Genomic DNA, 57,671 nt, shown 5'->3' with positions numbered 1-57,671 from the left:
AGCGCGAACTCCTCGCCGCCGTAGCGCGCGAAGCACTGCTCCTTGCGCACCATCCGCTTGATGGTCTGCGACAGCTCGCGCAGCACGTAGTCACCCGCCAGGTGCCCGTGCACGTCGTTGATCTTCTTGAAGAAGTCGATGTCGAACATCATCAGCGTCAGGGGGCGCCCGTACCGGTGGCACCTCCCCATCTCCCTCTCCAGGTACTCGAGGAAGTAACGCTTGTTGTTCACCCCGGTGAGCCCATCCACGATCGTCAGCGTGTAGATGGTCTCGTGGTACTGCAACTCCACGTTGTCACCGGTGAGGAACTTGAAGATGGAGCCTCCCACCTTGATGAGATCGCCGCTGCGCAGCACCGTCTCCTGCGTCACCTCTTGATCGTTCAGGTAGGTGCCGTTGGTGGAGCCCAGGTCCTTCACGAGCATCCGCCCCTGCTTGCGGATGATCATGGCGTGCCTGCGCGACACGTTGTCGAGGTCCACCACGATGTGGTTGCCCTCTTCCCGCCCGATGGTGAACTCGGTTTCCTGGAGCGCGTACTTCTTGCCGAGCTCCGGCCCGTGGATCTGAACGATGCAGCATTCAGCCTCGACGGGGGTCGCCAGTTCCTTGATCGAGGAGATCTTGGTTACTCGGGTTTCGTCGCCAGCCATCGATTAGAAGACATAGCACGGCTGGGCGGGTGGAAGCCACGAGGGCCATGCCTGCCCCCCGGTTTGGATACTCAACGGTGCCCCTCCGGCGGCCTTGAAGGGCCCCAAACCCCGGGTAACGTGCCCGGTCATATGGCCAAACTGCTGGCAATGATCCTCGCAGGGGGCGCCGGAACCCGGCTGGAACCCCTCACTCGTGAACGCGCCAAGCCCGCGGTGCCCTTCGGCGGGCGCTACCGCATCATCGACTTCGTGCTGTCCAACTTCGCCAACTCCGGCATCTACCGGATGAAGGTGCTCACCCAGTACAAGAGCGACTCGCTCAACAAGCACCTGTCCCGGGCCTGGAGGATGTCGGCCTTCCTCGGACACTACGTGGAAACCGTACCGGCCCAGATGCGGACCGGCATGGACTGGTACAAGGGCAGCGTCGACGCCATCTACCAGAACCTCAACATCATCACCGACGAGGAGCCGGACTACATCTTCGTCTTCGGCGCCGACCACGTCTACCGGATGGATTGCCAGCAGATGCTGGACTTCCACACCTCCCGGAAGGCCGCCTGCACGGTGGCCGCCATCCCCGTCCCCATCGAGGAGGGCAAGGAGTTCGGCATCATCGACGTGGACGCGGACGGGAGGATGAAGGACTTCGTGGAGAAGCCCAAGAACCCCCCACCCATGCCCGGCAACCCCAAGTACTGCCTGGCCTCCATGGGCAACTACCTCTTCTCCACCGAGCAGCTGGTGAAGGAGGTGGTGCGCGACGCCGCCGACGAGGGCAGCGCCCATGACTTCGGCAAGTCCATCATCAGCGAGCTGTACAAGCGCGAGCCGGTCTACGTGTACGACTTCGCCCAGAACGTCATCGCCGGCCAGGAGGAGAAGGAGCGCGGCTACTGGCGGGATGTGGGGAACATCGACACCTACTACCAGTCCAACATGGACCTGGTGGAGGTGAACCCCGTCTTCAACCTCTACAACGACCGCTGGCCCATCTACACCCAGCCCAACAACTTCCCCCCGGCCAAGTTCGTCTTCGCCGACCGGGAGAACCACCGCGTGGGTCACTCCACCGACTCGCTCGTGAGCGAGGGGTGCATCATCTCCGGCGGCCACGTGAACCGCTCGGTGCTCTCGCCCAAGGTGCGCGTCAACTCGTTCTCCGAGGTCCAGGACTCCATCCTCTTCGAGAACGTCACCATCGGCCGGCGCTGCCGCATCCGCCGCGCCATCATCGACAAGAACGTGGAAATCCCCCCGGGGATGACCATCGGCTACGACCTGGACGAGGACCGTCGCCGCTTCCACGTCACCTCCGGCGGCGTGGTGGTCATCCCCAAGGGCATGAAGGTGGCCTGAGCCTCCGCCCGGCCCCCTCTGGAAGGCCGCCTCAGCGGAAGGCGGCCTTCACCTCCTGCCGGGTCAGCACCACCAGGGACCAGATGCCCACCGGCAGGCCGATGACGCAGCAGCAGCAGGAGAAGCACGGCACCATCGCGATGATGGAGGCGGCGATCGCCACGCCGTACATCCTGAACTTCGTCATCTGCAGGCCGCCAAAGGCGATGAGCGCCCCCAGCCCCACCCCCACCAGGCTGTAGAGGATGCCGATGACGCTCGGGCCCTCGGACTGGAGGGACAGCACCTGCTCGGCGAGTTCCCGGTACTGCTGCAGGTTCGGGTCGTTGTAGAACTCAGGCGGCAGCCCCTCCTGGCCCGCCCCGGCTCCGACGACCGACGACAGCAGGTTGAACACCCAGAAGAGGACGGTCAGGGCCCCCGTCCCCATCAACAGGTAGGCCGGAAGGGTCACGGCGTCCCGCAGCGCCTTGTCGGGCCCAGGCCCCGGCATTCCCGCCGGGTTGTCCGGAAAGTGGTCCATGTGTGTGTTTCCCCTCCCCCTCTCGGGGGTCATGTTTCCGTGGGCCGGGCGGCCCACACGCCCGCCGATTCCACCCGGTGGCGGGGGGGGAGCGCCAGGGAATTGACGCTCCCCCTGCGAGAAGCCCAGGGAATTCTCAGGCCTTGAAAGTCATCAGCGGAGCCATCCGCGCCACCTCCCGGACGAGGCCCGCCTCCACCTGCGAGGCCACCACCGGGCCAATGGGCTTGTAGGCCGCCGGCGCCTCCTCGATGCGGCGCTCGGCCCGGAGGGTGATGCAGTCCACCCCCGTGAGGCCCAGCGCCTCCTCCCGCCGGTCCGCCCCGCCCCGTGCCATGGAGAAGCGCGAGCGCGCCCGCCCCGCTCCATGCGACGCCGACGCCAGCGCCTCCGCGTTGCCCTGCCCCACCATCAGGTAGGACGCCGCCCCCATGGAGCCGGGGATGATGACCGGCTGCTCCGCCTCCGCCGGGCACGCCCCCTTGCGCGCCAGCCACCCGCCCTCCCACGGCAGGGTGATGTTGTGCGGCACGTCGTAGACGAGCGGCGCCTCCACGTCCCCGAACAGCTCCCGCAGCGTCTGCCTCAGCAGCTCCGCCAGCAGCAGCCGGTTGAGGAAGGCGTAGTTGGCCGCCGTGGCCTCGGCCCGCAGGTACTCGCGCACCTGCGCCGGCTCCACCAGCGGCAGAATCCCGCTCTCCGGCAGGGGGGCCCCCACCGGCCACGCCGCCCGCGTCCGCTCCCGCCACGTGTTCCCCACGTGCCTGCCCATGTCCCGCGAGCCCGAGTGGATCATGAACGCGAGCTGTCCCTCGCGCACGCCCCACTCCCACGCCCGCGCCCGGTCCATCACCGCCTCCACCCGCTGCACCTCCACGAAGTGGTTGCCCCCACCAATGGTGGCCAGGCCCGGGTCGCGCACCACACCCTCCCGGCGCAGCCCCGTGGGCGCCCACGCCGGGTCTCCCTCCAGCGCCCCGCCCAGGTACACCCGCGCCGACTCCCGGTCGAGCTGCCCCAGGTCCGCCCGGGCCACCACGCCCAGCGGCGCCTCCATCGTCTCCAGCAGCCAGCCCGGCAGGCCATCGCGCAGCAGCGCCTCCACCGCGCGCGAGCCCAGCGCCACGTCCCGCGTGCCGAAGAAGTAGTGGCCCTTCATCCGCTCGACGAAGGTGTCCCGGCGGGCGAGGAAGGTCTCCACGGGCAGGTCCGCGACATGCAGGCGCATGCCGCAGTTGATGTCGGTGCCCACCGCGCCGGGCACCACCAGGCCCTCCGTGTGCACCACCGAGCCGATGGCCACGCCGGAGTCACCCGGGTGGAAGTCCGGCGTGGCGCGCACGCGCTTCACCCGGCCACCGCCCGGGTGCTTCAACGCCGCGAGCGCGGCCAGTTGCTGGAAGGCCTTGCCCTCCACGGGCAGTTCGGGTGGGAGGAGCACCTCGGCGGGCGGCGCGTGGGAATCGCCCTGGAGGCGCACGGAGTAGACACGACCGTCGTACGTCACATCGAGCCCCTCACGGGCGAGTGCCCGCAGGAGCCGGTTCAATTTCGGCTGCATGACCTTCTCGGAATCTGGCCCGCGCCCGGAAGGGCACGGGGGACCTGTGCGAATGGATTCGAGACCTCGGGTCAGCAGCCGCGGTCGTGCACGCCGGAGCGTCCACCGTCCCCAGCGACGCCACGGTCCGCGCACGCCTGACACGAGCCGTGGCCGCCGGGCCGGACAGGCAGGGGAGGAGCCGACTTTGTAAAGTACTCAGGGTGTTGCAGATTTGATGCGAGCGGAGGAGCCCATGGCGACGGTCGACGGGCATGGATGCGACGCGAGGCTGGAGGCATCCGTGCGCTCCTTCCCCGAGTTGCTCCTCCAGGTAGGCGAGAGCCTCCATGCCACGTTGGTGGTCGATGCCCAGGGCCAGATTGGCCGCATCGACAGCAGGCTGGCCGTTGCCGCCGGGTGGGGAGATGGCGTGCCACCCGAGGGACGGCCCCTGGAAGAGGTACTCCAGCTCTTCCCGTGGCTCGTGGACGCCCTGCATAAGGCCCTCTCCGGCACGGAGGCGGTCAGCGAGGGCGGCGAGCGGGAGCGGTGGATGCGCGCCCTGGTGCTCCCCGTCTTCGGAAACGAGGGCCAGTGCCTGGGAGCATGCGCCCGCCTGAGCGAACGAGCACCCATGAAGCCCGGGCCAGCGCACCAGGCGCTCCTGGAGCAGGAGCTCACCCGGACCCAGCGGCAGTACGAGGATCTGATCAACACCATCGACGGCATCGTCTGGGAAGCGGATGTGAACTTCCGCTTCACCTTCGTCAACAAGCAATCGGAACGGCTGCTCGGCCATCCCCCCCGCCAATGGATCCAGGACCCGGACTTCTGGAAGAAGCACGTCCATCCCGAGGACCGCGAGTGGGCCCAGGCCTACTGCATGAAGGCGAGCCGGGAGCACAGGCCCTACGAGTTCGAGTACCGCATGCTGGCCGCGGATGGACGTGTCGTGTGGCTGCGGTCCATCGTCACCGTGCTCTCCGAGGAAGAGCGGCCCCTGAAGCTGCGCGGCATCATGGTGGATGTCACCGAGCAGCGCCTGGCCCGGGAGAAGCTGGAGCAGACGGCCTCGGTGCTGCGCGCCACGTTCGATTCCATCGCCGATGGCGTCGTCGTGGTGGACAGGAACATGCGCATCACCGCCTTCAACAAGCGCTTCCAGCAGCTCTGGCAGCTCCCCGATGAGGTTCTGGAGGCTGGAACGAATACCGAAAAACCCCTCGCGGCCGCGCTCCACCTGGTCAAGGACCCGGAGCGCTTCGCCGCGCGGATCCGCGAGGTGTACGCGATCCCCGACCTGGAGGACGCCGACACCGTCGAGCTCGCCAACGGGAGAACCCTCGAGCGCACCACACGGCCCCAATGGATGGGCAACACCATCATCGGCCGCGTCTGGAGCTACCGCGACGTGACGGAGGAGCGCCGGGCCCAGGAGAAGCTGGAGCAGACGGTGTCGCTGCTGCGCGCCACGTTCGACTCCATCGCCGATGGCGTCATCGTGGTGGGCAGCGACCGGAGGATCACCACCTTCAACCAGCGCTTCCAACGGCTCTGGCGGTTCTCCGATACCGTGCGGCTGGAGAACCTGGATGCCCTGGAAGCGGTCACCGCCGCGGCCCCCCTGGTCCAGGAGCCGGAGCGGTTCATCTCGCAGCTCCGGGAGGAGTTCGTGCTCTCCGACAGGGAGTCCGTGGACACCGTCGAGCTCCGCGACGGGCGCATCCTCGAGCGCACCACGATGCCCCAACGGATGGGCGGCACCATCATCGGCCGCATCTGGAGCTACCGGGACGTCACGGAGGAGCGCCTCGCCAAAGCGGAGCAGGAGCGGCTGTTCGTGGCCGAGAGACGCGTACGCGCGCAGCTGGAGGAGTCACTCGCCGTGCTCGACACCTTCCTGAACAACGCGCCCATCGGACTGGCCTTCCTCGACCGGAACCTGCGCTTCATCCAGCTCAACGACGCCCTGGCCACGCTCCACGGCAACACCCGGGAGCAGGATCTGGGCCAGGCGCTGCGCGACCTCGCGCCCCATATCGCGGCCCATGTCGATCCCCTCATGCGCCAGGTCCTGGCCACCGGCAAGCCCCTCATCGGGCTCGGCATGACACTCGAGGTCCCGGCCACCCCGGGCCAGTTGCGTCACTGGCGCGTCAGCTACTACCCCGTCCGCACGACGAGCGGGAGGCTCGTGGGCGTGGGTGCCGTGGTCGTCGAGGTCACGGCGGAGCACCGCGCCCAGTTGGAGCGGGAGCGGCTGCTCCACGAGGCCCAGGAGGCCATTCGGACCCGGGATGACTTCCTCTGCGTCGCCTCGCACGAGCTGAAGACGCCCCTCACCCCCCTCCGGCTCCACCTGCAACGTCTCCAGAAGAAGCGCGCCTCCGGACAACCCCTCCCGCCCGACTTCGCGGACAAGGCGCTCGTCCAGGTGGAGCGGCTCTCCGGGTTGATCTCCGACATGCTGGACGCCTCGCAACTCGAGGCGGGGAGGCTGGAGCTGGAGCGCGAGCCCCTGCCGCTCCAGGAGGTCATCCACGAAGCCCTGGAGGCCTTCCGCCCCGCCAGTCTCCAGCACCCGCTGGAGTACGAGGAGCAGTGCACGGAGGCGCTCGTCATCCAGGGGGACCGGGAGCGGCTGGTGCAGGTGCTGAGCCACCTGCTGGAGAACGCGCGCAAGTACAGCCCCCTGAAGGGACCGATTCGCGTCACGCTCACCCGGAACGGAGCGGAGGCCGTCGTCTCCGTCTCGGACCACGGAATCGGCATCCCGGCGGACCAGCAGGCGCACCTCTTCGAGCGTTTCTTCCGGGCCCGCAACGCCCCCATCTCGGGCTTTGGCGGGTTGGGACTCGGGCTCTACATCTGCCGGCACCTCGTCGAGCGCCACGGCGGCCGCATCTGGGCCGAGAGCCAGAACGGCCTGGGCACCACCTTCCGCTTCACCCTGCCCGTGGAGCCAGCCCCGCCCCTCCGCGGCCACGCCTGACAGGGCGCTCAGCGAGGAAGCCCCAGGTGATTGGGGCTCCACCGGTGTTGAATGCCATGTCCAGCCGCCTCCCGCGCTACGCTTACGAAGAAGAAAAAGGAGAGCCATGGCCCCCCCCCAGAGCAGTGAGGAGCATCCGGAGCCGGCCCCTGTGGCGGATCCCTCCCCGCTGATCTGGCTGGGGGGAGGCCTCCCACCGCGATTCCGCTGGGTGAGTCCCTCCCTCGTCCAGGCCCTCGGTCACCCCCTGGAGGCGTGGAAGTCGCGGGGCTTCGTCTCCCAGCTCGTGCACCCGGAGGAGCTCGACGGACTGCTGGAGGCCTGGGGAGCGGTGGCCAGGACGGGAGAGCCCCGGACCCTCGAGCTCCGGGCACGCTCGGCCGAGGGAAGGCCCGTCCGCCTGGCCGTGGAGCTAAGCGCCGTCGAGCCCTCACCGGATGGGACCGGAGAGCTCATCGGCACCGTCCGGGTCCTCACTCCCCCGCCCCCGCCCGAGGGGGTGAAGCACACCGCCCCGAGCATCGACGAGATGCTCCAGGAGATCACCCGCACCCAGCGCATGCACGAGGAGCTCATCGACGCCATCGACGGCATCGTCTGGGAGACGGACGCGAACTTCCGCTTCACCTTCGTCAGCAAGCAGGCCGAGCGCATCCTGGGTTACCCCATCCACCAATGGCTGGAGGAGCCGGGCTTCTGGCTGAAGCACCTCCACCCCGACGACAGGGACTGGGCCTCCGCCTATTGCATGAAGTCCGCCAAGGAGTGCAGGGCCCACGAGTTCGAGTACCGGATGGTGGCGGCCAACGGCACCAGCGTGTGGCTGAGGGACATCGTCACCGTCGTCTCCGAGAACGGCGTCCCCCGCCAGCTCCGGGGCATCATGGTGGACGTCACCGCGCAGCGCCGGGCCCGGGAGGACCTGGAGCAGACCGTCTCGCTGCTGCGCGCCACCCTGGACTCGACGGCGGATGGCATCATCGTCCTCACCCAGGACTGGCGCGTCACCGCCGTCAACGGGAGGTTCCAGAAGCTGTGGAACATCCCCGACGCCATGCTGGAAGGCCGCGATGGCCAGGTGCTGAGCGAGCACATGCGCGCCCAGCTGGAGAACGCGGAGCAGGTCCACTCGCGCACCCAGCAACTGCTGGCGAGTCCCGATCAAGAGGGGGTCGACGTCCTGGTGCTCCGGGACGGACGTGTCATCGAGCGCTACTCACGCCCCCAGCGGTTGGGAGACACCGTCGTCGGCCGCGTCTGGACGTACCGGGACGTGACGGTGGAGCGCCGCGCCCAGGCGGAGAGCGAGCGGTTGCTGCGCGAGGCCCGCGAGGCCATCCGCGTGAGGGATGACTTCCTGTCCATCGCCTCCCACGAGCTGAAGACGCCACTCACCCCCCTCAAGCTGCACCTGCAGGTGCTGAAACACCGGATGGCCTCCGGACAGCCCGTCCCGGCCCAGCACGTGGACAAGGCGCTCACCCAGGTGGCGCGGCTCTCCGGACTCATCAACGATCTGCTGGACACCTCGCGCATCCAGGCCGGACGGCTGGAGCTGCGGCACGAGCCCGTGTCCCTCCGGGAGCTCACCCACGAGGTGCTGGCGGACCTGCGCGCGGTCAGCCCCCACCGCTCGCTGGAGTACGAGGAGCCCGCCGAGCCGCTCCTCATCCAGGGCGATCGCGGCCGGCTCGCGCAGGTGCTGGTGAACCTGCTGGAGAACGCCCTCAAGTACAGCCCCACGGGCGGCACCATCCGCGTGCGCGTGGAGCGGAACGGGGCCCAGGCCCTCGTCTCGGTGTCGGACTCGGGCATCGGCATCCCCCCGGATCAGAAGGATCACCTCTTCGAGCGCTTCTTCCGGGCGCGCAACGCCCCCATCTCGGGCTTCGGAGGACTGGGGCTCGGCCTCTACATCTGCCGCGACATCGTCGAGCGCCACGGCGGCCGCATCTGGGTGGAGAGCGAGGTGGGCCACGGCTCCACGTTCCACTTCACCCTCCCGGTGCTGGAGGACGAGGCGTCCGCTACACCGCCGGAGACAGCCCTCCATCCACGTTGAGGGCCGTGCCCGTCACGTACCCGGCCCTCGGCAGCCGCCCGTCACCAGCACCACCTTCCCACCGAGCTCCAGGTCCATGGCGTCCTTCCCGGCTCAGGCCGGCTGCTTCACCACCTGGGGCCGCTTCTCGAAGGCCGCCAGCGTCCGGGCGATCTCCTCGTTCACCAGGCGCAGCAGATCCTGCTTCTCGCGGAACGGCAGGAAGGCGCTCTTGAAACCGGACACGAGGATGGTGGTCAGGTCCTCCAGCGACAGCCCCAGCTCCTTGTGCGCCACCCACAGCTCCTTCGTCACCGTGGTGTCGGTGATGAGGCGGTTGTCGGTGTTGATCGTCACGCGCAGGCCGTAGTCGAAGTAGAACTTGAGCGGGTGCGCATCCAGGCTCGGCACCGCCCCCGTCTGCACGTTGGAGGTGGGGCACACCTCCAGGGGGATGCGGTGATCGTTCACGTAGTTGAGCAGATCCCCATCCTCGCGCAGCCGCGTGCCGTGGCCGATGCGGTGCGCGCCCAGGTAGTGGATGGCCTGGGAGATGGACTCGGGCCCGAAGGCCTCGCCCGCGTGCGCCGTGCAGTTGACGTTGTTCTTGAGGATGAGCTGGAAGGCGTCCTTGTGGTCCTTGGCCGGGAAGTTCGCCTCGGCGCCCGCCAGGTCGAAGCCGATGACCCCCCGGTTCTTGTAGGCCACCGACAGCTCCGCCAGCCGCATGGACGTCTGCGGGTTGATGTGGCGGATGCCGCAGATGATGACGCCGTATTTGATGCCCGTCTCGCGCTTGGCCACCCGCAGGCCCTCGAGCACCGAGTCGATGACCGTGGTCATCTTCAGGCCCTTCTGCAGGTGCAGGGCGGGCGAGTAGCGCACCTCGAGGTAGCGCACGTTCTCGGCCGCCGCGTCCACCGCCAGCTCATAGGCCGAGCGGTAGAGGGCCTCGGCCGTCTGCAGCACCGAGAGCGTCACGTCGAAGGCCACCAGGTAGTCCTCGAGGTTCTTGCACACCTCGCCCATGTGGATGGCCCTGGCCAGGCCGTCCTCGGTGTCCGCGGGCAGCTTCACCTTCTGCTGGTCGGCCAGCTCGAGGATCGTCTTGAGCCGCATGGAGCCATCGAGGTGGCAGTGCAGGTCCGTCTTGGGGAGCGCCTGGAGCAGCTCCAGGGTGACGGGAATGGCCGGGGGCGGGGCCCAGTCGGCCCGGCGGGCGGATGAGGGGATACCAGTCGAGCTGGGGAGCTCGTCGTCGCGAATCGAAGCCATGTCGGGTTCCTTCCTTGCCAACCATCCTAGGGTCCTGAAGATCCTCCCTCAACCATGCCGCCACTCCGACCTCAGCGCCTCGTCTTACTGCTCGCCATGGCGGCGCTGATGGCCGCCTGCCGGAAACCCACCGACCCGCTCTTCACCTTCTCCTCTGACGCGCCGTCCCGTGCGGGGCTGGTGGCCCTGGAGGACGGCGTCCTGGTGGGCAACGAGGCCGGACGGTTCCTGAGGCTGGACCGCCAAGGAGTGGCCCTCTGGCGCGTGGAGCTGGGCCGGGAGGTCGCCGCGCGCCCGGCGGTCTCGGGGGAGACTGTCATCGTGGGAACGGTTGGCGGGACTCTCGTCAGCCTCGCGCTCTCCGATGGCTCGGAGCGCTGGCGCCTCACCGGGCAGCCACCCGTGCTCACCCCGCTCGTCTCGGAGGCGGGCTCCGTCTACGTCGTGGCCCCGGATGGGGCGGTGAGAGCGCTCGCCGTGGGCTCGGGCGAGGTGCGCTGGCGCCGGCCCCTCCCGTCGGGTGTCCCCCGTCCGGATGGCACCCGGCCCCAGCCCGCGCCGGTGCTCGCCGGGGGGCTGCTGGTGGTGGCGCTCGGGGACGCGGGGCTGTTCGCGCTGTCGCCCCAGGACGGCACCGTGCGCTGGCGGCAGCCGCTGGCGCGGGTGCTCGGGATGGAGGCACAAGGGGAGGTGCTGTACGTCTCCACCCAGAAGGGCGAGGTGCTCGCGCTCGGGCTGGCCAACGGGCAGGTGCGCTGGCGGCGGACGCCCGCCTCCGCGCTCTCGAGCCCCCCGGCATGGGCCCAGGGAATGGTCTGGGTGGGCACGGAGGACAAGTTGCTGCTGGCCCTGTCGCCCCAGGACGGGAGGGAAGCCATCCGGTTGGCCCTGCCCGCGCCGCTCGTGACGCAGATCGTCGAGTTCCGCGAGTGGGTGCTGGTGCCCACCCGTGACAGCCAGGGCTGGTTGCTCGCGCTCAAGCCACGCGAAGGGCCTCCCGTGTTCACCCTGCGGTTGGATACGCCGCTGCTCACCCGGCCCGTGGTGCTCGGGGATCAGCTTTTCGTGCTGGGACAGGATGGACGGGTGCTCTCGTGGCGGCTCCAGCCGCCGAAGTCGTGAGCCCGGGTGCCCTGGAGCGGTTTTCTTCACGTCGGCCCGAGGTGGACCTCAGGTGTAGATATCTACACTTGAGGTGTTACTTTTACCTACACCAAGTGTAGATATCTACACCTGGGCCACGATAGAGCCCGGGTTTTGAACTGCGAGGTCCTGCGTGCACACCCGTGCTGTTGGCCTGAACGTATTGGCGCTAGCCGTGCTCATGACGCAATGCGCGTGCGTCACTCCCGCGTCCCGCGTCACACCGGGCTCCTACGGCTACAGCAACGCGCCCGTGGGCATCGACTCCCCTTCGGCCACCTGTCGCAACAGCCTCTCCGCCTGCATCGCGCTTTACGGCAAGGAGATGGCGTCCACCACGGCTGTGCTGAAGGTGGTGTTCGACAAGGCAGCAAAGCAATCCATCGAGGAGGAACTCGAGAAATGCGCTGACCTGGCTCGCACCGAAGTCCTCCTGAGGTATCCGAAGCAATTCAAAGGCCCTGTTCCTGACGCTGAGGAGTGCAAGCAGGAAACGAAGTCCCAGGGCAGGCGAGTCACCTGGGCCATGCGCCTCGGTATCGAGATGCATGAGGCCGCCCGGAAATGCGCCGAGGAGGGGTTGGGCAAGGTGCATCCAGGCGGGTTCAGCTTGGAACAGCGCTACCGCATCATCGACCTGGAGACGGGAGAGAAAGAGTTGGTCAACGCTGAAGAGGAGCGGGCACTCGAGGAGTCCGGAAATGGCGGAGAGTTGAAGGGGACCCTGAAGCCTGACGTCGTCATTCATGAGGGAGATCCGCTCGACGCGCGGGCCGCTTACGACTTCAAATTCCCCTGCGGGGAGAACGGCAATCCGCCGGACTGGGGGCGGTATCCCAAGGGGCATCCACTTGCGAAGTACACCCAGAAGACCGCTTACGAACGGTACATAGCGCCATGGGTTGCGCGCATCATTCCCTGGATCGGAGTGCTCGAATGAGTACGCACTACCCGAGAATCCGCATCCATTCCAAGAGTGGACACCTCCTGGTCAGAGAGGGGCTGAACCTGACCTTCTATATCCGCCGCTCCCACAAAGACATTTCACGAGAGATTACCTGCGCACTCGAGACCTGGCTGCGTGCGGTTGGTCCAGACGCACCAGGGCTGTACGCCGACGAAGAAGGTCACTGGCAAGTGCTCGACGAGGCCGGTTGGGCGGTCATCCGCCAGGAGTTGAACGACCCCCAGTCCGCCTATGTTGCCCTGACCAATGCAGCGAGCAACGAGCAACGCTATCGGTTCTTTTATCAGGGCAGGGAATTGGACAGACCTTTCCTCAAGAGGGAGCCGGGCGCGGTCTCCGCGCTCTCCTTCTGGCTACCTACCGAGTACCTCGAGGAACATGGCCCGGAACGGGTACGCGCTCTCGCCGTGGAGCTGGCCTCGCCTCTGCCCTTCTGCACCGGCAATGCCGGTCTTTCCTTCAACTACGACTCAAACCCGGCACATATGTCGGGCGACACGCCCAAGCTCCGCTTCCGCTACCCGGGCATGGATGTTCCCGACACGAGTTGGGTCTCGTTACACATCGGCACTCAGGTACGAGGCCCTTCATGGCTGACCTTCCTCGGGCAGCCCGTGCTGGGAGAGTTGGGCGGCGCGTCCGGGCTGCGCGCCCGGTTGCGACATCCGGAAACCACCGTCCAGGAGATGGAAGGAGAGAGGGCCGTTGTCTCCCTGGGTCCCTGGCCCGAGGCGGGCGACACCGAGCAGGGAAATGTCCTGCCCGCCTACCGCGAACTGGCGCACGTGCTGGAACCCTGGCTCTACCATGAGCCGAAGATCCACACCGTGCAGAGTATGGAAGACACGCGCCGCTGGGAGCGACGGTTCCTTGATTGAAGTGGACTTTGCAATCTCCAATGAATGAACACTTCCCGAGGATACGCATCCATGCCAGGGATGGACATTTGTTGATCAGGGATGGACTGACGCTGACATTCTTCATGCGCCATTCCCATGCGGCCATCTCGCAAGCCGTCCATCAATCGTTGGAGACATACCTGCGCGCGATTGGTCCAGATGCACTCAGCGTGCAGGCGGATGACGAGGGCCTCTGGCAGCCCCTCGATGCCGCGGGATGGGACGTCATCCATCGCACCATGCAAAGCCCGCAGATGGCCATGATCGAGCTGTCGGGTGCGTCGAACGATCAGCAGAGCTACCGCTTCAGCTACCAGGGCAGGATTCTGGAAGGAGCTCTTCTCAAGAGACATCCAGGTGCCGTCTCGGCGGTCTCCTTCTGGCTCCCCACCGAATACTTCGAGGAACATGGCCCGGGGCGGGTACACGAGCTCGCCATGGAACTGGCCACGCCCCTGCCCTTCTGCACTGGCAATGCCGGTCTCTCCTTCAACTGCGATACCAGCCTCGCGGGAGCGCGGAGTGAAATCCACAAGCTGCGCTTCCGCTACCCAGGCATGGATGTTCCCAACATCGATTGGGACACGTTTCACATCGGAACCCAGGTGCGGGGCCCCTCCTGGCTGACCTTCCTCGGACAGCCCGTGCTCGGAGAGTTGGGTGGCGTGTCCGGGCTGCGCGCTCTATTGAGACATCCAGAAACCACCGTCCAGGAGATGGCAGGAGAAAGGGCCGTTGTTTCCCTGGGCCCCTGGCCCGAAGCGGGCGACACCGAACAGGGCAACATCCTGCCCGCCTACCGGGAACTGGCGCACGTGCTGGAACCCTGGCTCTACCATGAGCCGAAGATCCACACCGTGCAGAGCATGGAGGACACGCGCCGCTGGGAGCGGCGGTTCCTCGACTAGGGAGGCTGACGCGGCAGCCGCACCGTGAAGGTGGTGCCCTCGGCCGCGCTGGACCGCACGTCGATGGTGCCGCCGTGGGCCCGGACGATGCTGTCCACGATGTAGAGACCCAGGCCGATGCTGCGGCCCGCCCGGTCCACGTCGGCGCCTCCCCGCTGCATGGGCTCGAAGAGACGCTGGCGCAGCTCCGGCGGGATGGGCGTCCCCTCGTTGTGGACTTCCAGCGTGACCCATTCGCCCTCGCCTCGCGTCACCACCGAAACCTGGGTCCCCGCGGGGCTGTACTTCGCCGCGTTGGACGTCAGGTTGGTGAGCACCTGGGCCAGGCGATCCGGGTCCCAGTCGCCTCGCGCATCCCCTTCCTGGCGCACCTGGAAGTCCCGCTCGGGATGGCTCATCCGTACCTCGTCCATCACCTGGAGCGTGAGGGCATGCAGGTCGAACGTGGAGGGCACGATGCGGATACCGCCCCCGAGCCGTGCCTGGGTGAAGTCCAGCAGATCCCTCACCATGCGGACGCCACGCTCGGCCGAGCCCTGGATGCGGGAGACCGCGACCCTCAGGCGATCCCCCAGCTCCTCCTGCCGCAGGATGAGTTGCGCGCCAAGGAGGATGGCGGAGATGGGGTTGCGCAAGTCATGGGAGACAATTCCGATGAGCTGCTGCTCGAACTCCGTCCGCCGCCGAAGCTCGGCCTCGTCGCGCTTGCGCTGCGTCACGTCCAGGAAGATGCCGACCGCCGCCACCCGCCGCCCCCGCTCATCGTTCACCGGGCTGGAGGAGACGCTGAGCGTGATGCGGCTGCCGTCCCCGCGCACGACCTCCGCCTCCTCGCCCACCACCACCTCGCCCGAGCGGAGGCTTCGGGCCAGGGGTTGCTCGTCCGGACCAGAGGGACTGCCGTCCAGATGGAAGACCTGGTAGGCCGCGCTGGCCTCGCTCATGTTTCGCGCGCTCCGGAAGGGGAAGCGCAGGATCTCCTCCACCCGCGCGTTGGCCAGCACCAGCTTCCCGGAGGGCTCCACCACGATGACGCCCGAGGGCATCTGCTGGAGCACGGCATCGAAGAGGGCCCGCTGGGCCTGGACCTCGTGCGTCAGCCGCGCGCGCTCCGCTTCGGCCATCTTCTGCTCGGTGATGTCGGTGTTGATGGCGACGGCCGCCACCACCTCGCCATCGACGCGCACGGGGGCGCACGAGGAGCGGACGATCCGGTCCTGTCCCGTGAGCAGGTGGCGCACCACCACCTCCTGCACGTCCGCCCTGCCCTGGAGGGCGTGGGTGAAGGCCTGGTCCTCGGCCGGAATGATCTCTCCGGTGTCGGCGCGCCGGGTGCGGATCTCACTCGCCAGCGTGGCGATGTTCCGGTTGAGCTCCTCCAGGCGGGAGTAACCCAACTGGGAGAGCGCCGGCTGATTGGCGCGCGTGATGCCGCCGGCGTAACCCACGTACAGGGCTTCCGCCATGCTCTGGAAGATGGCCTCCAGCTCGGCGGTGTGCCGGTTCGCCAGGTCCAACAGCCGCTCACGCTCCCGCATGAGGCCCTCGACCTCGGCCCGCGCCTGCCGCTCGCGCGCCAGAAGGGCGTCCCGCGCCCGCTCCGCTTCACGGCGGCCACGCTCGAGCGAGGCCCTCTCCATGGCGTTTTGCGCCGCCCGGTAGAGGCTCGCCGGGGTGATGTCCGACTTGACCAGGTAGTCCGCGGCGCCCGCCTTCATCGCCGCCACCGCCACCTGCTCGCTGCCGCGCCCCGTCACCATCACCACCGGAGGAGCCTCCTCACCGAGCTCCACCCGCAGCCGCCGCAACAGGCTCACGCCATCCATCTGCGGCAGCTCGTAGTCCAGCACGAGGCAGTCCACGCGGTGTGAATGACAGAGCGCCAGCCCCTCCTCCGCGTCCTCCGCCTCGAGGAAGATGTAGGTGCAGTCCTTGTCCTCGCAGAGGAACGCCGCCCAGGTACTCCTGTCCTCGGGGCTGTCGTCCACCAACAGGAGCGTACGGGTGGGCGCCGTCATCGCGGTCCGTTACCCCGGCAGCAGGAAACGGGCGATGACCCGCTTGAGGCCCACCGTCCCACCGAAGTCCACCGTCACCTTCGCGTTGGGCCCATTGCCGTCCGCCGAGATGATCTTCCCCATGCCGAACTGCTCGTGGCGCACCCGCATCCCTCGCACGTCCCCGCCCACGCCGTCCATGTCCGACGCCTGGGAATAGGTGCGGTCGATGCGCGGACCGTCGTCCTCGTCCGCCCAGTTCCGCCTGCGCGTCATCATCGGCGAGGACTTCGGCGCGGGCGTCTCCAACTCCTGCTCCGCGAAGCCGAAGAGCGACTGCGGCACCTCCCGCAGGAAGCGCGAGGGCGGGTTGTAGCGCAGCTCGCCGAACAGCGACCGGCACTGCGCCAGGCTCACGAACAGCCGCTTCCGCGCGCGCGTGAAGCCCACGTAGCAGAGCCGCCGCTCCTCGGCCATCTCCTCCCCGTCCGGGTCATCCGCCACCAGCGCTCGCGAGTGCGGAAAGACTCCGTCCTCCATCCCCGTGATGAACACCGCGTCGAACTCGAGCCCCTTCGCCGCGTGCAGCGTCATCAGCGCCACCCGGCCCTCGCCCACGTCCGCGTCCGCCTCGCCCACCAGGCTGATCTGCTCCAGGAACGCGTTCAGCGCCGGCACGTCCGCCGTCAGCGGCGAGGAGTCCAATCCCTCCTCCTCCGGTTCCGCTGGCTCCGCGTCCTCGGCCTCCACCGCCGTGGCCGCCGCCACCGCCGCCGCCGCACGGTTCAGGTCGAACTCCTGCGCCGCGCCCAGGAACTCGCGCAGGTTCTCCGCACGCGTCAGCGACTCGTCACTGCCCTCCGTGACGAGCGACTCCACCAGCCGCGTCTCCTTCAACATCTCGTCCACCGCGCTCGCCGCGTCCTTCGCCTCCTGCGCGCACGCATGCAGCGAGGACACCACCGCGTGGAACCCCGTCAGCCTCCGCACCGCCGCCGAGTTGAGCCCCGGAATCCGCTCGGGGGCCGCCGTGGCCTCGTACAGGCTCACCCCCGCCTGGTTCGCCCAGTCCACCAGCCGCTCCACCGTCGTGTCGCCAATGCCTCGCGCCGGCGTGTTGATGATGCGCAGCAGGTCCGCGTCCGAGCGCGGATTCACCATCAGCCTCAAGTAGGCCGCCGCGTCCCGCACCTCGGCCCGGTCGTAGAAGCTCCGCCCGCTCACCAGGGTGTACGGCACCCGTGCCAGCCGCAGCGCCTCCTCCACCACGCGGCTCTGCGCGTTGGTGCGGTAGAACACCGCCATCCCCGAGTACTTGATGAACCCCTCGCGCTGCAGCTCGTGGATGCGGCGCGCCACGTCCTGGGCCTCGGCGCGCTCGTCCCGGTTCATCATCAGCACCAGGTTCTCGCCCTTGGGCCGATCGCTCCACAGCTTCTTCGGCATGCGCCGCGTGTTGCGCGCGATGACCGCGTGCGCCGCGTCCAGGATGTTCTGGTCCGAGCGGTAGTTCTGCTCCAGCTTCACCACCCGCGCCCCCGCGTACGCCTCCGGGAAGCCGATGATGTTGTCCACGCTCGCCCCGCGCCAGCGGTAGATGGACTGGTCGTCATCGCCCACCACCACCAGGTTCGGACGCCGCTCCGGGGGCGCCAGCAGCCGCAGCAGCTCGGCCTGCACCGGGTTGGTGTCCTGGAACTCGTCCACCAGGATGTGCTGGAAACGCCGCCGGTACTGATCCGCCACGTCCGGGCGCTTGCGGAAGAGCGCCACCAGCAGCAGCAGCAGATCTCCGAAGTCCACCGCGTTCGCCGCGCGCAGCAGCCGCTGGTAGACGGGGTAGGTGTTCTTCACCACCCGCCCACGCAGATCCTCCATCTCCACCTCTCCCATGTCCTCCGGGAGGCGGCCCGCGTTCTTCTCCTGATCGATGCGGCTGAGGATCTCCCGCGGCTGCATGATGGGGTCCACGCGGGCCTCGCGAATGGCGCGCTTGACGAGCTGGAGCTGGTCACCGTCGTCGTAGATGACGAACGAGGGCGTGAGGCCCCCCACCACCGACTCCAGCGACTTGTCCGCCGCCACCAGGGGATCCCTCAGGACCCGGCGGAGGATCATGGACGCCGAGGAGTGGAAGGTGCTCACCACCAGGTCGTTCGCCCTGCCCCCGAGCAGGTGGACGAGCCGCTCCCGCATCTCGCGGGCGGCCTTGTTGGTGAAGGTGACGGCCAGGATGCGCCAGGGGTAGACGTCGCGCACCTCGACCAGGTGGGCCACCCGGCGGGTGATGACGCGCGTCTTGCCGCTGCCCGCGCCCGACAGGACGAGGAGCGGGCCCTCCCCATGCAGGACGGCTTCCTTCTGGGGATCGTTCAGGTCTTTGAGGAGTTCGTCGGCGTTCAAGGCAAGGTGCTTTTCTAGAGGCAAACCTTGCTTCTAACGAGTTTCCGTCCGTCTGGAAGGACGTTCCACGCAGGGGCTCGCCCGCCTGTCCTCCGAGGGAGTCTTCCGGAGGGGCCTCAGCACCCGCAGTCGCAGTTCTCCACCACGGCGCCGGACAGCTCGGAGCCGTCCTCGTGGAGCAGCCGGACCGCCCGCCTGGGCCAGGACTCCTGAACCAGCAGCTCCACCTCCCCGTCGCCCTCCAGGTCCAGCACCCCCACCACGTCCTCCCCCACCAGCGCCTTCGCCGTCAGCGTCCGCTCCGCACCGCCCGGCCCCAGCACCACCGCCCGCGTCACCTGCTGGTTGTAGTCGCCGCCGCACATCGAGTTGCCCTCCCCCGTGCGGAAGCGCGCCACCGTGAAGACGGCGTGCGTGGCCCCGGAGGCGTAGCGGAAGGCTCTCACCTCCTCGCTCAGCCGCTCCTGCACCTGCTCCGCCTGGATGGAGCCCTCGGAGCGCAGCGTGGCGAAGCGCTCGGAGCGCCGGAGCGCCCGCACCTCGGCCGCCAGCACCTCCTCGGGGGGCCCCTCACCGGAGGCGAAGAACACCGGCGCCTTCGTGCCCGCGGGCAGGGCGAACGCCACCGCGTCCGGCGCCACCGCGCAGTCCAGCTCGGCGAAGGCCCAGGGCCGTCCACAGCCCGGTGCCTCGGGAGGCGGCTCCTGCTGGAAATAGCCGAAGTGCGGCACGCCCCGGTTGATCCACGCGAAGCCCTTCACCGCGCACCCCGCCTGGAGCAGCCCGGCCACGCCGTAGAGGTCCACCGTCTCCCCCTTCACGAAGAGGCCCATGGGGTCCGCGTCGATCGGCGCCATCCACACGCTCCGGCGCACGTCCACCGGCTCGAGCGCGACGCTCGTCCTCGCCTCGCCCAGCAACATGAAGGTGCGCCCGAGGTGGGACTCCACGAAGCGAGGCACCGTCCGCCGGTTCAGCGCCTCGGCCCGGGCGGCGTGGGCCTCGGCATCGGCCCGGCAGGTGGCGTCCTTGCGCTCCCGCTCGGGCTCCAGCGGCCCGGCGTTCTTCACGTAGGCCTCCACTCCCGCCCGGGAGAGTTGCTCGCGGAAGCCCTCCGCTTCCGCCCGGGTCTCGAACACCTTCGCCACCACCACCTCCAGGCACGGGCGCAGGTCCTTGAAGGCATTGGTGGACAGCCGCACGGGCTCCACGGGCAGCCCCGTCGCCTTCAGCGCCCCCAGCACCCCACTCCCCTCCCCGGGCGTGGACGAGGAGTGCACGATGACCAGCCACTCCTTCGCGTAGCGTGCTTCCAGCGGCGGAGGAGCCACACCCGGAGTGGAGGCCTCCGGCACCCCGGCGTCCGGAGCCGCCAGGGCCTGGAGGGACTCGGGCTCGGACGTCGCACAGCCCCGCAGCTCCGTGCATCCCGAGACGGCCAGCAGGACAAGGGCGAACAGACGCGGCAGGCGAGGCATGGACGACGTTCTACCAGTAGAGTCGCGCTCATGTCCGACGCCGATGCCCGTCCAACGCAGGAGCAGCTTGAGCGCTACGCCGAACAGTTCAATCAGAGTCAGACCCTGCGCCTGCTCGGTCTGCGGCTGAGCTTTCCCCCGGGTGGGGAAAAGGTCGTCATCACCCTCCCCGAGGTCCGTGCCGAGCACCGCGGCGGCCTGGGCACGCATGCCATCAACGGCGGCATCATCTCCGCCATGTTCGACTACGCCATCGGCTGCACCCCCGCCCTGGTGGACCCCACCCGCCGCTGCGCCACCATGCAGCTCTCCGTCAGCTTCGAGCGGCCCGTCCGGGGCACCACCGTGCGCGCCGAGGCCACCATCGACAGCGCGGGGACCTCCACCCTCTTCGCCTCCGCCCGGATGTACGACGACAAGGGGCAGGTGTGTGCCCGCTGTCAGGGCGTGGTCAAGATGTCCCAGATGAAGTGGGCCTCCGGAGAGAGCCCGGCCGTCAACTGACGCCCACCCGGGCGCCCCCTCCACCCCCCTCCGATATGTCCACCGGCACCGGACGTTTCCCAGGCACCGGGCAGCAGCGAGACCCCGGCGGGCGCGTGGAAGCCCGGGAAGACGCGATGGGTGTGGCCTTGGTGCAACCAGTTCGGAGCGTGGTGCGACAGCCGGAAGAGGGCGCGCGGCCGGGGGGCAACGCGCCGGAGGACGAGGCTGGCCTCGCACGGCGCGCCCTGGGGGGGGATCGTGCCGCCTGGAACACCCTCATCTCCCGCTACCAGCACCGCGTGGTGGTCTCGCTGCTCGCCCGGGGGGTCCGGGTGGACCGGGCCCATGAGCTCGCCCAGGAGACGTGGGCGCGCCTCATCCAGCAGCAGCAGAAGGGGCAGCTCACCGAGCTGCGCCTGCCCAACCTCGCCCTCACCCAGGCGGCCTTCCTCGCCGCCGACGAGGCGCGCCGGGCCCGCCGCGAGTCCCTGGCCGGTCCCGTGGAGGAGCTGCCCGAGGCCCACCAACCGGTGGACCCGTCCGTCTCGGCCGAGCGGCGCCTGCTGTCCGAGGAACAACTGGCCCGGGCCCAGGTGGCCCTGCGCGAGTGCTCGTCGAGCGCTCAGCGCGTCTTTCAACTGGCGTGCGACGGCCAGGAGCTGCCGCACGCCGAGGTGGCCGCGCGCGCCGGTTTGTCCGTGCAGCGCGTCCGTCAAATCCTGTGCGAGGTCCGCAAGAAGCTGCGGGGCGCCCTCGAGGAGGAAGCACCATGAACCAGCCGCACATCCAACCGGCCGACGCCGAGCAGTACGTGCTGGGCGCGTTGGAGCCGGACGCCGCGGCGGCCCTCGAGGCCCACACCCTGGCGTGCCCGCCCTGCGCCCTCGTGCTGCAACGCGAGGCCCTGCTGGAGGAGCAGCTGCGCGAGGTGGCCCAGGCGTCGGTCGAGGAAGCCCGGCTCGAGGCCCGGGTCATCCGCCCGGCCCGCTGGAACCGGCCCCGGGTGGCCGCCGCCGTGGGGGTGGTGATGGCGGCCGCGGCGGCGGTGACGCTCCTCGTCCTCCGCCCCGAGCAGACCGCGCGGCCGGGCACCCAGGACGAGGATTTCCCCATGATGGCGCTGCCGCTGGAGCTGCCGGAGGTGCCCGAGCGGCTGGTCGCCTGCCCGGACCTGACGAGCCAGGAGACGTGCGCCTCGGAGGCGCTGGCGCGCGGGCTGTTGGTGCAGTACCCCCAGGGTGTGGGAGAGGTGCCCCGCTACGAGGGCCACTCGGGAATTCCAACGGACGCGCTGAGCGCCACCGGGCCCTATCCGCTGTGAAAGGCACCGCCATGATCGACCGGATGAAGCAACTCCTGACGCTCCTGTGCGTAGCGGTGCTGGCCCTCGCGGGGCCCGCCTCGGCCGCCGACGACGGCAAGAAGGCCCTGCCCCCGGGGTGGTTCGTCACCGAGAGCACACCCAGGCTCTATGAAGCGGGCCTGGACACGGAGGGCCCGTGCGAGGGCAACCGCAGCGCGTACCTGCGCTCGCTCCAGGCGGTGCCCTCGGGCTACGGCACCTTCATGCAGGCCTTCGGGGCGCAGACCTTCCGCGGCAAGCGGCTGCGTTTCTCCGCGGTGATGCGCACCGAGGACGTGCGGGGCTGGTCCGGCCTGTGGATGCGGGTGGAGGGGGACAATCCGAAGGAGCCGCTCGCCTTCGACAACATGCAGTCGCGCGCGCTGGTGGGCACCACGCCGTGCAAGCGCTACGAGGTGGTGCTGGACGTGCCCCAGGAGGCCAAGGCCATCATGGCCGGGCTGATGCTCAGTGGCACGGGCAAGGCGTGGATGGGCGCCGTGCGCTTCGAGCCGGTGGACACCTCGGTGCCGGTCACCAACCTGATCGCCGAGAGGCCCCGCCGTCTGCCCTCCGGGCGCATCGGCGACATCCTGTTCGACGCGGAGAAGGTGGACTCCGCCGTGTACCGCGCCCTGCCGCAGCCGGATGGAACCTGGAAGGACAATCAGTCCAACGTGCTCTCCCTGGTGGAGGGCAACCGGGTGAAGGGAAACCTGAGCAACCTGGCGCTGAACGTCACCCTCAAGACGGGCGGCTCCTCCACCGTCATCCAGGGCCAGTGGGGTACCGAGCAGGTGTTCATCGAGCTGGGCGCGGAGAAGCTCGTCATGAAGAAGGGCCTCCACTCGCGCGAGCTGGTGCGTGAGGACGAGCGCCGGGATGACGGGCGCTGCATCCGCTACCGGGATGCCGGAGGCCTCTACGTGGCCGACTACCTCGACGTGTGCGGACTGGCGCTCAGCAAGAATCCGCCGCCGCTGCCCCTCGTGGTCGCCTTCCTCACGAATGACTTCCGCTCGGTCTCCGCCCAGCGGGGCGCCGTCACGCCTCCGCAGCCGCCCGTGGATCGGATCTCCCAGCCACCGCGCGCCATCCAGCAATAAACCCGCGTGCCCCTGGCGCCCACGCGCGGGTTGTGCTGAGCATCGCGCGCATGGAAACGCAAACACGCACCGCGCTCGTGACCGGCGCGAGCGGGCTCGTCGGAGGCTTCCTGCTCGACGCGCTGCTCGAGGACCCGCGGTACCGGGAAGTTCACTCCCTGGGCCGCCGCCCGCTGCCCAAACAGCACCCGAAGCTCGTCCAGCACACCGTGGACTTCGCCCGGCTCGGGAGTGAGACCCTGCCTCCCGCCCAGGACGCCTTCTGCTGCCTGGGCACCACCATCAAGAAGGCCGGCAGCCAGGAGTCCTTCCGCGCCGTGGATCATGACGCCGTGCTGGCCTTCGCGAGCGCCGCGAAGAAGGCGGGCGTTCAGCGATTCCTCGTGGTGACGGCGCTCGGCGCGGATGCGCGCTCGCGCGTCTTCTACAACCGCGTGAAGGGCGAGACGGAGGAGGCCCTCAAGGGCATGGACTTCGAGTCGCTCGTCATCCTCCAGCCGTCGCTGCTGCTCGGAGAGCGCGCCGAGAGCCGTCCGGGTGAGCACGTGGCCATCGTCGCCTCGCGGGTGCTCGCGCCCCTGCTGCGCCCGCTGGCGAGCCGCCCCATCGAGGCCCGCACGGTGGCACGGGCCATGGTCGCCCTTGCGCACTCGGCGCCCCAGGGTGTGAAGGTGGCTCCGTCGGGAGAGCTGCAGCAGCTCGGCCGGTAGGCGTGGCTGGTACGATCTTCATCCGTCGCGAAGCCCCTCCAGGAACGCTTGGAAGCTGTTCGCGACGGAGAGGATGGATAGCTCGCTGGTCACGAGGACGACCCTAGGCGTGTCAGGAGTACTCCTGAAATCGAAGCACAGGTATTCGCCGCCGGGGGTTCTCCCAAAGGGGAAGATTCCTGGCGGGAGCTGGGGCGCGAGCACTTCATAGACTCGCATGACCGAATACGACTCCCGCCCTTCGATGGGAGTGATGGTCAGGAGGTCGTTGAAGACATCCTCGGCTCCACCGACGTCGAAGACACAAGGCTCGGGAGCCATTCCCTGGTAGCGGCAGACGAGCTGCTTGTAAGCCTCAGGGAGCCTGACTCCCCAGGCCTGCTCGACAGGCTGGAGCCTGTCGACATCAATGGAATGAGACTCGTCTCGGAGATAGGGCTTCCAGCGAATCGTCATCGTCACGGCCAAAGGACCCTTCCTCAGCCAATTCACCGCACAGCCGGCCGGGCAACGACTTGCGCAATGCCGTCCAAAGGCTTGGACGAAGAGCGCCGACCCTCAGCGGCGTTGTAGCCGGCCTGCCTCGTAAGGAGCACATCTTTCCAATGGTTCTCGCGCGCGATGACCTCGTTGGAATCGGTATCAATGTCGGCGGTCTCAAGGATGGAGAAACAGAAGTGTTCCGCACGCTCGATGCCCTCGGCCCCAACGAGGTCTTTGAGAAGCTTGTTGTGCCCATGTCCGTCGGTGTACTGGCTCCACCTGCCCCAGATGCCGTCGACACCGTACGCGCTTCCAACGTAGAGCTTGTTAGCGCCACGGTCGGTAATGACGTACACCCCAGCCACACTGGAGAGCGCGCCGCGCCATGAAGGCTCCTGCTCCTTGACGATGACCTCAAGATGCTTGAAGGGCAGCCGGACGTACTTGAAGCCCTTGAATTCCGAGACAGACATCCTCTGCGCCAACACTTCGGATACCTCAACCTCACTCGCGATCGTTTCGCCGTTCGGGTAGGAATTCCGAAATGGCTTCTCCCAGTACACGACCAGACGTCCTGCAAGTTCCCTGTAGTCCTCCAGGAACTCCAGGTCGTACAGGAGGCCACCGTTCTCAGCCTTCGGCTGGCCCAGTCTCTTGTAGCAGCCCACGAAGAGCCATCTCCCGTTGCCGGGCAAGCGAACAAAGGAGATGACGTGCTCGCGCTCGAAGTTCCGTTGGCTCTGCTCTGCCTGCCACCTGTCGAAGTTGCCCTCCAAGTATTCGTCCAAAGGATCTTCGATCTTGTTATGGACTGCCCAGTGCACCTTGGAGGTCTTCGGCGTGACCGGCCCGCCGACCGCAGCTAGCAGCTGAAATAGTTTCACGTTCTCCTCATCTCCCTCGGCCGGTAGGACTCACTCGTTGACGTCAACGAGTGAGCGGGCACTACCCCCGCCTGGAACGCCAATCAGAACGAAAAGTCGCGCTCGAAGATCTCGCTGTTGCCCACCCGCACCATGAGGTGGGCGGTGCGACCGCCCCCGGTGCCGAGATCGAATTGGAGACCTTCGGGGCCTTGTTGCGGCTTGAGCGAGGGCTTGCCGGGAGCCAGGAACACGGCCGCCGTCACGGCACGCCCCGCGAGGGGTTGAACCAGGAGCCGGGCCCGCTGACGCTCCCTCACGAGCACCACGCGGAACTCCCGCCGCTCCTCCAGCACTTCACGCTGCTCGGGATGGCGCGCCGCTCCAGGCCTGCGCGCGGGATTCTCCATGCTCCGCGAGCCGCGGGCCGCGGGGGCCGCCTGCTCGTCCTGCGCCTGCTCGATGGCCTCGTCCCCCTCCTCCAACGCCCAGATGGCCTGTGCACACTCGATACATTTCTCCGTGTGCCCATCCACCCACTTCAACTCCACCGCCGACATCATCCCCATGTCGAAGCGCCACAGGTCATCCGCGCTCAGGTGCCTCTTGGGGGGAACTTCGACCGCCTCGGTATTCGACAGGTCCGCGCGGCAATCGCCACAGCTCTGCAGATGGGGACTCGGTCGCTCGGGGCGGGCACTCAGCGCGGCCAGGAAGTCGTCACACTCGGCGCGCTCCGTGAACCACCAGGCCCGGGTCCGCTCGGCCGTATCCAATATGTCCCGCTCGGCCCGGCGTTGTGGGTTGAGTGGGATGAACCAGCGGGCCTTGGGACGCAGCACCGTATCCAGACGTCCCAGACCATCGCGAAATGCCTTCCACCGTGCCGCCGCCTCGCCATCCAGCGTCCCATGAATGGATTCCCACTCGCCGATGGCCCGTGCGGCGGACTCGGCCCGGTCGCGCGCGGAAAGTCCGTCCATCGAGGAGGTGCGCCACACCTCGGCTTCTTCCCCCTCCTCTCCCAGCGCGGCCTCGGCGGCTTCCTCCGCGGCCCGCAGCAGCGCGGGCTGAAGTGCCTCGGGCTTCTGCGACCGGAGCCAGCCGTCGATGTCCGCCCGGGTCAACCCCCGCAGGGCCTGCTCGACGCCCTCTCTGCCCAACCGCTCGGCGCGCCGGAGAACGTCTCCAATCGCCTCGAGCGAACCACCGTTGGACATGCCACCCCGGACGAGCTGCTCACGCCGGGCCTGATACCGAGAGAGTGCGTCAACGACCATGTGAGTACCCTCCTCCGGGTACGTGGGGGCTCACTCGTGCCCGCCCTCCTGCTGGAGGTCGAGCAGATAGAGCCGTAGGTAGGCCTGTGCGCGGCTCACGCGCTTGTACGAGTTGACCACGCTGATGTTCAGGCGCCGGGCACATTCCTCGTGATCCTCGACGTCCTGGTGGTGGTACAGCTCCCATGCACCCGCTTCCTTGGGGTGCTCCTGCTGCAAACGCTCGAAGGCACGCCAGTAGAGCTCCTGGGCCTCGGTGCGCTCCTCGCGCCGCCGGGACAGGTCCACCGCGCGAGCCACCTCGGAGGCAGGCTCCTCCATGGCCTCATCGGGATCCGACACCCCGGGCGCGAGGTCCTCGCGCTGGCGCCGGTAGAAGTCGATGGCCACGTGCTTGACGATGCGCAGGAAGAACGTCTTGGGAGACGCGCTGCGCCCGGGCATCTGCTCGGAGACGCCCCGGAACTGGTCCAGTCCCCGGTCGAGGAACTTGCCGACCGCGTCCTGATAGAGCTCGTCCGCGTCCGCCGGAGAGCCACGGCCATAGCTGGCCTGAATCTTGGAGATGACATAGCGGGCCGGACGGGCCCAGCGCTCACACAGCGCGCCAAGCGGGGCTCCCACGGCCGCGCCTCCGGCGCGGCGCTGGAGCACCTCTGCGAACAGTTCGTCATCCGTGAGATCGTCGAACACCAGAAGGTCCTCGGAACGCCGCCGGGAGGCACGAGCTCCCCGCCTGGGCAGGGTGGGGTTCGCTGAAACGGCGGGTCAAGGTAGCACGACGGCATCCGAAGGAAGTCTCCCGATGACACGACCCTCGGATGTCCGACAGAGGGCACACGAGGGGTACTGGGGGACAGCGACGGAACCGGCGCCGGGAACCTGACGGCGGGGATTTTCCGCCCATTTTCCGGCGGATTTTCCGGGTTCCGGACTCCAGCCTGGCGGGCTTCGCCCCGGGTGCCCGGTGGCCCGGAACGAGCCGGGAAGCCCGAGGGGTTGCCCAAGTGTCACCCCCTGAATACCCGGCAGGGGGCAGGAGGACAGGCATGTGGGGACCCCAGCCGGAAGCCGGACCTCCACCCGCTCCAGCGCCGGCCCGCGAGAGCGACAGCGAGCGCATGCTGCGCACCCTGCTGGGAAACCTCCGGGGCATGGCCTACCGGTGCCCCGATGAGCCCCACTCCCCCCCGATGTACGTCAGCCCGGGTGTCCTCGAGCTCACCGGGTATGCCCCCGAGGGCTTCATCGGAGGCCACGTCTTCTGGCGGGAGCTGATCCACCCGGAGGACCTCCAGCGGGTCCTGGAGACGATCCACGCGGCGCTCGCCTCGCGGACGGCCTTCACCCTCGCCTATCGGATCCACACCCGGACGGGAGAGGAGCGCTGGGTGTGGGAGCGCGGGATGGGCATCGGCGAGAGCCCGGACGGGGCGGCGCTCCTGGAGGGCTTCATCACCGACATCACCCCCTTCAAGCGGGCGGAGCACCGCCAGGCCTTCCTGTCCTCGGTGAGCGAGACCCTGGCCAGCTCGCTCGACTACGAGGACACGCTGGCGCACGTGGTGCAGCGGGCGGTGCCGATGCTCGGGGAGGGGTGCCTGCTGGACATGCTCGAGCCGGACGGCAGCCTGCGCCGGCTGGCGGTGGCCCACGTGGATCCAACCCGGGCGGAGCTGGCGTGGGAGCTGTCCCGGCACTACCCCCAATGGCGCGAGGATCCGGGCGGGGCCGGGGCCGTCATCCGCACGGGGAGGACCGAGCTGTTGGAGAACGTCTCGGACGAATCGTTCATCCAGTACGCGAAGGACGCCCGGCACCTGGAGCTGCTGCGCGAGACCGGTGTCACCTCCGTGCTGACGGTGCCCCTGCACGCCCGGGGCCGCACCCTCGGAGCGCTCACCTTCTTCCACTGCCGCGCCGGCCGCGGCTACGACCGGGAGGAGCGGTTGCTGGCCGAGGACCTGGCGCGCCGGGCCGCGCTCGCGGTGGACAACGCCCGCCTGTACCGCGAGGCCCAGCTCGCGGTGCAACTGCGCGACGAGTTCCTCTCGGTGGCCTCGCACGAGCTGAAGACACCGCTGACCCCCCTGCACCTCAAGCTCTCCGCCCTGTCCCGGGAGCTGCCGCGGTGCTGTGCCGGGGATACCCGCTCCGAGTCGCTCCAGCGCCATGTGACGGTGGCCCAACGGCAGGTGCACAAGATGTCCACGCTCATCAACTCGCTGCTCGACATCAGCCGCCTCTCCCGGGGGAAGCTGAAGCTGGAGCCGGAGAACACGGACCTGGGCGAGGTGCTGGGCGAGGTGTCGGCCTGGTTCGCGCCCGAGGCGGTCCGGGTGGGCTCGGAGCTGAGGGTGGAGGGAGAGGCGCATGTGTCCGGCTGGTGGGACCGGCTGCGGCTGGAGCAGGTCGTCACCAACCTGCTCTCCAACGCCATCCGCTACGGCGCCGGCCGGCCCATCCACGCCCGCGTGGCGGTGGTGGGAGCGCGCGCACGCCTGGTGGTGCGCGACGAGGGCATTGGCATTCCGCCGGAGGCCCAGGAGCGCATCTTCGGCAAGTTCGAGCGAGCCGTCTCGGAGCGCCACTCGGGGGGCCTGGGCCTGGGGCTCTACATCACCCGCAGCATCGTGGAGACCATGGGCGGCACCATCCGCGTGGACAGCCGCCCCGGCCACGGCTCCACCTTCACCGTCGAGCTGCCGCGCTTCCCCATCCCCGAGACACGGCGCTAGCGGTACGGAGGACGGAGCCTCCCGTCAGCCAGCGGACTCACCCGGAGCGCCTGCTCCCCGGGCTGGGCTCGCACCAGACCGGGGAGGGTGCGGATGGCCCAAAGGGTGCGCAAGGTTGACCCGATAGGGCTTCTGGCGTTGGACCTGGGGATATCAAGGAGGACAGGGGGATGTGGGGAACGCAGCCAGGGTCACAACCCCCACCCGGGCTCGCGCTCGAGCCGGGAGGAACCGGAGAAGTCCCGGAGGAGACGGCCAGCGCGCTCCTGCTCGTGGGCGAGCTGATGGAGGACCTGACGGGCCTGGAGGAGTTCCTGGCGCCCCTGGAGTCTCCCCGGCACAAGGCGGTCCCCTGGAGCGAGGACCTGGGGGCGCTGCTCGACGAGTCACTCGCCTGCATCATCGTCGACGCCCGGCGGAGCTGGACCGTGGGCATCGAGACGGCCCGCCGCCTGCTCGCGCATCCGCGCGCCCGCTACATCCCCGTGCTCTTCCTCGGAACGAGCTCCTGTGGCGAGGCGGATCTGCTGCGCGGCTACGCCCTGGGGACGGTGGACTGCATCCTGGAGCCCCTCTCGCCGGACATCTTCCGCCTCAAGGTGGAGATCTACCTCGAGCAGCACCGGCGGCAGACCCTGATGCGGAGGGCGCTGGAGCGGGCCGAGCAGGCCGAAGCGGCCGCACGAGAGAGCGAGCGCATGCTGAGAACGCTGCTGGAAAACGTGCCGGGGATGGTCTACCGCGGCCTGCCCGAGGAGCCCTGGACCCGGACCTATGCCAGTCAGGCCGCCCGGTCCCTCAGCGGCTACACCCCCGAGGACTTCATGGAGCGGCGCGTGACCTGGGGGGAGCTGCTCCACCCCGAGGACGCTCCTCGCATCCAGAAGGAGATGACGGAGGCGCTCGCCACCCACTCGCCCTTCACGCTGACCTATCGCATCCACACGCGCACGGGAGAGGAGCGTTGGGTCTGGGAGCGGGGAGCGGCCATCCTCGGGCCGGACGAGGAGGTGCGGGCACTGGAGGGCTTCATCTTCGACATCACCCCCTTCCGCCGGGCGCAGCGGGAACGGGAGCGGCTCCACGAGCAGTTGGAGTTCCAGCACCAACGCCTGCAGGCCATCCTCCAGCAGCTCCCCGTCGCGGTGCACCTCGTCGAGGCCCCCTCCGGGCGGACCTTGAACTTCAACGCCCAGGCCGAGTTGCTCATGGGCCACCCCATGCTCCCATGCACGTGCGCGAGGGAATATGCCCAGTACCACGCCATCCACCCGGATGGGCGGCGCTACACGGCGGAGGAGTATCCCCTGGCACGGGTGCTGGCCACCGGCGAGCCCACACCCCAGGAGGAGCTGCTCTACGACCGGCCCGATGGCTCCGTGCGGGTCTTCCTCATCAACGCCGGGCCCATCTGGGATGCGCGGGGGGAGCTGCACGCGGCGGTGGCCAGCTTCATGGACATCACCGCGCTCAAGCGCGCCGAGACCCACCAGACCTTCCTCGCCTCGGTGAGCGAGACGCTGGCCGGCTCGCTGGACTACGAGGCCACGCTGTCCCACGTGGTCCAGCGGGCCGTGCCCGCCCTCGGAGATGGTTGCGCGCTGGACATGGTCGAGCCGGAGGGCGGCCTGCGCCGGCTGGCGGTGGCCCATGTGGATCCGATCCGCAGGGAGCTCGCCCAGGAGCTGGCCCGCCACCGTCCCCCGCGGCTCGAGGATGTCTCCGGGCCCGGGGCCGTCATCCGCACGGGCCGCACGGAGCTGCGGGCCGAGGTGACCGATGAGCAGCTCACGCGCCACGCGAGCGACGCCCGGCACCTGGAGCTGCTGCGTGGCACGGGCGTCACCTCCTCGCTGATCGTCCCCCTGCACGCCCGCGACCGCACCTTCGGGGCCCTGGCCTTCTTCTACTGCCGGGGGGGCCTGCCCCGCGCGAGCCGCTCCTACGGCCCGGAGGAGCAACGGCTGGCCGAGGACCTGGCGCGCCGGGCCGCGCTCGCGGTGGACAACGCCCGCCTGTACCGCGAGGCCCAGCTCGCGGTGCAACTGCGCGACGAGTTCCTCTCGGTGGCCTCCCATGAGCTGAAGACGCCGCTCACGCCCCTGAACCTCAAGCTCACCGCCCTGTCCCGTGAGATTCCCCGGTGCTGCGCGGGAGAGAGCCACCCCGAGTCGCTCCAACGGCACGTGGCCATGGCCAGACGCCAGTTGTGGAAGCTCTCCACGTTGCTCAACGCCCTGTTCGACGTCAGCCGCATCGCCCAGGGGAAACTGGCGCTGGAGCCGGAGAACACGGACCTGGGCGAGGTGCTGGGCGAGGTGGCGGCCTGGTTCGCGCCCGAGGCGGCCCGGGTGGGCTCGAAGCTGAGGGTGGAGGGAGAGGCGCACGTGCCCGGCCGGTGGGACCGGCTGCGGCTGGAGCAGATCGTCACCAACCTGCTCTCCAACGCCATCCGCTACGGCGCCGGCCGCCCCATCCACGTCCGCGCGGAGAGCGAGGGCCACCTGGCCCGGCTGGTGGTGCGCGACGAGGGCATTGGCATCTCACCGGAAGCCCAGGAGCGCATCTTCGGCAAGTTCGAGCGGGCCGTCTCGGACCGCCACTATGGAGGCCTGGGGCTGGGGCTCTACATCACCCGCAGCATCGTGGAGGCCATGGGCGGCACCATCCGCGTGGACAGCCGCCCCGGCCAGGGCTCCACCTTCACCGTCGAGCTGCCGTGCCGTCAGGAATGACGCGGGCATTCCGTCCCTGGAGGCGAAACGACATTTCGGGCATCCGGCCGAAGAGGCCCTACAAGCCTGGTGGTTCGACTCCACCCACCTCCGCTCTCCATGGGGGTGACGCCGGCGGTCGGCACTGAATCTGGGATTCAGACAAAACGGCTTCTCCACTCGGGTGCCCACCCTTTCGAAGGAAGCAGCATCATGTCCCGCACCATCGTCATCGGAGACCTCCACGGGTGCTACGACGAGGCCCTGGAGTTGCTCGACAAGGTGGGGGCCACCTCGAGCGATCGGATCATCTTCACGGGTGACCTGGTCGACCGCGGCCCCAAGCGACGCGAGTGCGTCGAGCTGGCCATGCGGCACGAGTCCATCCTCGGCAACCACGAGGAGAAACACCTGCAGCAGCGCCGCCGCGAGGACGCCGACCTCCTCCCGGATCATCTGGAGACCCGGCAGGCCCTCGGCCCCGAGCACCTCGACTACTTCGCCACCCTGCCCCACTCCATCCTCCTGCCCGAGCACAACGCCGCCGTGGTCCACGCGGGGGTGCTGCCCGGCAAGCCCATCGCGCAGCAGGACCCCTACCACCTGTTGCACGCCCAGTGCGTGCGGCCCCCGGAGCGCAAGAGCTACTGGCCCTCGAAGGCGCCGGCGGACTACCGCTTCTGGACGCACCACTGGGAGGGCCCCGAGCGCGTCATCTTCGGACACACCGTGTTCGACCGGCCGCTCGTCACGGAGTACGCGGTGGGCATCGACACCGGGTGTGTCTACGGCCGTTCACTCACCGCGGTGGTGCTCCCCACGTGGGAGCTCGTCTCGGTGCCCGCGCGGCAGACGTACCGGGGCGGCAAGGACGTGGCCCTGCTTCCCGTCCACGGCGACGTGAACGTGTTCTCGTGAGCCACGGCGGACCGCATGCGAGGCGGGCACATCTCCCCGCCCGCATGCGAAGCTGCCGCCCCGATGACACGTCTCCTCTCCCTCCTGCTGCTGCTCGGCCAGCTCCCGGCGCTCGCCGCGGAGTCACCGGCCCCCGCCGCTCCCGTCTTCGACGAACAGGGCCGCACCCTGGGCGCGCCCCTCTCCGAGCGCGTCACCGATTACGAGATCGACGCCCGGTTGGATCCATCCACCCATGCGCTCACCGGCCAGGAGACGATCACCTGGCGCAACCGGAGCAACGAGCCGCAGTCCACGCTGTGGTTCCATCTGTATTGGAACGCCTTCAAGAACGACCGCTCCACGTTCTACCGGGAGGCCCGGGAGATGGGCGGCTTCCGGGGCGCGAGCGCGAGCTCGCCCTCGTTCCCCGACAACAAGCCGGACGAGTGGGGCTACTCGAACGTGAAGGCGCTCCGGGTGAAGGACGGCGCGGATCTGCTGCCCACGCTGCGCTTCGAGCACCCGGACGATGACAACACGGAGGACCAGACGGTCTTCACCGTGACGCTGCCCGAGCCGGTGCCGCCCGGTGGCCGCGTGACGCTGGAGCTCCAATGGGAAGCGCGCGTGCCCAAGGTGATCGCCCGCGCCGGCCGCACGGACAGCGGCTTCTACCTGGTGGGCCAGTGGTTCCCGAAGCTGGGCGTGCTGGAGGTGCCCCCCGATGGCGGCACCACGAGCCCCCGCTGGAACTGCCACCAGTACCACGCCACCTCCGAGTTCTACGCCGACTTCGGCACCTACGACGTGCGCTTGACGGTGCCGCGGGCGATGAAGGTAGGCGCCACGGGCGTGCTGATGGAGCGCCGCGAGAATCCGGACGGCACGCAGACCCTGCGCTACCACCAGGACGACGTCCACGACTTCGCCTGGACCGCCTTCGAGCGCTTCGAGGTGTTCGAGGACGTATTCCGCGCCCCCGGCCTGCCCGAGGTGGGGCTCACCGTGCTGGTGGATCAAAAGCACCACCGCTCGGGGCCGCAGATCATCGAGGCCGCCAAGGCGTCGCTGGAGCATTTCGGACGGTGGTGGACGCCGTGGCCGTATCCGCACCTCACGCTGGTGGCACCGCCCACGGATGGCATGGAGGCTGGCGGCATGGAGTACCCCACCTTCATCACCGTGGTGGGCCGCGCCGAGCCGGGCGAGCCCAGGGACTTCCTCATCTGGGAGACGACAGTGCACGAGTTCGGCCACAACTACTGGCAGGGCATGCTGGCCTCGAACGAGTTCGAGGAGCCGTGGCTCGACGAGGGCATCAACAGCTATGGGACCTCCAAGCTGAGCTTCACCGAGAACGTGAGGGCCAACCCGGCCGACTTCCTCCCCAGCCCGCTGCGGGGATGGTTGGGCCCCCTGTTCACCACGGACTGGGACGAGCATGACCGGATGCGCGGCATGAGCGGCCTGCGTGAGAACTCGCCCATCCTCCAGGCCTCGTGGAAGTACCGGACCACGGGTGACTACTTCCGCAACAGCTACGGCCGCCCCCAGGTGACGCTCCACGCACTGGAGCAACTGGTGGGCGAGGAGACCATGGCGCGCATCATGCGCACCTACGTGGAGCGCTGGAAGTTCCGCCACCCGCGCAGCGAGGATTTCTTCGCCGTGGTCAACGAGGTGTCCGGGCAGGACCTGGGCTGGTTCTTCGATACGTTCTTCCGGGGTACGGGTACGTTGGACTACGCGGTGGGCTCGATGTCGTGCGAGGAGCGCGCCGGGAAGAAGGGCTTCTTCGACGACGGCAAGGGCGGCGTCCAAATGGTGGAGCGCGAGCCCCGGGGCGCGGCGAAGGACGACACGGTGAACCGCTGCGAGGTGCAGGTGAACCGGCTCGGGGACGTCCGCATCCCCGTGGACGTGAAGGTGACGTTCGCGGATGGCTCGTCCCAGGTGGAGCACTGGGACGGACAGGCGCGCTGGAAGCACCTGCTCCTCGAGCGCACCGGCAAGGACGTCGACATCCAGCAGGTGGAGCTCCAGGCCGTCAACGCCCTGGACATCCACCCGGCCAACAACTCCCGGACGAAGCAGATGTCCGGCCAGGTGGCCATGTCGCTGTTCGGCTGGGCCACCTACGTGGGCCAGATGCTCTCCACCGTCGCGTCCCTCCTCTTCTGAGCCAGAGCCATGAATTCCCTTCGTTCGATTCTCACGGCGCCGCTCCGGGCCTTCTCCGAGCTGAAGCTGCTCGGCGTGCTGCTGGCGGCCAACCTGTGCATCGCCCTCATCCAGTCCATGCCCGTCCTCCTCCCCGCCATCGGCCGGTTCGGGCACTCGCTCGCCGGCCGGGGCCGGCCCTTCCCCTCGCCCGAGGCGGTGCTCGACTTCAGCAAGCTGCTCGCGCAGGGCGGAGGCCCGTTCCTCGCGGGCCCGGTCATCCTGGGCATCGTCCTGTCCTTCGGGCTCCAGCTCGTGCTCGCGGGCGGTATCGTCTCGCGGCTGTGCTCGCCCGGGCGCTTCTCGCTGGCCGACTTCGCTCGCGACTGCGCCGCCCAGCTCGGCCGCAACCTGCGCCTGCTCGGATGGGCCCTGCTGGGACTGCTGCCCGTGGTGGGGCTGGTGGTGCTCGCCACCGTGCTCTTCTCCCGCGCCGGGAAGCCCACGCTGTTCACCCTCCCTGGCGAGCACTGGGCACTCGAGAACCCCTTCACCTTCTGGAGCCTGACGCACCTGGCCCTGGTGGTGGTGCTGTTCGCCCTCTGGCGATCGAGCTTCGATCTGGCACGCGTCCAGCTCTACGCGGATGACCAGCGCAAGACGCGGCTCGCGGCCTGGCGCGCGCTGAAGCGGATGGTGCGCTCGCCGGGAGCGCTGCTCGGCTACATCGCGGTGGGTCTGCTGGGCCTGGCGATGGTGATTGTGTTCGCGAGGCTGCACGCGGCGGTGCAGGTGACCAGCACGGGGACGGCCTGGCTGGCGCTGCTGGTGGCGCAACTGGTGGTCCTCGCGCGGCTGGGCTTCTCGCTGGCCACCACGGCCTTCACCGTGGACGTCTACCGCGCCATGGTTCCGTTGCCCGTCCAGAACCTGGACCCCGAGGCAAACGCGGCCGAGCCAACACCCGCCCCCGTCGGCACGCAGATGGTACGGGCGGAGGAGCCCACCATCCGGGATGATGCGGGAAGTTCCTGAACCCCTGGGAGGACTTCATGCATCGCAGCCGGCTCGCCGCATTCGTCATTGACTGCAAGAGCGAGGACATCGAATCGGCCACGGCCTTCTGGAGCAAGGCGCTCGGAAGGCCCGTCGTGCCGCATACACCGGAGGACCCCAAATACCGCGAGCTCACGGCGGCCACCGAGGAGCCGATGATCCTCGTGCAGAAGGTGGATCATCCGGGCCGCATCCACCTGGACATCGAGACCGATGACATCGAGGCCGAGGTGAAGCGGCTGGAGGCGCTCGGCGCGAAGCGGGTGGAGTTCATCACGCGTTGGTGGGTGATGGAGGCGCCGACGGGCCAGCGCTTCTGTGTCGTCCGCCCCCAGCGCGGTCCCCTGGAGTCGCGCGGCAACGAGTGGAAGAGCGAGGGCTGAGGCACTCTCTTCTAAAGGCCAGCATCCACCCGCATGCCTGCGTCCGCCGACATGCCCTGGTCCACGGGAGGCAGAGGCGGACTCTCGGCACGAACATGCACACGTGCAACCGGCGCTCCACCAAGTGCATGGAAGACCATATCGACTTCAATGCAATTTGGACCCCGCTGCCTGTCGGGAGTCTCGGCGAACAAGGGAATACGCACGTCCTTTCCGTACCAATAGCCCGACTCGAGCAGCAACACATCCTCTTCTTGGGGACCGGTTGCGCGAACATCGATCACCATGAACTCAACAGGGTGACGCGTGACGCAGTCCGTGACCGATTTCGTGCTTAACGACGCACTCGTGATGAGCCGCTTATCCAATCGGAGTCGTCCCTCGTCAGGACTGACCAGGAGACGCCCGAAAAGCGACCATCCATCGTAGCGGAGGTCTTGCAGCTCCAATCTGACTCTTGGGGGTTCCTTGATTCCACCATCGTTGCTCTCAACACTACTGGAATTCGCTGGGACCGTCTTGAACCACCACGGAAAAGGAAAACCCTTACAAGCTGTCACGCCCAGGAGCAAGGCAGCTGCCAGAACAGGCCACGTCAGTCGCATTGGATGAGTCCATCGTCAGAAGGAACGCCAAACCCGTCGTAATGAGCCCACCCACAGGAATGCGCCAACTCATGAACCATCGCCTTTGCGCGACACTCACGGTCCTCCTCGGCCAACTCACACCAATTGACCTCACCCACAGGCTTTTCGCAGGACGTATCGGATAACCTGTAAACGTAGCCAAAGGGAGGAAGAGTTCCGTCTTCGCTATTCTTCTCGCATTCCTTTTGGATGTACTCGCTACATTTGACCTTGATTCCAGCGCACTGCGCCAGAACGCAGCCGCGCAGGCACTCATTTGTAATCTGCATCGCCGCAGCCTGGCATTCTTCGACTGTGGGAGCATGACGACACGTCGTACTCATCGGTGTAGACGAGCTATTTGCATGCTGTGGCGAAGCACAAGCCGCGACGAAAACTCCCACGCACAGCGCGACGCCCCACAATGAACCGCTACTGCATTGGGGACCGCCCCAACTGACTTTCATCCGAGGGGGCTGTTGCAACCTACGGGCCAACAAACACGAGTAGCCTGAAACAGCTACTTGGCACGTAGGTCGAGACTACCTGTGGAGGTTCGACACTCCACGAATCGGTGTTCCATGTGAAGGACTCTGACATCGCTCGAAAAACCCCTACAAATATCATGCACTTACGACGGCTCAACATCTCGAGCCCCACCTGTCCGATTCCAGGACACAGGTGTCCGTTTTGCGATCAGGACCGAGGCCATCGCCGAACTCCAGCAAGCGGGGATGATTCCAGCAGGGTGGCCTGCTCCGGCTTCTTCGTCGACGTCGTGCTCACCCTCCACCTTTAAGCAGAACTCGCCTCCCCGCTGAAGGACCACCTGAGACGTCACCCCGCTGGCCCACCCTCCAAGGTGGGATGGTCCGATTTGGGATTCTCCGATTTGACACAGCAGGACCTGAGAGAAGCTCATGGCTATTCGAAGCACTCCAACAGCCCCAGCTTCCGCATGACCATGCCCGTCATCTCCCTCGATCTGCAAATCAGGCTTCCTCCTGGCCATCTCTCGGGCGAACTCGTACGAGAGTTCCTCGACCTCGTCTTTCGCAGATACCGATGGTTCGAGCCAAAGCGATACAGCTCCGCCTCGCCGGACCGTGAGATGGATCCGATGCCCACGGAATTCACGCCACTCATTGCCTATTACGAGGAGCGCAACCACCTGATGGTTGCCGCCAGAACGGAGAGGAGGAACTCACCGTACGCGACTACAGCGAGGGCCTCCCGGGACTCGTCTGGCGCAACTTCTACGACCCTCCCTTCCTCCGCATGTTCGGCGAGCGCCTCGACACCCTCCCCGCCGGGAGCCGCCAGTCACTCGGTGAAGACATCGTCCTCGTCCAGCCCTACGAGCTGCCCACCGAAGCTGGCACCGAGGCCGGTATGGCCCGCGAGCGCGAGCTCATCTCCCTGCTCGGCCCCGAGTGTTTCTACGACCACGAGCGCCGAACCCTCCCCACCCGCCGCCCCGTCCTCGACGCCTTCGGCCAGCCACTCCACTGAGTCGACATCCCTCGACGCCAGGGCCTTCCGCGGGCAAGCTGCCCCTCCGCCCGAACACCAGGAGAGAAGCTCATGGCCATCGATGACGTGCAGGGCCCCTCCGCGCGGGAGTTGCTGTCCCTCCCCCGCCTCGCTCCCCTCGTCCCCATGCTCTACGTGGCCTGGACCGACGGTGAGTTGACCCCCGAGGAGATTCGCGCCCTGGGTGCCGCGGCCCGCTCGCAGCACTGGTTGGACTTGCGCTCCACCGCCGTGCTGGCGAACTGGTTGGACCCCCTCAACCCGCCCAGCCCCAGCGCCCTCGCCCAGGTGGGCGAGCACATCCGCCGTACCGCCGAACGTCTCTCCCGGAGTGATCAGAAGAGCCTCGTGGAGCTCGGGGCGCAGCTCGCCGAGGCCGTGGGTGGCAAGGACGCCCTGCCCGCTCCCATGCCCGAGCTGGCCCGAAGCCTCGCCCCCGTGGAGTCGGCGATCGGCGTGTCCGGCGCCGAGGCCGTGCGCACGCTCGTCTCCGCCCCCCGGCTCCACGCCGTCAAGCCGCCCGAGCCCCACTCCTTCAGTGTGGACGCGCTGCGCGCCGTGCTGGATCGCACCTACTCCGCCGAGCGCGCCGCCGTCCGCGAATGGCTGGCCGATCCGGGCTTCCGCTACGTCGACGAGCGCGACACCGCCGCCTACCGCGCCCAGGTGCTCTCCTGGTTGAAGCAACTGGCCGCACGCGGACTGGGCCAGCTCGCGTACCCGGAGGATCTCACGAAGGTGGACCTGGGCCGCTTCATCGCCGCCTTCGAGACGCTGTCCTTCTTCGACCTGAGCCTCGTGGTGAAGGCGGGCGTGCACTTCGGGCTCTTCGGCGGCAGCATCTACTTCCTCGGCACCGAGCATCACCACCGCCAATACCTGCCGCACGTGGCCTCGGTGGAGCTGCCCGGCTGCTTCGCCATGAGCGAGCTGGGCCACGGCTCCAACGTCCGCGACGTGGAGACGCTGGCCCGCTACGACGCCGAGCGCGGCGAGTTCGTGGTGCACACGCCCTCGGAATCGGCACGCAAGGAGTGGATCGGCAACGCGGCGCAGCACGCGCGCCTGGCCACGGTGTTCGCCCAGCTCGAGGTGAAGGGCGAGCGCCACGGCGTCCACGCGCTGCTCGTTCCCCTCCGGGACGAGGAGGGCCGGCTGCTGCCCGGGGTGCGCGTGGAGGACTGCGGCCTGAAGATGGGGCTGAACGGCGTGGACAACGGGCGGCTGTGGTTCGACGGCGTGCGCGTGCCGCGCGAGAACCTGCTGGACCGCTTCTCGCGGGTGAGCCCCGAGGGCGAGTACACCAGCGCCATCCCCGGCGTCTCCAAGCGCTTCTTCACCATGCTGGGCACGCTGGTGGCGGGCCGGGTGAGCGTGGCGTGCGCGGCCTCGAGCGCGGCCAAGAGCGGGCTGGCCATCGCCATCTCCTACGGTGACGAGCGCCGGCAGTTCGGCCCGGCCGGTGAGCAGGAGGTGCGGCTGCTGGACTACCAGGCCCACCAGCTCCGGCTGCTGCGCCCACTGGCCACCACGTACGCCCTGGACTTCGCGCTCAAGTACCTGGTGAAACGCTACGTGGAACGCACCGAGGAGGACGCGTTGGAGGTGGAGGCGCTCGCGGCGGGCCTCAAGGCCTATGCCTCGCGGCACACCACGCGCACGCTCCAGGTGGCGCGCGAGTCGTGCGGAGGCCAGGGCTACCTCGTGGCCAACCGGCTGCCCTCGCTCAAGGCGGACACGGACGTCTTCTCCACCTTCGAGGGCGACAACACGGTGCTGCTGCAACTGGTGGCCAAGAGCCTGCTCACCGGCTACCGGCAGCAGTTCGAGGACGATCGCGTCTTCACGGTGATGCGGCTCATCGTGGACCGGGCGGCGGGGGCGCTCGGGGACCGCAACCCCTTCTCGGTGCGGCGCACGGGCAGCGAGCACCTGCGCGACGGCGACTTCCAGCTGCGCGCGCTGCGCTTCCGGGAGTCGGATCTGCTGGCCTCGGCGGCGCGGCGGCTGCGCGAGCGGCTCAGCGCGGGAGTGGACTCGTTCGAGGCCTTCAACCAGTGCCAGGACCACCTGCTGGCGCTCGCCAACGCGCACGTGGAGCGCGTGGTGTTGGAGCAGTTCCTCCTGGGGGTCGCCGAGGTGAAGGACCCGGCGCTCAAGACGGTGCTCGGCCGGCTGTGTGACGTGTATGGCCTGGGCTGCCTGCAGGACGCGAGCGGCTGGTTCCTGGAGAACGACCACATCGAGGGCGCCAAGGCCAAGGCCATCCGCAAGGAGGTGACACGCCTGTGCGCCGAGCTCCGCCCCGACGCGGTGGCGCTCACGAAGGCCTTCGGCATCCCCGACTCGTGTCTGGCGGCCCCCATCGCGTTGGGCAGGCCGTCGCCCTGAGTCAGGGAGCGCGGGCCACCGCCACTCCAGGCCTCACGGGCCCAGGGCGGCGGGTGGCTTGCGCGGCAGGCGCACGCCAAAGAGCGTGCCCTCGGCGTCCGTGGAGCGCACGTGGATGCTGCCCCCGTGCGCCCGGACGATGTGGTCCACGATGAAGAGGCCGAGACCGATGCTGCGGGCCGACCGGTCGGCCCGGGTCTGGGCCTCACCGCGCCGCATGGGCTCGAAGAGGTGGGCGAGCACCGCGGGGGGAATGGGCGGCCCCTGGTTGTGGACCTCCAACTGAACACTCGCCGGTCCGCCGAACGTCCGTATCAGGACGGGCGTCTCCGCGGGGCTGTACTTCAAGGCGTTGGTGATGAGGTTGGTGAGCACCTGCGCCATCCTGTCCCCATCCCACTCGCCCTCGCCGTTTCCGTCCGAGACGACCCGCACCTCGCGATCCGGGAAGGACATCTGGACCTCGTCCACGACGAGCCGGGTGAGGTGGTGCAGGTCCATGGGCATCCGTAGCAAGTCGATTCCTCCACCCAGGCGGGCCTTCGTGAAGTCGAGCAGGTCGCGGATCATCCGCGTCACCCGCTCGGCCGAGGACTGTATGCGCACCAGTGTCTTGAGGGCACGCTCATCCAGATCCTCGCGGCGCAACAGGCTCGCCGCCCCCAGGGAGATGGCGGTGATGGGGTTGCGGAGATCGTGGCTGACGATGCCGATGAGCTGCTGCTCGAACTCGGCGCGCCGCCGCTCCTCGGCCCGGACCTGCTCCTCGGCCCGCTTCTTCCCGGAAATGTCCCGGTAGAGGATGGCGATGCCCCCATCCTGCGTGGGGTAGACGCCCACGTCCGTCCACCGGTTCATGGGTGGGTAGTACTCCTCGAATTGCACCGGCACCCGCTCGCGCATGGCCCGGTGGTACTCGAGCCAATACTTGCGGCTCGGGTCCGCGGCCTCGGGCCAGAGCTCCCAGAAGTGACGGTCCAGGGTCTCCCGGATCGGCTTGCCCGCGAGGCGCTCCTGACTCTTGTTGGCGAAGACGACGCGGAAGTCCCTGTCGAGCACGAGCAGCGCGTCACCGTGCTCCAGCACCTCCAGGGCGAGCCGGAGCCGATCCTCCGCGAGCCCCGCCCGGGTGCGCTGCTCGTTGAAGCGCCGGCGGATGTCTTCCTTCTCCACCGCGTTGCGCACGGCGCGGTACAGGTTGCCGGGCGTCACCTCCGACTTCACCAGGTAGTCGGACGCTCCGCTCTTGAGGGCCTGGACGGCGATGCGCTCGTTCCCCCGGCCGGTCACCATGACAACGGGAGGCCTGAGGTACCCCTCCTCGTCCTCCAGCCTGCGGAGGAACTGCAGGCCGTTCATGCCGGGAAGGTCATAGTCCAGCAGGACACAGTCCACGTGCTCGCTCACGCAGAGCTGGAGTGCCTTCTCCGCGTCGTCCTCCTCCAGGAAGCGGAAGTCGTACTCCCCCGTCTCGTTCAGGTACGTCTGGAAGACATCCCGGTCCTCCGGACTGTCCTCGACGAAGAGCACCGTCAGGGCTCGGCGGCTCATCTCCGGGCACCCTCGCGGGCCTCCCCCTCGGGGAGCACGATGTGGTCCAACCAGAAATCCTTGAAGAGCTGAATCATTCTCTCGAACCTGGGCAGATCCACGGGCTTGAGGAGATAGCCACTCGCTCCATGCGCGTAGGCACTCTGCACGTCCTTCGGGTTGTCAGAGGTAGAGAACACGAGGACGGGGATGCTCTTGAGGTGGGAATCATTCTTCAGGTGCTCGAGCACCTGCCTGCCATCCAGGCCGGCGAGGTTCAAATCCAGGAGGATGAGGCCCGGACGAGGGGCCTGGTCCGGATCCGCGTAGCGGCCGGTCTGGTGGAGGAACTCCAGGGCTTCTTCCCCCTCGGTGCAGCGATGCAGGGGATTGGAAATGGACACGCTCTGGAAGGTCATCTGGAGCATGTCGAAGTCCTCGTCATTGTCCTCCACGACGAGGATGGGCAGGCCTCGGTTCACTTCGCCCCCGTCCCGGTCACGGGCTCCGGCTTCTCGCTGCCCAGGGTGAAGAAGAAGGTGGTGCCAGCGCCCGGCTGGGACTCCAGCCACAGGCGTCCGTTGTGCCGCTCGATGAGCCGCTTCACGATGGTCAGGCCCGTGCCGGTGCCACCACCGTACTTGTCGCGTCCATGCAGGCGCTTGAAGATACGGAAGATGGTGTCGTGGTACTCGGGCTTGATGCCAATCCCGTTGTCTCGCACGTAGTACGTGGTGCCGCCGTCAGGCGTGTCCATGGCGCCAATCTCCACCCACTTCTTCTCCTTGTCGTTGTACTTGATGGCGTTGGTGAGGAGGTTGGTGAAGACCTCGGCCATCCGCACCCGGTCACACCGCGCGGGAGGAAGGGGCCGGGGGACGCGGACCTCCACCTGGGCCTCGTCGATGCGCGGCTTGAGCACCTCCAACACCGACGAGAGCACGTCGTTGAGGTCCGTCTCCCGCACGGACAGCTCGGTGCGGCCCACCTGCGCGTAATGCAGCAGCGAGTTGATGAGGCTCTCCATGCGCTGGGTGAGCCGGACCACCGTGTCCATGCGCTTGTGGTTGGTGGGCGAGAGGCTATCGGCCTGCTCACGCAGCACCAGGCTGGTGTAGTTGTGGATGCCGCGCAGCGGCTCCTTGAGGTCATGGCTGGCCGCGTAGGCGAAGGAGTCCAGCTCCACGTTGCTGCGCTCCAGCTCCATGTTGAGCTTGAGCAGCTCCTCGCTGCGTTGCAGGACGATGTCGATGACGTTCCTGCGCAGCTCCCTCGCCGCCTCCACCTCGTAGTCCTTCCAGGGCAGGGACTTGCCGCGCACCGTCTCCTTCCAGAGCGCGAAGGACTTGCGCGGGTGCAGCCGCGGCTGGTCGCCGTCCATGTCCACCGGCTTGTTCGGATTGCCGCCCCAAGCCACCGTCTGCACCACCTCGGGACGGAACCACAGCACGTAGTTGTGGCGGCCACGCGACATGGAGGCCGCGATGAGGCCCGCCGCGACGTCCTTGAACGCCGCCGCCTCGGGGTAGTGATGGGACAGGCTCACGGTGCAGAACAGCTCCTGCGGATCCGCCTTCGCGGCGAGCCATTCGATGAGCCCCTGGAGCTGCTCGTCATCGGGGGCCTGGCCGATGATGGTGGTCCTGCCGTTGAAGTAGACGGCCGCGCCCGTGGCCCCGGTGAGCTCGAGCAACTCCGGCGGAGGTTGGGTGAGCCCCACGGCGACGTCGGGGTGGCGCGTCATCCGCTCCAGCAGCCGCACCTGGATGGACTGGGCCCGGATGCGCTGGTCGTAGTGCTCGTGGCCCTCCTTGGTGACGAGGAGCGAGGACATGAACTCGCCGACGAATTCGCACGCCTTGCGCACCTCGTAGGGCACGTACCGTGGGCCCGACACGTGGGTGCAGGAGATGAGGCCCCAGAGACGGCCCTCCTTGAGGAGCGAGATGCTCATGGACGCGGGAGCGCCCATGTTGCGCAGGTACTCCAGGTGGATGGGCGAGACGCTGCGCAGCACGCAGAAGGACATGTCGAGCGGGCCCTGCTCCGCGTCCTCCGGCAACGAGAGGATGCGCGCGGGCACGTAGTCGGTGGTCGGGATGATGCGCAACCAGTTGAGCGTGTAGAGCTCGCGCGCCTGACGGGGGATGTCCGAGGCGGGGAACCACAGGCCCAGATACGAGTCGGCCGTCTCCAGCCGATCCTCGGCGAGCACCGCGCCGTTCCACTCCTCGTCGAAGCGGTAGGCGATGACGCGGTCGAAGCCGGTGAGCCGCCGCACCTCGCGCACGGCCTCCACGCACAGGGCGCTCAGGTCCTTCGCGTCCCGCAGGCGGGACATGGAGCTGCGCGCCTGGTGATAGAAGCCGAAGAAGGGCAGCGCCTCCTTCTCGGACGTGGGCTCCAGCTCGAGGATGAGCCGCCCCTGGTGCCGGTGCGCGATGCCGTCGAAGAAGTGCTCCCGGCCCCCCCCACGCGTGATGAGCTTGAGGGGGTTGTTGTCCTCGAGCCGCTCCGCGAGGAGGCACTCGCGGATGCTCGCGGCCTGGGACTCCGTCAGGAGATTCTCGAGCGCCATTCCCAGCAGGGAGCGGGCGGGCACCCCCAGCAGGGCCTCGGCGTTCTCACTGACCTGGCGAATCGTGAGGGCCGGTTCCTGGAGCACCAGCAGCACGCCATGCGGCTGGATGCCCCCGGGGATGTGGATGGGCTCCTTGTCACAATTGGTCAGGTCCACCACCTGGCCGACCCGGGCCCCATCGGTCTGCATCTCGCCTCCTCCACCACGGCCCACGGGCCGCAATCCCCTTGCCTTCCCGACGGGCCAGGGCGGCGCACCGTATAGACACGCGGCCCAACCTGCCCACCCGCCTTTCGCTCCGGCACCCGCTCGCCCCTGGAGTGTTCAGCTCCTGTCACCTTCACCCGGAGGCCCGGCCGAAACAGGCATGCCTCGCGCCTGAAATCCCCCCGTCAGGAACCCCGGAACGCGTCGTCCTTCGGGGCAGAACGAGAACATCGCGCCCGGCCGACCCGGCCCTACACGCCCCATTGACCTCACACGTCAATATTGACCGCCAAGTCAAAACAATGGCCGGGTCACTCGGGCGCGACCTTTCCTGGAGGGGCAGCACATGACGACGCACAACCAGACCACCCCCACGCTCCCCGAGGCCCAGCGCGGCCCGGCGGAGAAGCTCCTGGACCTGGTCCTCGGGGGCTCCGCCCACCTGTGGCACAACCGCCCGGGTCTGGACGTGAACGGCGTCTGGCATGCGGCCCAGGGCGCCAGCGAGGCGCTCGCGCGCCGCGCCACCCCGGTGAAGCCCGGCCTCTTCGTGCCCGCCGCGGTGAAGCTCTACCGCCAGCTGCTGGACATCTACCGGCTCAACACGGACCTCATGGCGCACTTCGCGTCCTACGCGCTCACGCAGACGGACTGGCGTGACCTGAAGGTGGCCACGTGCGCGCTGATGCTCGTGCAGAGCCACTCCGGTCAGCCCGTGCGCGAGGACGACGGCTCCATCGCGTTCCTCGACGACGACTTCCGCACCATCGGCGAGGCGATGATCCTCCACTACGAGCGCAAGTCCACGCGCATGCTCACGCCCAAGGCGGTGCTGCGGGTGGCCGAGCTGCTCGAGACGCCGGAGATCGCCCGTCTCAACCGCGAGGCGGGTTTCGGAGATCCCGCGTCCCGCAAGGCGCCGATGGGCCGGTGGAAGAGCGTGGCGACGAAGTGGCTGCGGCTGCGTGAGCAGAACCTGCCCATGCTCCAGGGCCTGGTGAAGGCCGGCTACAAGGAGACGCTGAAGAAGCTCGCCCGCAAGGCCGGTTACAAGCCGGTGACGCAGGCCTTCTTCGAGGTGCTCGGCTGGAAGCAGAAGCAGGCGGCCGCGGGCCACCGCTCGGTGGGCCTGGAGGGTCTCCACCTCGTGAAGCGGGAGCGCTTCGATGGGCTCTCGGAGGCGGAGATCTGCGAGTGGATCGAGCTGGAGCGCCTCTCCTACAAGGAGGTGGTGGGCCGGCTGCCCAAGGATCTGGGCCTGACGCCGGCCATCATGGCGGCGCTGCTGCCCTCGCTGTCCGACCGGGACTTGCGCATCCTGACGCCCACGCTCGAGGAGTTGGGGTTGATGTCGGACCCGGGCATCCGCGCGCGGTGGGACAAGGCGGTGCGGACGGCGACGGACCAGCGGGCGCTCCACATCGTGAAGAACGTGCGCAGCCAGGAGCTGAAGGCGAAGCTGGAGGAGGCGAGCGACAACGCGGCGAAGGCGGCGGTGGCGGAGGCGACGGCGGAGACGGACGTGAGGGTGATGTTCCTCATCGACAAGTCCGGCTCCATGGAAGGGGCCATCGAGCAGTCCAAGGAGGCGCTGTCGCGCATCCTCGCGGGCTTCCCGGTGGAGAAGCTGCACATCGCGACGTTCGACACGATGGGGACGGTGCTCAAGCCCAAGGCGGCGAGCCGTGCGGCGGTGCAGCACATGCTGCAGGGCATCAAGGCGTCGGGCGGCACGACGCACGCGGCCGGTGTGCACGCGCTGCACCGGGCGGGGATGCGGGTGCCGGAGGAGGCGAAGCTCATCTGCATCGTCGTGGGTGACGAGGCGGGTGAGGCGGGTGACCAGTTCGCCCGGGCCTTCCGCGAGTGCGGCTACACCGTGGCCGCCATGGCGATGCTGGTGAGTGTGGCCAGCGCCGCCAACCGGGGCAACACCGTGCGCACGTGCGCCGGGCAGATGAAGGTGCCGTTCAGTGAGGTGTCGGTGGACCAGTTCGAGGACCCGTACCAGGTCCCCCGCGTGCTGAAGGCGCTGATGGACGCGCCGACGGCGGCCGGGGCCAGCCAGTCCGGCTGGGTCGAGCGGGTGATGCGCACGCCGCTGCTGAAGGTGGCGTGAGAAAGGAGTGGGTGTCGTGGACTACCGGAAGTTCCTCGGGAAGGTGGAGTCGGCGGTGTTGCCCTACTTCGGTGGGGCGTCCGTCGACGCGCCCTCGCGGCGCCTCCGCGTGTCCACGCCGCCCGCTCCGGGCTGGTGGCGCTTCGAGGTGCAGGGGCGCACCGCCACCGCGCGGGAGCCGGCCGGGCCGGAAGGGCTCGACGGGCTCCCGCTCGTTCGTGGACATCTGTGGGGCACGCGTCTGGTGCGCGAGGGCGCGGTGGCCGAGCCGGTGAATCTCCTCCCCGAGGAGGAGCCTCCGCGCTTCTCGCCCGTGCGCGCCCGGCGCTGGCATGACGGCTCGCTCGTCTTCGAGGAGGTCGAGTTCGAGGGCGAGGCCGAGGGCACGGCGCGGCTCATGCTGGAAGAGGGCCGGACGCTCGCGGAGGTGAAGGCCGTGCCCGCGTCACTGCGGGCGGCCTTTGGCTACGCGGTGCTGGAGGGAGCCTCGCGCGCGCTCGGCATCCGATTCTCTCCGGTCGAGGTCCGTGGGCAGGTGCTGTCCGTGTCCGAGGGAGGCCGTCCCGAGGCCGAGACGCGGCTGCGGGCGCTGGCGTCCGAGCGTGAGGCGCATGTACGGGCGGTGGAGGCACGGCTGCGGGCCCGTCCACGACACCTGGAGCGTCAGTCCCACGGGGCGACGCGGGTGGAGCGGGTGCTGGAATCGGCGGGAGCGCGGCTGCTCGACACGCGGCGGATGGGGAGCGAGCGACTCGAGGTGACGTTCGGCTTCATGGGCGAGCGCTTCATCAGCATCGTGGAGGCGGACACCTTGCAGGTGGTGGACGCGGGCATCTGCCTGGCGGGAGCGGACCGGAACGTGAACCTGGAGAGCCTGCCATCGGTCATCCGTGAGGCCATCGAGCACGACGTGCTGGTCATCACGCGGCACGCTTGAGACGAGACTCCCCTCTCCCTCTGGGAGAGGGGTGGGGGTGAGGGTCTTCCCATGAAGCCGCGTGAGGTCTGCCTGCTCATTGGCCGGGACGGAACGGTGCTGTGGAGCGATGCCTCGGAGAGCCCGGTGTGGCTGCCGGACTCGCGAGCGCGCTGGGAGGCCATCTGGCGGCTGCGCGGGGAGCTGGAGGAAATCGCCCACAGCCACCCGGTGGGGCCGCTGGGCTTCAGCGCCGAGGACGAGACGACGATGGCCGCGCTCGCCGAGGCGCTCGGGAGGCCGGTGCGCTTCTCGGTGGTGGCACCGGACGGCATGGTGGTGCGCGAGGACGGCCGGGACGTGCGCGTGACGCAGGAGCCCTCGTGGGCCGGGGGCCTCCGCGTGGATTCCGGAATGTGCATCCAGGACACAACCTCCCCTCTCCCCTCGGGAGAGGGACGGGGTGAGGGTATCGGGTGAACCCGGGTTGAACCCGCTGTCCACACTGAGGACCACAGGTTGGAGAACGGGCCCGGATACCCTCACCCTGACCCTCTCCCGAGGGGAGAGGGAATAACTTCCACTCGCCGCCACCCGGCATCCACGGTGAGATCGAGCACTCCGTTCCGCATGCGGTGCTCCCGCGCGCCCACCACTTCACGCGGCGCTGACAGCCCATGGAGACGCAGCGTCTCGGTGTCACGCGCCAGCGGCAGCGCCCCCTCCGCGCTCCGCTCGAGCACGAAGCGGTCCCCGGCCAGCCCTCCCACCAACCGCGTCAGACGCGATTCGCCGTAACCCTCACCCGCGTCCTCGTACAGCCGCGCCTCCACCCGCTCCGCCACGTGCACGTGCCACGTCAGCTGGGACCAGTTGGCCGAGGTGGTGTGCAACGCGGGCTCGGTGAGGGCCAGTGCGCCTCCCGCCCGCAGCCACAGCGGCACCGTGCCCAGCGGTGCCTCGGCGATGACGTGCTGCCCGCCCTCGATCGACTCCTCCGAGGCACCCAGGTTGAAGATCGGAACCCACCGGCCCTCCGGCAGGTACACGAGCCGCCGTCTCTGGCCCTGGCGCACCACCGGCGCCACGAGCAGGTCCCTCCCGAAGAGGAACGAGTCATCCGTGCGCAGCGCCTCCTCGTCTCCCGGCGCGTACATGACGAGCGGGCGCATCACCGGCAACCCTTCCACGGAGGCTTCATGGGACAACGTGTAGAGCGTGGGCAGCAACCGGTAGCGCCGCTCCAGGCACTCGCGCGCGAGCGAGAGGTACGGCTCGCCGAAGCGCCACGGCTCCTGCGGGGGTGTCCCCTTTCCGGAGTGGTTGCGCATCAACGGATAGAACGTCCCCACCTGCATCCAGCGCACGAGCAACTCCCCGTTCGCGCGGCCGAGGAAGCCAGGCACATCCACTCCCGCGAAGGACACACCCGACAACCCCAGCCCCAGCAACATGGTGAGCGACAGCTCCAGGTGCGCCCAGTAGCTGGAGTTGTCCCCCGTCCACATGGCCGCGTAGCGCTGGATCCCCGCCGAGCCCGCGCGCGTCAGGATGAAGGGCCTCCGCTCGGGAGCCAGCTCGCGCATGCCCTCGTACGCCGCCCGCGCCATGCCGAGCGCGTACACGTTGTGCACCTCCAGGTGGCGCCTGTGGCCGTGCCGCGCGTCGTGCGGCAGCGTGGGTCCCTCCACCTTCCCCAGGTGCGCCGCGGGTGCCGTCTTGATGTCGAAGGTCTCCCGGCCATTCAGCAGCGAGAAACAGGCCGGCTCGTTCATGTCGTTCCAGACGCCAGCGATGCCCGCCTCCAGGAAGCCCTGGTGCCACCGGCCCCACCACCCGCGCACCTCCTCGCGGGTGAAGTCCGGAAAGGCCGCGGGCCTGGGCCACACCTCGCCGAGCAGCACGCTGCCCCGGTCGTTGCGCACCAGGAAGTCCCCCGCGAGCGCCTCGTCATAGACGCGATAGCCCGGCTCGGCCTTCACCGCCGGATCGATGATCGTGACCAGCTTCACGCCCTGCGCGGCCGCCTCGCGCGCCAGGCCCGCGGGGTCCGGGTAGCGGGTCCGGTCCCACGTCCAGACCTTGTAGCCCTCCATGTAGTCGATATCGAGGTACACGCAGTCCAGCGGCAGGCCATGGGCCCGATAGCCGTGGATGACGGAGCGGACGTCCCCGGCGTTCTCGTAACCCCAGCGGGACTGCTGCGCGCCCAGACTCCACAACGGCGGCAGCGGAGGACGCCCGGTGAGCGCGGTATAGCGGCGCACCACGTCCCCGGGCATCGGCCCCGCGAAGAGGTAGGTGTCCAGCTCGGGCCCGGAGGACTCCCACTGCACGAGCGAGGCATCCTCGGCGCCCACGTCCACCTCCATGCGCCACGACTCGTCGAGGAAGAAGCCCCAGGCGAGCCCCTCGCGCAGGCCGAGGCAGAAGGGAATGGACTGGTAGAGCGGATCCGTGTCCGGGTGGTGCGGCATCACGTCCGTATTCCAGAAGACGAAGTGCATGCCGCGCTTGTCGAGCGCTCCCACCTTCTCGCCGAATCCCAGCCATGCCTCGTCCGGCGTCGTGTGCAGGGCGAGCCGCGAGCGGAAGCGGTCCACCGGGTAGTCCGGCATGACCTCGCCGGAGACGTCCTCGCACCGGGCGAGCTCCCGGCCGGCGGCGTCGAGCAGGCGCCAGGTCCCCCGCGCCAGCGACACTTCCAGCGAGAGCGCCTCCGTCACCACCACGGCCACCCCACCCCGCTCCTCGCGGCGGACCGAGAGCGGCAGTTCCCGGTGCTCCACCACGGCCCAGGACTGTTTGGCCGGCAGCTCGCGAGGCCCGGGCGCGGTGTGCTTGAAGGCCGGGAGGTGTCGGAGCCGCAACACTCCGGGCAGGGGACTCCTCACCTGCAGTGCGGCACGCGGACCCCAGAAGGTGACACGGGTGGGCTCAACGGACAGGTCTTCGAGGCGCATGGTCTAAGATGGGTTCCGTGAGCACGGACAACCCTGAAGACGGCGGACGAACGGATCGCTGGCAGAGCATGGTGATGGGCGCCTTCCACCTCGACGAGACCCTGGGGTCCAAGGAGGTCCCCGTGGATGGCTCGGGAACGGCCGCTCACGCCCAGCACTATCTGGAGACCCTGCTCGAGGTCTTCCCCTCGAGCGTGGATCCCCTGGAGGACTTCGAGGGCTACGCCGTGCGGCGCATGCTCCTGTCCCTGCGGCGCGCCCTGGAGCACCAGGGCGGCCACTGAGCCCCTCCACAGCGGCGCTACACCGGGCGGAGCTCCGGACGGGACTCCCCGGACCCGGCCGTGGGCTGCTGCTCCAGCTTCTGTTCGACGGCCTTCACGCCGAACGCGCTGGGGTCGAGCTGCTCGCGGCCGGAGAAGACCTGACGGGCCCGGCCCAGCAGCCACCCGAGGCCCTTCACCGCATCCCGCAGCAACCGGACGGGCGCCTGCCGCGAAGCCAGCGAGGGGCTGAGCTGATCCAACTCCTCGCCCTTCATGGTCAGCTCCTTCACGCCCACGCCGTGCGTGTACACCATCTCGCCGCCCAACCAGCCGGTGTAGGCCGCCATGGCGAACGCGCCCAGCCCCACGAGGCCAGAGAGCAGCGAGGAGCGGTGCCCGGTGCGCCACACGGCCACGCCGAAGGCCCCCACCACGAGGCCCACGTTGCCCAGGCCGTGCAGGAACATCATGTCGCGCGAGTGCCGGTCCGCCTTCACCTCCTGCGAGGCGGCCATCCCCGCGAACCCGGCCAGCAGCCCGCTCGCCGCCGTGGTCCACCACAGCGTCCGCGCCGCGTCGTCCAGCTTCTTGTTCCCGGTAAGCGCCGCCGTCAGGTCCACCACCACCGTGGACGGCAGCAACGCCAACGGCGCGTGAATCAACGTCGGGTGCAGCTCGTGTACGCGCATGTCCATGACATTCCTCCTCGTCCCGGAAAGCTTGGGGCGCACCGCCCGGCGGACAACCCGCCCCACCGGACTCCAGGAGGCTCGGCCCCGCGCCCTGCGCACCCTCCGGGGAGGGACGGACGAGGTGGCGAGCCGCTTGCCAATCCGTCCAGGCGTGGGCAGACCACCGCTCATGAGAGGACGGCGCCTCGGGAGGACCCGGTGAAGTCCGTGGGGCTGATGCTGGTGGCGGCGGGGGTGTTGCTCGCCGTCATCGGCCTGCTGATGTACTCGGGCGCGCTGTCCTGGTTCGGCCGCCTGCCGGGCGACCTGCGCTGGGAGGGCGAGCACACCCGCGTCTACTTCCCGCTGGTCTCGATGCTGTTGCTCTCGGCGCTGCTCAGTCTGCTCGCCTTCGTCGTGCGCCGGTTCCTCTAGCCCGGCCCTCATCGCTTCACCCCATCGAGCTCCACCACGGGCTCCCCCCCACCACCTCGGCGCGGTGGAGCACCGGAAGACCGTGGCCAGGCGCACCGCCGCTAATCCCAGGGCTCTCCGCGCGCCTCCCCCCGCCTCACGGGTGGTGGACGGGCTCCACGGGTCTTGTCATGGTCGGGCCATGCGCATTGCACGTCTGCTCACCTTGTCGGCGCTGGCGTTCGCGACTCCCTCGGTCGCCGCGCCCCCGTCCAGACCCGCCATGAAGAAGCCCGCCCAGAAGCAACCCGCCGAAGAGAAGCCCACCGCGGAGAAGCCGTTCGACCTCGAGGCCGAGACGCGCGCCTGGCACCAGAAGCGCATCGCCAACCTCACGTCCGAGGACGGCTGGCTCAGCCTCGTGGGCCTGCACTGGCTGAAGGAGGGAGACAACCGCGTGGGCTCCGCCGAGCACAACGAGGTCGTCTTCCCCTCCGGGGCTCCGGCGCACCTGGGCACGCTCACGAGGAAGGGTGGCACGGTGACCCTGGCCGTCCAGCCCGGTATCTCCCTCACCCGCGCGGGCCAGCCCTTCACGGGTGGGGAGCTGGGCGCCAGCGAAGGCGAGCAGGACGTGCTCGCGCTGGGCTCTCTGCGCTTCTACGTCATCCGCCGGGGAGACAAGCTGGGCATCCGGGTGAAGGACGCGGAGGCCCCCGCTCGCAAGCAGTTCCACGGCATCCCCACCTGGCCGGTGAGCGCCGCCTGGCGGGTGGAGGGCCGCTTCGAGCCCGCGGCCAACCCGCGCAAGGTGCCGGTCCCCAACGTGCTCGGCACGGTGGATGAGATGACCTCGCCCGGCACCATCTTCTTCAAGGTGAATGGCGAGGAGTACAGGTTGGATCCGGTCCAGGAGGGCCCCACGGAGCCGCTCTTCATCATCTTCGGGGACCTGACCAACCGCACGGACTCCTACGGCGCGGGGCGCTTCCTGTACGCGGACCCGCCGAAGGACGGGAAGGTGGTGCTGGATTTCAACCGGGCCTACAACCCCCCGTGCGCCTTCTCGCCCTACGCGACGTGCCCGCTGCCGCCGCCGCAGAACCGGCTGAAGCTGCGCGTGGAGGCCGGCGAGAAGCGCTACGGCGACCACTGAGCGTCAGGAAGACCCGCCCCCCCACGTCCCCAGGGCCATGAGAGCCCGGTCCGAGCGCCTCCCCACGAGGCCCGGGCCGGGCCCCCCATGGAGGCGTGACATGGCGACGCTGAACATCACCTACAACGGCCTGTCCTCGGACCTGCCCCTGGAGCTGGACGGCCACGTGTCGGACGTGGACGTGCGGCGCATCGCCCTGGAGGTGGTGCGCTCGGGCGGGGCGCCGGGGCTGCACATCGCGAACCTGCGCGAGGACGCCTTCGTCCACTACGTGGTGGACCGGTTCCGCGGCCCCCGGGGCGAGGACCGCATCTACCTGCGTCCCAAGGTGCCCTTCGGGGCCTGAGGAGGGCCGGCCATGCGCATCCTCTTCTGTGGCGTGGGGGCCATCGGCTCCACGGCGGCGGTGCTGTGCCGCAACCTGGAGGCCACGCTCGTCTTCATCGACTTCGACCGGGTGGAGTCCAAGAACCTGCTCGCGCAGGCCTTCGTGAAGCCCTCGGTGGGGAAGAACAAGGCCGAGGCGCTGAAGCTCCAGCTGCTCAACCTGCACGGGGTGAAGGCCGAGTCCTTCGGCGTGCGGGTGACGCGCGACAACGTGGCGGCGCTGTGTGGAAACGCGGACCTGCTCGTCGACTGCTTCGACAACCAGGCGAGCCGGTTGCTGCTGAGCGACTTCGCGCGCACGGCGGGCAAGCCGCTGGTGCACGGGGCGCTGGCGGCGGATGGCACCTTCGGGCTGGTGCGCTGGGACGAGCGTTTCGTCCCGGACGCCGAGGACACCGCGGGCCAGGCCACGTGCGAGGGAGGGGCCCACCTGCCCCTCATCGGTCAGCTCGGTGCCACGCTCGCGCGGGTGGTGCAGGACTTCGTGAAGCACGGTACCCGCCGCGACGCGATGGTGAGCCTCGTCGCGGTGACGCCGACGGCCTGAGTCACTCCCGGGCGGCTTCCTTCGAGCCCACCACCGTCATGTTCATGCCGATCTGCACCGACACCGGCTTGCCATCGACGGTGATGGTCATCTTGCCATTGATGTTCCAGCCGAAGGAGCCCGTCGAGAATGCCTTCACCTCGGCGAGCATCTCCTGGCCGTTGATGACCACCTTCAACGGCTCGGCCTTCTCCTGGAACTGCTTCAGCGTCACGGGGCACGGGGACTTTGCCATGGGGCGGGCACCGTACCACCGGGGCCTCGGGCCGGACCACTGGATCCTCGGACAGGGCCCGGGGTGTGCCCTCACGCCGGCGGCAAGGGTCTGGGACCGGACCGGCGGACCGCGCGTCCGGAGAGCACGTCCGCCAGGGCCTCGTCGATGGGCAGCCCCGGGTTGCGCATCAACCACATGAACTCGCCCGCCGGATTCACCTCGAGGAAGACGTGCCGGCCCTCGGGCGTGACGATGAAGTCGAACGCGCCGTAGTTGAGGCCCAGCGCATCCATCAGGCGGACGATTTGCGCCCGCAACCGCTCGGGCAACGTGTAGGGCTTCCACGCGTCGATGAGCGCCGCCCCCTCGCGCCGCCAGTCCTCCCGGGCGTTCGGCAGCGCCTGCGAGTCGATGGCCGCCGCCATCACCCGCTCCCCCACCACCGTCACCCGCAGCTCCACCTGCTTCGTCAGCCGCTCCTGGAAGGTCATCGGGCAGAGGTCCAGGCCCTCCAGGTCCTCCAGCTCGCGCGACTCCAGTGGCGTGGTGAAGACCACCTGCTCCCGGCCCTGCTCGTCGTAGACGGCGAAGGACGACATCATCTTCGTCACCACCCCACCGGGGCAGCTCGCGGCGAAGGCGCGCACCGCCTCCGGGTCGTTGGTCATCAGCGTGCGCGGCACCTCCATGCCCAGCGCCCGCGCCAGCTTGAGCTGCAGCGGCTTGTGCTCCGCGCGCCGGACCACGTCGAGCGCATCCAGCTGGAAGACCCCGAGCGCCGTCATCATCCCGAACACCAGGCGCCGGCTCTCCTCCACCGAGGGTCTGCGCAGCTGCTCGTCCAGGTCCTTGGGAATGCCCGCCCCGGTGGCGTTGCGGCGGTACCAGATGGAGGAGATCTCCGACAGCGCCATCTCCCCATCGGGCCCCGACAGCCGGCCCTCCCCCGCCTCGTCGAGCGAGAGCTGGAGCCGGGTGGGGAACAAATCCGAGTCGAAGCGGTAGACGCGCTCGCCGCGCGCCTCGAGGGCACGCCGCACGGAGCGAGGCGCGTCGTTGTCCTTGGAATGGGTGACGATGAGGATGGCCATGACGCTCCCGCGTGTGCCGTCAGGGGGAACGGCCCGCGGACGCGAGCGCGTCGGCCAGGGCCGCGGCGATGGGGAGGCCGAGCTCCTTCTCGAGCATGCCCCACTCGCCCCCGGGGTTGACCTCCAGGAAGACGTGACGTCCGTCGGGTGTGACGATGAGATCCGCGGCGCCGTACACCAGCCCCAGCTCCGCGACCAGGCGAGCCAGGCGCTCCGCTACCTCGGATGGCAGCTCGCCCTTCTGCCAGCGGACCTCGTCCGGCCGCGAGCGCCGCCAGTCCACCTGCCCCTCCACCGAGCGCGACGCGTCGATGGCTCCCACGAAGCAGCGCCCACCCACCACGGCCACCCGGAGCTCGTTCGCCTTGTCGATGCGCTCCTGGAACATCATGGGACTGTGGCGCAGCCCCTCCAGCTTCTCGAGGTCCTCGGGGCCAATCGCACTCGTGTAGACGAAGGGCTGCCCGCCCGCCATGGACTGCGTCAGGGGCGTCTGCATCTTGGCCACCAGGTGGCCCCCCGCCCGCGCGAAGAAGGCTCGGACGCGCTCGGCGTCATTGGTGACCAGCGTGGGGGGGACCTCCAGCCCCACGGCCATGGCCAGCCGCAGCTGGCGCAGCTTGTTGCCCGCCTGCTCCCCGCCGAGCGGGTTGATGAAGGCACAGCCCGCGGCCCACAGCCCGTCGAGGAAGCCCTCGAGCGCCGCCCGCGACTCGCGCACGCAGCTCTCACGCCAGCCGGGCTCCAGTGACGCATCGGGCCGGGGGGACATCAGCCGGCGCAGCCACACCGACCGTACGTCCTCGCCGCGCAGCTCGCCCGCCGCTGTCCGCAGGAGCACCTCGCCCCCTCCGGGCCCGAGACTCGACGTCAGCTCCAGCTCCGCCGGAAAGCCGTCGGTGTCCACCCGGACGGGACGAAGGCCCCGCCGCGACAGCTCCTCCGCCACCCGGTCGACTGTGTAGAAGTCGGCACTGTGGGTGAGAAGCAGGACGATGTCGCGAGCGGGGGACATGCCAGGGACTTCCTACAGGTCACGCTCGTCCGTGTCCGAGGGGTACTTCAAGGTCCCCTCGCTGTTGGACTCCTGGAGGGTGGCGGCGGAGTCATGCCCATCCGAGGGGTACTTCATGGTGTTGTTCGCACCACCAGACACCAGCTCCAGCTCCTGCTCCTCGAGCAGACGCGCGAAGAATGGCTTCCGGGTCATGTCTTTCTTCATTTGTCGCCTCCGTGTGTGCGGGGGGGAGAGCTCCGGCCTTGACGACGAGGGAGGGACCCGAGCGGTCAGGCGCACGACACGACCCTGGGTTACCACGTTCGAGACTACCTGGCGAATTTCATTCCGTTGGCGCCGGAGCGGGAGCCCGGCCGTACTTGCGCAGCGCCTGGACGAGCCTGTCGTGAGGGAGGGAGTAGAGGCGGATGCCATCGGCGCCCGTCATGGTGTGGGCGGCGAGCATGGCGTTGAGGATGGCTTCCTGGGTGGCCTGCACCGTGGCCTCGAAGAGCGGGTTGAGGTGCCCGTTGTCCAGGGAGGAGACCTGGGCCACCTGGCTGCCGTCCGGTGGCTTCGTCGATTGGGTGGAGAAGGCCAGGAAGATGTCCCCCGAGGAGTCCTCGCCCAGCCCGCCCATCTTGCCGATGG

At 68.7% G+C, this 57,671-nt stretch carries 48 protein-coding genes and 1 pseudogene (2 of these 49 cut by a window edge); 28 read left to right on the top strand and 21 right to left on the bottom strand.

The window, feature by feature from the left end:
• A protein-coding gene (locus tag Q664_RS13305) for a GGDEF domain-containing protein (protein WP_043394243.1) crosses the window boundary here: on the bottom strand, nt 1-656 show its 5' portion. It extends 229 nt beyond the left edge of the window; the window shows 656 of its 885 coding nt (coding positions 1-656); its start codon is at nt 654-656; its stop codon lies off the left edge, out of view.
• A gap of 132 nt (nt 657-788) precedes the next feature.
• Here Q664_RS13305 and glgC point away from each other — a divergent pair, with 132 nt between their 5' ends.
• A complete protein-coding gene (gene glgC, locus Q664_RS13300; RefSeq protein ID WP_043394241.1) occupies nt 789-2,018 on the top strand; it encodes a glucose-1-phosphate adenylyltransferase in 1,230 nt (409 codons plus the stop codon).
• A gap of 31 nt (nt 2,019-2,049) precedes the next feature.
• On the opposite strand, the gene Q664_RS13295 is transcribed toward glgC, so the two are convergent.
• Both Q664_RS13295 and Q664_RS13290 read right to left on the bottom strand, forming a co-directional pair.
• Nucleotides 2,050-2,541 carry a hypothetical protein gene (locus Q664_RS13295; protein ID WP_052518043.1) on the bottom strand — a complete coding sequence of 164 codons (492 nt, stop codon included), beginning with the start codon at nt 2,539-2,541 and terminating at the stop codon, nt 2,050-2,052.
• 136 nt (nt 2,542-2,677) lie between these two features.
• A complete protein-coding gene (locus Q664_RS13290) occupies nt 2,678-4,102 on the bottom strand; it encodes an RtcB family protein (protein WP_043394240.1) in 1,425 nt (474 codons plus the stop codon).
• A gap of 235 nt (nt 4,103-4,337) precedes the next feature.
• Between Q664_RS13290 and Q664_RS52010 the strand changes: the two genes are divergently transcribed.
• Together Q664_RS52010 and Q664_RS13280 are read left to right on the top strand one after the other, a co-directional pair.
• Nucleotides 4,338-7,076 carry a PAS domain-containing sensor histidine kinase gene (locus tag Q664_RS52010; protein ID WP_235216680.1) on the top strand — a complete coding sequence of 913 codons (2,739 nt, stop codon included), beginning with the start codon at nt 4,338-4,340 and terminating at the stop codon, nt 7,074-7,076.
• 211 nt (nt 7,077-7,287) lie between these two features.
• Nucleotides 7,288-9,138, top strand: coding sequence for a PAS domain-containing sensor histidine kinase (locus Q664_RS13280; RefSeq protein WP_326938693.1), 1,851 nt, complete (start codon nt 7,288-7,290; stop codon nt 9,136-9,138).
• A gap of 93 nt (nt 9,139-9,231) precedes the next feature.
• On the opposite strand, the gene add is transcribed toward Q664_RS13280, so the two are convergent.
• Entirely contained in the window at nt 9,232-10,392 is a 1,161-nt protein-coding gene (add, locus tag Q664_RS13275) for an adenosine deaminase (RefSeq protein WP_043394238.1), read from the bottom strand.
• Between the two features lie 96 nt (nt 10,393-10,488).
• Between add and Q664_RS13270 the strand changes: the two genes are divergently transcribed.
• The 4 genes from Q664_RS13270 to Q664_RS13255 all read left to right on the top strand — a co-directional run bounded on the left by Q664_RS13270 (nt 10,489) and on the right by Q664_RS13255 (nt 14,309).
• On the top strand, nt 10,489-11,514 hold the full coding sequence (locus Q664_RS13270; protein WP_235216679.1) for an outer membrane protein assembly factor BamB family protein: 1,026 nt from the start codon (nt 10,489-10,491) through the stop codon (nt 11,512-11,514).
• Between the two features lie 154 nt (nt 11,515-11,668).
• Nucleotides 11,669-12,475 carry a hypothetical protein gene (locus Q664_RS13265; RefSeq protein WP_152622073.1) on the top strand — a complete coding sequence of 269 codons (807 nt, stop codon included), beginning with the start codon at nt 11,669-11,671 and terminating at the stop codon, nt 12,473-12,475.
• Complete coding sequence (locus Q664_RS13260) at nt 12,472-13,380, top strand: DUF3396 domain-containing protein (RefSeq protein ID WP_052518040.1); 909 nt, start codon at nt 12,472-12,474, stop codon at nt 13,378-13,380. The genes Q664_RS13265 and Q664_RS13260 overlap by 4 nt, the downstream gene beginning before the upstream one ends.
• 104 nt (nt 13,381-13,484) lie before the next feature.
• Nucleotides 13,485-14,309, top strand: a complete 825-nt coding sequence (locus tag Q664_RS13255) for a DUF3396 domain-containing protein (protein ID WP_043394305.1) — start codon at nt 13,485-13,487, stop codon at nt 14,307-14,309.
• On the opposite strand, the gene Q664_RS52005 is transcribed toward Q664_RS13255, so the two are convergent.
• The 3 genes from Q664_RS52005 to Q664_RS13240 form a co-directional block, all read right to left on the bottom strand.
• Nucleotides 14,306-16,327: a hybrid sensor histidine kinase/response regulator gene (locus Q664_RS52005; protein WP_052518038.1), complete on the bottom strand. Its 2,022-nt coding sequence runs from the start codon at nt 16,325-16,327 to the stop codon at nt 14,306-14,308. The two genes, Q664_RS13255 and Q664_RS52005, sit on opposite strands and share 4 nt — an antisense overlap.
• 9 nt (nt 16,328-16,336) lie before the next feature.
• Nucleotides 16,337-18,709 (bottom strand): ATP-dependent helicase, encoded by a 2,373-nt coding sequence (locus tag Q664_RS13245; protein ID WP_043394235.1) that lies wholly within the window; start codon nt 18,707-18,709, stop codon nt 16,337-16,339.
• A 116-nt stretch (nt 18,710-18,825) separates the two neighbouring features.
• Nucleotides 18,826-20,187, bottom strand: a complete 1,362-nt coding sequence (locus tag Q664_RS13240; RefSeq protein ID WP_043394232.1) for a hypothetical protein — start codon at nt 20,185-20,187, stop codon at nt 18,826-18,828.
• Between the two features lie 30 nt (nt 20,188-20,217).
• On the opposite strand from Q664_RS13240, the gene Q664_RS13235 reads away from it, so the two are divergent.
• The 5 genes from Q664_RS13235 (at nt 20,218) to Q664_RS13215 (ending at nt 23,831) form a co-directional block, all read left to right on the top strand.
• Nucleotides 20,218-20,691 (top strand): PaaI family thioesterase, encoded by a 474-nt coding sequence (locus tag Q664_RS13235; protein WP_043394230.1) that lies wholly within the window; start codon nt 20,218-20,220, stop codon nt 20,689-20,691.
• Nucleotides 20,692-20,843: 152 nt separating this feature from the next.
• On the top strand, nt 20,844-21,446 hold the full coding sequence (locus Q664_RS13230) for an RNA polymerase sigma factor (protein ID WP_235216678.1): 603 nt from the start codon (nt 20,844-20,846) through the stop codon (nt 21,444-21,446).
• Nucleotides 21,443-21,994 carry an anti-sigma factor family protein gene (locus tag Q664_RS13225; RefSeq protein WP_043394228.1) on the top strand — a complete coding sequence of 184 codons (552 nt, stop codon included), beginning with the start codon at nt 21,443-21,445 and terminating at the stop codon, nt 21,992-21,994. The genes Q664_RS13230 and Q664_RS13225 overlap by 4 nt, the downstream gene beginning before the upstream one ends.
• An 11-nt stretch (nt 21,995-22,005) precedes the next feature.
• Nucleotides 22,006-23,121, top strand: coding sequence for an AraC family transcriptional regulator (locus Q664_RS13220; protein WP_235216677.1), 1,116 nt, complete (start codon nt 22,006-22,008; stop codon nt 23,119-23,121).
• Nucleotides 23,122-23,171: 50 nt separating this feature from the next.
• A complete protein-coding gene (locus tag Q664_RS13215; RefSeq protein WP_043394296.1) occupies nt 23,172-23,831 on the top strand; it encodes an oxidoreductase in 660 nt (219 codons plus the stop codon).
• Nucleotides 23,832-23,849: 18 nt separating this feature from the next.
• Here Q664_RS13215 and Q664_RS13210 read toward each other — a convergent pair whose 3' ends face one another.
• From Q664_RS13210 to Q664_RS13195, 4 genes are all read right to left on the bottom strand, one after another.
• Entirely contained in the window at nt 23,850-24,287 is a 438-nt protein-coding gene (locus Q664_RS13210) for an SMI1/KNR4 family protein (protein WP_063934690.1), read from the bottom strand.
• A 32-nt stretch (nt 24,288-24,319) separates the two neighbouring features.
• Nucleotides 24,320-25,198, bottom strand: coding sequence for a GIY-YIG nuclease family protein (locus Q664_RS13205; protein ID WP_052518035.1), 879 nt, complete (start codon nt 25,196-25,198; stop codon nt 24,320-24,322).
• A gap of 83 nt (nt 25,199-25,281) precedes the next feature.
• A complete protein-coding gene (locus tag Q664_RS13200) occupies nt 25,282-26,457 on the bottom strand; it encodes a hypothetical protein (protein ID WP_043394226.1) in 1,176 nt (391 codons plus the stop codon).
• 30 nt (nt 26,458-26,487) lie between these two features.
• Nucleotides 26,488-27,150 (bottom strand): RNA polymerase sigma factor, encoded by a 663-nt coding sequence (locus tag Q664_RS13195; RefSeq protein ID WP_043394223.1) that lies wholly within the window; start codon nt 27,148-27,150, stop codon nt 26,488-26,490.
• Nucleotides 27,151-27,506: 356 nt separating this feature from the next.
• On the opposite strand from Q664_RS13195, the gene Q664_RS13190 reads away from it, so the two are divergent.
• From Q664_RS13190 to Q664_RS13155, 8 genes are all read left to right on the top strand, one after another.
• Complete coding sequence (locus Q664_RS13190; RefSeq protein ID WP_052518034.1) at nt 27,507-29,195, top strand: sensor histidine kinase; 1,689 nt, start codon at nt 27,507-27,509, stop codon at nt 29,193-29,195.
• Nucleotides 29,196-29,365: 170 nt separating this feature from the next.
• Entirely contained in the window at nt 29,366-31,930 is a 2,565-nt protein-coding gene (locus tag Q664_RS52000) for an ATP-binding protein (protein WP_052518033.1), read from the top strand.
• A 192-nt stretch (nt 31,931-32,122) separates the two neighbouring features.
• The gene (locus Q664_RS13180; protein ID WP_043394221.1) at nt 32,123-32,827 is read left to right on the top strand and encodes a metallophosphoesterase; all 705 of its coding nucleotides are present in this window, start codon (nt 32,123-32,125) and stop codon (nt 32,825-32,827) included.
• A gap of 63 nt (nt 32,828-32,890) precedes the next feature.
• A complete protein-coding gene (locus tag Q664_RS59005; RefSeq protein ID WP_052518032.1) occupies nt 32,891-34,990 on the top strand; it encodes a M1 family metallopeptidase in 2,100 nt (699 codons plus the stop codon).
• A gap of 9 nt (nt 34,991-34,999) precedes the next feature.
• Entirely contained in the window at nt 35,000-36,004 is a 1,005-nt protein-coding gene (locus Q664_RS13170; protein ID WP_043394219.1) for a hypothetical protein, read from the top strand.
• Nucleotides 36,005-36,021: 17 nt separating this feature from the next.
• The gene (locus tag Q664_RS13165) at nt 36,022-36,408 is read left to right on the top strand and encodes a VOC family protein (RefSeq protein WP_043394217.1); all 387 of its coding nucleotides are present in this window, start codon (nt 36,022-36,024) and stop codon (nt 36,406-36,408) included.
• A gap of 1,904 nt (nt 36,409-38,312) precedes the next feature.
• Entirely contained in the window at nt 38,313-38,546 is a 234-nt protein-coding gene (locus Q664_RS13160) for a hypothetical protein (RefSeq protein WP_043394214.1), read from the top strand.
• A gap of 72 nt (nt 38,547-38,618) precedes the next feature.
• Nucleotides 38,619-40,958 carry an acyl-CoA dehydrogenase family protein gene (locus Q664_RS13155; RefSeq protein ID WP_043394213.1) on the top strand — a complete coding sequence of 780 codons (2,340 nt, stop codon included), beginning with the start codon at nt 38,619-38,621 and terminating at the stop codon, nt 40,956-40,958.
• Nucleotides 40,959-40,991: 33 nt separating this feature from the next.
• Here the strand turns inward: Q664_RS13155 and Q664_RS13150 are convergent, their stop codons facing one another.
• From Q664_RS13150 to Q664_RS13140, 3 genes are read right to left on the bottom strand one after another with little or no spacing between them, the layout of a single operon-like run.
• On the bottom strand, nt 40,992-42,509 hold the full coding sequence (locus Q664_RS13150) for a sensor histidine kinase (protein ID WP_043394211.1): 1,518 nt from the start codon (nt 42,507-42,509) through the stop codon (nt 40,992-40,994).
• Nucleotides 42,506-42,970, bottom strand: coding sequence for a response regulator (locus Q664_RS13145; RefSeq protein ID WP_043394208.1), 465 nt, complete (start codon nt 42,968-42,970; stop codon nt 42,506-42,508). Before Q664_RS13145 ends, Q664_RS13150 begins: the two co-directional genes overlap by 4 nt.
• Entirely contained in the window at nt 42,967-45,258 is a 2,292-nt protein-coding gene (locus Q664_RS13140; protein WP_043394206.1) for an ATP-binding protein, read from the bottom strand. The genes Q664_RS13145 and Q664_RS13140 overlap by 4 nt, the downstream gene beginning before the upstream one ends.
• A 364-nt stretch (nt 45,259-45,622) precedes the next feature.
• Between Q664_RS13140 and Q664_RS13135 the strand changes: the two genes are divergently transcribed.
• From Q664_RS13135 to Q664_RS13125, 3 genes are read left to right on the top strand one after another with little or no spacing between them, the layout of a single operon-like run.
• Nucleotides 45,623-47,395: a VWA domain-containing protein gene (locus Q664_RS13135; protein WP_043394203.1), complete on the top strand. Its 1,773-nt coding sequence runs from the start codon at nt 45,623-45,625 to the stop codon at nt 47,393-47,395.
• A gap of 16 nt (nt 47,396-47,411) precedes the next feature.
• Entirely contained in the window at nt 47,412-48,332 is a 921-nt protein-coding gene (locus tag Q664_RS13130; RefSeq protein ID WP_043394201.1) for a hypothetical protein, read from the top strand.
• A gap of 51 nt (nt 48,333-48,383) precedes the next feature.
• Complete coding sequence (locus Q664_RS13125) at nt 48,384-48,791, top strand: hypothetical protein (protein ID WP_043394199.1); 408 nt, start codon at nt 48,384-48,386, stop codon at nt 48,789-48,791.
• A 62-nt stretch (nt 48,792-48,853) separates the two neighbouring features.
• Here Q664_RS13125 and Q664_RS13120 read toward each other — a convergent pair whose 3' ends face one another.
• Nucleotides 48,854-51,274 carry a glycoside hydrolase family 31 protein gene (locus tag Q664_RS13120; RefSeq protein WP_043394197.1) on the bottom strand — a complete coding sequence of 807 codons (2,421 nt, stop codon included), beginning with the start codon at nt 51,272-51,274 and terminating at the stop codon, nt 48,854-48,856.
• A gap of 17 nt (nt 51,275-51,291) precedes the next feature.
• Between Q664_RS13120 and Q664_RS13115 the strand changes: the two genes are divergently transcribed.
• Nucleotides 51,292-51,558: a hypothetical protein gene (locus Q664_RS13115; protein WP_152622070.1), complete on the top strand. Its 267-nt coding sequence runs from the start codon at nt 51,292-51,294 to the stop codon at nt 51,556-51,558.
• A 17-nt stretch (nt 51,559-51,575) separates the two neighbouring features.
• Here Q664_RS13115 and Q664_RS13110 read toward each other — a convergent pair whose 3' ends face one another.
• Nucleotides 51,576-52,235 (bottom strand): DUF2231 domain-containing protein, encoded by a 660-nt coding sequence (locus Q664_RS13110; RefSeq protein ID WP_063934689.1) that lies wholly within the window; start codon nt 52,233-52,235, stop codon nt 51,576-51,578.
• 195 nt (nt 52,236-52,430) lie between these two features.
• On the opposite strand from Q664_RS13110, the gene Q664_RS13105 reads away from it, so the two are divergent.
• From Q664_RS13105 to Q664_RS13090, 4 genes are all read left to right on the top strand, one after another.
• Complete coding sequence (locus Q664_RS13105; RefSeq protein WP_043394193.1) at nt 52,431-52,646, top strand: DUF2905 domain-containing protein; 216 nt, start codon at nt 52,431-52,433, stop codon at nt 52,644-52,646.
• Between the two features lie 181 nt (nt 52,647-52,827).
• Nucleotides 52,828-53,781, top strand: a complete 954-nt coding sequence (locus Q664_RS13100) for a DUF1684 domain-containing protein (RefSeq protein ID WP_043394191.1) — start codon at nt 52,828-52,830, stop codon at nt 53,779-53,781.
• A 100-nt stretch (nt 53,782-53,881) separates the two neighbouring features.
• Nucleotides 53,882-54,127, top strand: a complete 246-nt coding sequence (locus Q664_RS13095; protein WP_043394189.1) for a hypothetical protein — start codon at nt 53,882-53,884, stop codon at nt 54,125-54,127.
• Between the two features lie 12 nt (nt 54,128-54,139).
• Nucleotides 54,140-54,715: a HesA/MoeB/ThiF family protein gene (locus Q664_RS13090; RefSeq protein WP_043394187.1), complete on the top strand. Its 576-nt coding sequence runs from the start codon at nt 54,140-54,142 to the stop codon at nt 54,713-54,715.
• A gap of 1 nt (nt 54,716) precedes the next feature.
• Here the strand turns inward: Q664_RS13090 and Q664_RS13085 are convergent, their stop codons facing one another.
• The 5 genes and pseudogenes from Q664_RS13085 to Q664_RS13065 all read right to left on the bottom strand — a co-directional run.
• A complete protein-coding gene (locus Q664_RS13085) occupies nt 54,717-54,950 on the bottom strand; it encodes a hypothetical protein (protein WP_043394185.1) in 234 nt (77 codons plus the stop codon).
• 71 nt (nt 54,951-55,021) lie between these two features.
• A complete protein-coding gene (locus Q664_RS13080) occupies nt 55,022-56,023 on the bottom strand; it encodes an MvdC/MvdD family ATP grasp protein (RefSeq protein WP_043394183.1) in 1,002 nt (333 codons plus the stop codon).
• Nucleotides 56,024-56,042: 19 nt separating this feature from the next.
• Nucleotides 56,043-57,038 (bottom strand): MvdC/MvdD family ATP grasp protein, encoded by a 996-nt coding sequence (locus Q664_RS13075; RefSeq protein ID WP_043394181.1) that lies wholly within the window; start codon nt 57,036-57,038, stop codon nt 56,043-56,045.
• Nucleotides 57,039-57,050: 12 nt separating this feature from the next.
• Nucleotides 57,051-57,245: a microviridin/marinostatin family tricyclic proteinase inhibitor gene (locus tag Q664_RS13070; protein WP_043394178.1), complete on the bottom strand. Its 195-nt coding sequence runs from the start codon at nt 57,243-57,245 to the stop codon at nt 57,051-57,053.
• Between the two features lie 118 nt (nt 57,246-57,363).
• Nucleotides 57,364-57,671, bottom strand: a pseudogene (locus Q664_RS13065) (DmpA family aminopeptidase); its annotated part runs 865 nt beyond the window's last position; the annotation flags it as partial.

This window comes from Archangium violaceum Cb vi76 (assembly GCF_000733295.1).
Classification (GTDB): domain Bacteria; phylum Myxococcota; class Myxococcia; order Myxococcales; family Myxococcaceae; genus Archangium; species Archangium violaceum.
Note: the sequence above shows the minus strand (reverse complement) of the source record. Positions and strands in the feature narration are given on the sequence as shown.

Excerpts from the sequence above, each read along its gene's own strand:
- Q664_RS13135 (WP_043394203.1), top strand. The coding sequence starts at position 45,623 with ATGACGACGCACAACCAGACCACCCCCACGCTCCCCGAGGCCCAGCGC.
- Q664_RS13110 (WP_063934689.1), bottom strand. The coding sequence starts at position 52,235 with ATGGACATGCGCGTACACGAGCTGCACCCGACGTTGATTCACGCGCCG.
- Q664_RS52010 (WP_235216680.1), top strand. The coding sequence starts at position 4,338 with ATGGCGACGGTCGACGGGCATGGATGCGACGCGAGGCTGGAGGCATCC.
- Q664_RS13295 (WP_052518043.1), bottom strand. The coding sequence starts at position 2,541 with ATGGACCACTTTCCGGACAACCCGGCGGGAATGCCGGGGCCTGGGCCC.
- Q664_RS52005 (WP_052518038.1), bottom strand. The coding sequence starts at position 16,327 with ATGACGGCGCCCACCCGTACGCTCCTGTTGGTGGACGACAGCCCCGAG.
- Q664_RS13095 (WP_043394189.1), top strand. The coding sequence starts at position 53,882 with ATGGCGACGCTGAACATCACCTACAACGGCCTGTCCTCGGACCTGCCC.
- Q664_RS13100 (WP_043394191.1), top strand. The coding sequence starts at position 52,828 with ATGCGCATTGCACGTCTGCTCACCTTGTCGGCGCTGGCGTTCGCGACT.
- Q664_RS13075 (WP_043394181.1), bottom strand. The coding sequence starts at position 57,038 with ATGTCCCCCGCTCGCGACATCGTCCTGCTTCTCACCCACAGTGCCGAC.
- Q664_RS13225 (WP_043394228.1), top strand. The coding sequence starts at position 21,443 with ATGAACCAGCCGCACATCCAACCGGCCGACGCCGAGCAGTACGTGCTG.
- Q664_RS13235 (WP_043394230.1), top strand. The coding sequence starts at position 20,218 with ATGTCCGACGCCGATGCCCGTCCAACGCAGGAGCAGCTTGAGCGCTAC.
- Q664_RS52000 (WP_052518033.1), top strand. The coding sequence starts at position 29,366 with ATGTGGGGAACGCAGCCAGGGTCACAACCCCCACCCGGGCTCGCGCTC.
- Q664_RS13260 (WP_052518040.1), top strand. The coding sequence starts at position 12,472 with ATGAGTACGCACTACCCGAGAATCCGCATCCATTCCAAGAGTGGACAC.
- Q664_RS13120 (WP_043394197.1), bottom strand. The coding sequence starts at position 51,274 with ATGCGCCTCGAAGACCTGTCCGTTGAGCCCACCCGTGTCACCTTCTGG.
- Q664_RS13140 (WP_043394206.1), bottom strand. The coding sequence starts at position 45,258 with ATGCAGACCGATGGGGCCCGGGTCGGCCAGGTGGTGGACCTGACCAAT.
- Q664_RS13270 (WP_235216679.1), top strand. The coding sequence starts at position 10,489 with ATGGCGGCGCTGATGGCCGCCTGCCGGAAACCCACCGACCCGCTCTTC.
- Q664_RS13170 (WP_043394219.1), top strand. The coding sequence starts at position 35,000 with ATGAATTCCCTTCGTTCGATTCTCACGGCGCCGCTCCGGGCCTTCTCC.
- Q664_RS13155 (WP_043394213.1), top strand. The coding sequence starts at position 38,619 with ATGGCCATCGATGACGTGCAGGGCCCCTCCGCGCGGGAGTTGCTGTCC.
- Q664_RS13165 (WP_043394217.1), top strand. The coding sequence starts at position 36,022 with ATGCATCGCAGCCGGCTCGCCGCATTCGTCATTGACTGCAAGAGCGAG.
- glgC (WP_043394241.1), top strand. The coding sequence starts at position 789 with ATGGCCAAACTGCTGGCAATGATCCTCGCAGGGGGCGCCGGAACCCGG.
- Q664_RS13160 (WP_043394214.1), top strand. The coding sequence starts at position 38,313 with ATGTTCGGCGAGCGCCTCGACACCCTCCCCGCCGGGAGCCGCCAGTCA.
- Q664_RS13180 (WP_043394221.1), top strand. The coding sequence starts at position 32,123 with ATGTCCCGCACCATCGTCATCGGAGACCTCCACGGGTGCTACGACGAG.
- Q664_RS59005 (WP_052518032.1), top strand. The coding sequence starts at position 32,891 with ATGACACGTCTCCTCTCCCTCCTGCTGCTGCTCGGCCAGCTCCCGGCG.
- Q664_RS13200 (WP_043394226.1), bottom strand. The coding sequence starts at position 26,457 with ATGGTCGTTGACGCACTCTCTCGGTATCAGGCCCGGCGTGAGCAGCTC.
- Q664_RS13190 (WP_052518034.1), top strand. The coding sequence starts at position 27,507 with ATGTGGGGACCCCAGCCGGAAGCCGGACCTCCACCCGCTCCAGCGCCG.
- Q664_RS13090 (WP_043394187.1), top strand. The coding sequence starts at position 54,140 with ATGCGCATCCTCTTCTGTGGCGTGGGGGCCATCGGCTCCACGGCGGCG.
- Q664_RS13080 (WP_043394183.1), bottom strand. The coding sequence starts at position 56,023 with ATGGCCATCCTCATCGTCACCCATTCCAAGGACAACGACGCGCCTCGC.
- Q664_RS13150 (WP_043394211.1), bottom strand. The coding sequence starts at position 42,509 with ATGAGCCGCCGAGCCCTGACGGTGCTCTTCGTCGAGGACAGTCCGGAG.
- Q664_RS13220 (WP_235216677.1), top strand. The coding sequence starts at position 22,006 with ATGATCGACCGGATGAAGCAACTCCTGACGCTCCTGTGCGTAGCGGTG.
- Q664_RS13215 (WP_043394296.1), top strand. The coding sequence starts at position 23,172 with ATGGAAACGCAAACACGCACCGCGCTCGTGACCGGCGCGAGCGGGCTC.
- Q664_RS13290 (WP_043394240.1), bottom strand. The coding sequence starts at position 4,102 with ATGCAGCCGAAATTGAACCGGCTCCTGCGGGCACTCGCCCGTGAGGGG.
- Q664_RS13125 (WP_043394199.1), top strand. The coding sequence starts at position 48,384 with ATGAAGCCGCGTGAGGTCTGCCTGCTCATTGGCCGGGACGGAACGGTG.
- Q664_RS13240 (WP_043394232.1), bottom strand. The coding sequence starts at position 20,187 with ATGCCTCGCCTGCCGCGTCTGTTCGCCCTTGTCCTGCTGGCCGTCTCG.
- Q664_RS13255 (WP_043394305.1), top strand. The coding sequence starts at position 13,485 with ATGCGCCATTCCCATGCGGCCATCTCGCAAGCCGTCCATCAATCGTTG.
- Q664_RS13210 (WP_063934690.1), bottom strand. The coding sequence starts at position 24,287 with ATGACGATTCGCTGGAAGCCCTATCTCCGAGACGAGTCTCATTCCATT.
- Q664_RS13070 (WP_043394178.1), bottom strand. The coding sequence starts at position 57,245 with ATGAAGAAAGACATGACCCGGAAGCCATTCTTCGCGCGTCTGCTCGAG.
- Q664_RS13085 (WP_043394185.1), bottom strand. The coding sequence starts at position 54,950 with ATGGCAAAGTCCCCGTGCCCCGTGACGCTGAAGCAGTTCCAGGAGAAG.
- add (WP_043394238.1), bottom strand. The coding sequence starts at position 10,392 with ATGGCTTCGATTCGCGACGACGAGCTCCCCAGCTCGACTGGTATCCCC.